Source organism: Mesorhizobium sp. B2-4-2, from assembly GCF_006442845.1.
GTDB lineage: Bacteria > Pseudomonadota > Alphaproteobacteria > Rhizobiales > Rhizobiaceae > Mesorhizobium.
In genome coordinates, this window is the sequence record NZ_VFVM01000003.1 from 287754 (window position 1) to 345424 (window position 57671).

50 protein-coding genes, 1 tRNA gene and 1 riboswitch (2 of these 52 cut by a window edge) are annotated in these 57671 nt (G+C 63.6%); of the genes, 21 read left to right on the forward strand and 30 right to left on the reverse strand.

Translation table 11 applies throughout. The features are described 5' to 3' along the window. Positions 1–952: the 5' portion of a pyridoxal phosphate-dependent aminotransferase gene (locus tag FJ942_RS08340; protein ID WP_140897474.1), read on the reverse strand. 215 nt of this gene lie to the left of the window's left edge; only the first 952 of its 1167 coding nucleotides appear in the window; it begins with the start codon at positions 950–952; the stop codon falls past the left edge of the window. A 110-nt stretch (positions 953–1062) separates the two neighbouring features. After that, positions 1063–1485 carry a large conductance mechanosensitive channel protein MscL gene (gene mscL / locus FJ942_RS08345; protein WP_140496583.1) on the reverse strand — a complete coding sequence of 141 codons (423 nt, stop codon included), beginning with the start codon at positions 1483–1485 and terminating at the stop codon, positions 1063–1065. Positions 1486–1707: 222 nt separating this feature from the next. On the opposite strand from mscL, the gene FJ942_RS08350 reads away from it, so the two are divergent. Further along, on the forward strand, positions 1708–5214 hold the full coding sequence (locus FJ942_RS08350; protein WP_140897475.1) for a PAS domain-containing hybrid sensor histidine kinase/response regulator: 3507 nt from the start codon (positions 1708–1710) through the stop codon (positions 5212–5214). Between the two features lie 173 nt (positions 5215–5387). Here FJ942_RS08350 and FJ942_RS08355 read toward each other — a convergent pair whose 3' ends face one another. Both FJ942_RS08355 and FJ942_RS08360 read right to left on the reverse strand, forming a co-directional pair. Then, positions 5388–6047 (reverse strand): response regulator transcription factor, encoded by a 660-nt coding sequence (locus FJ942_RS08355; protein ID WP_140513279.1) that lies wholly within the window; start codon positions 6045–6047, stop codon positions 5388–5390. 126 nt (positions 6048–6173) lie between these two features. Then, positions 6174–6608, reverse strand: a complete 435-nt coding sequence (locus FJ942_RS08360) for a hypothetical protein (protein ID WP_140513277.1) — start codon at positions 6606–6608, stop codon at positions 6174–6176. Between the two features lie 107 nt (positions 6609–6715). On the opposite strand from FJ942_RS08360, the gene FJ942_RS08365 reads away from it, so the two are divergent. After that, complete coding sequence (locus FJ942_RS08365) at positions 6716–7066, forward strand: DUF952 domain-containing protein (protein ID WP_140496591.1); 351 nt, start codon at positions 6716–6718, stop codon at positions 7064–7066. Then, on the forward strand, positions 7063–8142 hold the full coding sequence (locus FJ942_RS08370; protein WP_140564790.1) for a quinone-dependent dihydroorotate dehydrogenase: 1080 nt from the start codon (positions 7063–7065) through the stop codon (positions 8140–8142). Before FJ942_RS08365 ends, FJ942_RS08370 begins: the two co-directional genes overlap by 4 nt. Here the strand turns inward: FJ942_RS08370 and FJ942_RS08375 are convergent. Then, complete coding sequence (locus tag FJ942_RS08375; protein WP_224518988.1) at positions 8135–9397, reverse strand: MATE family efflux transporter; 1263 nt, start codon at positions 9395–9397, stop codon at positions 8135–8137. The genes FJ942_RS08370 and FJ942_RS08375 overlap by 8 nt on opposite strands. A gap of 228 nt (positions 9398–9625) precedes the next feature. Between FJ942_RS08375 and FJ942_RS08380 the strand changes: the two genes are divergently transcribed. Continuing rightward, on the forward strand, positions 9626–10528 hold the full coding sequence (locus FJ942_RS08380) for a histone deacetylase (RefSeq protein ID WP_140564791.1): 903 nt from the start codon (positions 9626–9628) through the stop codon (positions 10526–10528). Positions 10529–10531: 3 nt separating this feature from the next. Here FJ942_RS08380 and FJ942_RS08385 read toward each other — a convergent pair whose 3' ends face one another. Next, complete coding sequence (locus FJ942_RS08385) at positions 10532–10795, reverse strand: DUF6460 domain-containing protein (protein ID WP_140496599.1); 264 nt, start codon at positions 10793–10795, stop codon at positions 10532–10534. A gap of 441 nt (positions 10796–11236) precedes the next feature. Here FJ942_RS08385 and FJ942_RS08390 point away from each other — a divergent pair, with 441 nt between their 5' ends. From FJ942_RS08390 to FJ942_RS28460, 5 genes are all read left to right on the forward strand, one after another. Beyond that, a complete protein-coding gene (locus FJ942_RS08390) occupies positions 11237–12265 on the forward strand; it encodes a glycosyltransferase family 2 protein (protein ID WP_140513269.1) in 1029 nt (342 codons plus the stop codon). 69 nt (positions 12266–12334) lie between these two features. Continuing rightward, complete coding sequence (locus tag FJ942_RS08395) at positions 12335–13825, forward strand: hypothetical protein (protein WP_140897476.1); 1491 nt, start codon at positions 12335–12337, stop codon at positions 13823–13825. Between the two features lie 202 nt (positions 13826–14027). Next, positions 14028–15920: an acyltransferase family protein gene (locus FJ942_RS08400; protein WP_140897477.1), complete on the forward strand. Its 1893-nt coding sequence runs from the start codon at positions 14028–14030 to the stop codon at positions 15918–15920. 108 nt (positions 15921–16028) lie between these two features. After that, positions 16029–16102 (forward strand) — tRNA-Gly (locus FJ942_RS08405). A 202-nt stretch (positions 16103–16304) separates the two neighbouring features. Beyond that, a complete protein-coding gene (locus tag FJ942_RS28460) occupies positions 16305–16670 on the forward strand; it encodes a hypothetical protein (protein WP_181169865.1) in 366 nt (121 codons plus the stop codon). On the opposite strand, the gene FJ942_RS08415 is transcribed toward FJ942_RS28460, so the two are convergent. Further along, a complete protein-coding gene (locus tag FJ942_RS08415; RefSeq protein WP_140513261.1) occupies positions 16648–17637 on the reverse strand; it encodes a LysR family transcriptional regulator in 990 nt (329 codons plus the stop codon). The two genes, FJ942_RS28460 and FJ942_RS08415, sit on opposite strands and share 23 nt — an antisense overlap. 289 nt (positions 17638–17926) lie before the next feature. Here FJ942_RS08415 and chvE point away from each other — a divergent pair, with 289 nt between their 5' ends. From chvE to araD1, 4 genes are all read left to right on the forward strand, one after another. Beyond that, a complete protein-coding gene (gene chvE, locus FJ942_RS08420) occupies positions 17927–18997 on the forward strand; it encodes a multiple monosaccharide ABC transporter substrate-binding protein (protein WP_140496611.1) in 1071 nt (356 codons plus the stop codon). A gap of 98 nt (positions 18998–19095) precedes the next feature. After that, entirely contained in the window at positions 19096–20628 is a 1533-nt protein-coding gene (mmsA, locus tag FJ942_RS08425; protein ID WP_140496613.1) for a multiple monosaccharide ABC transporter ATP-binding protein, read from the forward strand. Next, entirely contained in the window at positions 20625–21917 is a 1293-nt protein-coding gene (mmsB, locus tag FJ942_RS08430) for a multiple monosaccharide ABC transporter permease (RefSeq protein ID WP_140496616.1), read from the forward strand. Before mmsA ends, mmsB begins: the two co-directional genes overlap by 4 nt. Positions 21918–22115: 198 nt before the next feature. Beyond that, positions 22116–23108, forward strand: a complete 993-nt coding sequence (araD1, locus tag FJ942_RS08435; RefSeq protein ID WP_140496620.1) for an AraD1 family protein — start codon at positions 22116–22118, stop codon at positions 23106–23108. 48 nt (positions 23109–23156) lie between these two features. Here the strand turns inward: araD1 and FJ942_RS08440 are convergent, their stop codons facing one another. Both FJ942_RS08440 and FJ942_RS08445 read right to left on the reverse strand, forming a co-directional pair. Next, on the reverse strand, positions 23157–23888 hold the full coding sequence (locus FJ942_RS08440; protein WP_348642135.1) for an ABC transporter substrate-binding protein: 732 nt from the start codon (positions 23886–23888) through the stop codon (positions 23157–23159). A gap of 140 nt (positions 23889–24028) precedes the next feature. Beyond that, on the reverse strand, positions 24029–25123 hold the full coding sequence (locus FJ942_RS08445) for a 2'-deoxycytidine 5'-triphosphate deaminase (RefSeq protein WP_140523969.1): 1095 nt from the start codon (positions 25121–25123) through the stop codon (positions 24029–24031). Between the two features lie 77 nt (positions 25124–25200). Next, positions 25201–25278: riboswitch (SAM riboswitch) on the forward strand. Between the two features lie 57 nt (positions 25279–25335). On the opposite strand from FJ942_RS08445, the gene FJ942_RS08450 reads away from it, so the two are divergent. Beyond that, entirely contained in the window at positions 25336–26523 is a 1188-nt protein-coding gene (locus FJ942_RS08450) for an O-succinylhomoserine sulfhydrylase (RefSeq protein WP_140513257.1), read from the forward strand. Between the two features lie 21 nt (positions 26524–26544). Here the strand turns inward: FJ942_RS08450 and FJ942_RS08455 are convergent, their stop codons facing one another. The 3 genes from FJ942_RS08455 to FJ942_RS08465 form a co-directional block, all read right to left on the reverse strand. Then, the gene (locus tag FJ942_RS08455) at positions 26545–26871 is read right to left on the reverse strand and encodes a BrnA antitoxin family protein (protein ID WP_140897479.1); all 327 of its coding nucleotides are present in this window, start codon (positions 26869–26871) and stop codon (positions 26545–26547) included. Continuing rightward, positions 26855–27070, reverse strand: coding sequence for a BrnT family toxin (locus FJ942_RS08460; RefSeq protein ID WP_140496630.1), 216 nt, complete (start codon positions 27068–27070; stop codon positions 26855–26857). Before FJ942_RS08460 ends, FJ942_RS08455 begins: the two co-directional genes overlap by 17 nt. Positions 27071–27230: 160 nt before the next feature. Next, complete coding sequence (locus FJ942_RS08465; RefSeq protein WP_140557635.1) at positions 27231–28382, reverse strand: ceramide glucosyltransferase; 1152 nt, start codon at positions 28380–28382, stop codon at positions 27231–27233. A 231-nt stretch (positions 28383–28613) separates the two neighbouring features. Here FJ942_RS08465 and apaG point away from each other — a divergent pair, with 231 nt between their 5' ends. After that, positions 28614–29006, forward strand: coding sequence for a Co2+/Mg2+ efflux protein ApaG (gene apaG / locus FJ942_RS08470; protein WP_140496634.1), 393 nt, complete (start codon positions 28614–28616; stop codon positions 29004–29006). Positions 29007–29142: 136 nt separating this feature from the next. On the opposite strand, the gene FJ942_RS08475 is transcribed toward apaG, so the two are convergent. The 3 genes from FJ942_RS08475 to FJ942_RS08485 all read right to left on the reverse strand — a co-directional run bounded on the left by FJ942_RS08475 (position 29143) and on the right by FJ942_RS08485 (position 32424). Next, on the reverse strand, positions 29143–30174 hold the full coding sequence (locus FJ942_RS08475) for an Hsp33 family molecular chaperone (protein ID WP_140897480.1): 1032 nt from the start codon (positions 30172–30174) through the stop codon (positions 29143–29145). A gap of 123 nt (positions 30175–30297) precedes the next feature. Then, positions 30298–31209 (reverse strand): ornithine carbamoyltransferase, encoded by a 912-nt coding sequence (argF, locus tag FJ942_RS08480; RefSeq protein WP_140496638.1) that lies wholly within the window; start codon positions 31207–31209, stop codon positions 30298–30300. A 15-nt stretch (positions 31210–31224) separates the two neighbouring features. Then, positions 31225–32424: an aspartate aminotransferase family protein gene (locus FJ942_RS08485; protein WP_140897481.1), complete on the reverse strand. Its 1200-nt coding sequence runs from the start codon at positions 32422–32424 to the stop codon at positions 31225–31227. 355 nt (positions 32425–32779) lie between these two features. Here FJ942_RS08485 and FJ942_RS08490 point away from each other — a divergent pair, with 355 nt between their 5' ends. Further along, positions 32780–33298: a GcrA family cell cycle regulator gene (locus tag FJ942_RS08490; RefSeq protein WP_140496642.1), complete on the forward strand. Its 519-nt coding sequence runs from the start codon at positions 32780–32782 to the stop codon at positions 33296–33298. A gap of 104 nt (positions 33299–33402) precedes the next feature. On the opposite strand, the gene FJ942_RS08495 is transcribed toward FJ942_RS08490, so the two are convergent. The 3 genes from FJ942_RS08495 to FJ942_RS08505 all read right to left on the reverse strand — a co-directional run bounded on the left by FJ942_RS08495 (position 33403) and on the right by FJ942_RS08505 (position 36610). Then, positions 33403–34410, reverse strand: a complete 1008-nt coding sequence (locus tag FJ942_RS08495; RefSeq protein WP_140496643.1) for a magnesium and cobalt transport protein CorA — start codon at positions 34408–34410, stop codon at positions 33403–33405. Between the two features lie 96 nt (positions 34411–34506). Beyond that, the gene (gene phoU / locus FJ942_RS08500) at positions 34507–35232 is read right to left on the reverse strand and encodes a phosphate signaling complex protein PhoU (protein WP_140897482.1); all 726 of its coding nucleotides are present in this window, start codon (positions 35230–35232) and stop codon (positions 34507–34509) included. Positions 35233–35344: 112 nt separating this feature from the next. After that, positions 35345–36610, reverse strand: coding sequence for an ATP-binding protein (locus FJ942_RS08505; protein ID WP_140649379.1), 1266 nt, complete (start codon positions 36608–36610; stop codon positions 35345–35347). Positions 36611–36804: 194 nt separating this feature from the next. Here FJ942_RS08505 and ppk2 point away from each other — a divergent pair, with 194 nt between their 5' ends. Further along, positions 36805–37713 carry a polyphosphate kinase 2 gene (gene ppk2, locus FJ942_RS08510; RefSeq protein WP_140513245.1) on the forward strand — a complete coding sequence of 303 codons (909 nt, stop codon included), beginning with the start codon at positions 36805–36807 and terminating at the stop codon, positions 37711–37713. 56 nt (positions 37714–37769) lie between these two features. Here the strand turns inward: ppk2 and FJ942_RS08515 are convergent, their stop codons facing one another. From FJ942_RS08515 to FJ942_RS08525, 3 genes are all read right to left on the reverse strand, one after another. Then, the gene (locus tag FJ942_RS08515) at positions 37770–38537 is read right to left on the reverse strand and encodes an enoyl-CoA hydratase-related protein (protein WP_224680799.1); all 768 of its coding nucleotides are present in this window, start codon (positions 38535–38537) and stop codon (positions 37770–37772) included. Then, positions 38534–39172: an acyl-homoserine-lactone synthase gene (locus FJ942_RS08520; RefSeq protein ID WP_140496654.1), complete on the reverse strand. Its 639-nt coding sequence runs from the start codon at positions 39170–39172 to the stop codon at positions 38534–38536. Before FJ942_RS08520 ends, FJ942_RS08515 begins: the two co-directional genes overlap by 4 nt. Positions 39173–39268: 96 nt before the next feature. Further along, on the reverse strand, positions 39269–40195 hold the full coding sequence (locus tag FJ942_RS08525) for a LuxR family transcriptional regulator (RefSeq protein ID WP_224618212.1): 927 nt from the start codon (positions 40193–40195) through the stop codon (positions 39269–39271). A 60-nt stretch (positions 40196–40255) separates the two neighbouring features. Here FJ942_RS08525 and FJ942_RS08530 point away from each other — a divergent pair, with 60 nt between their 5' ends. Next, complete coding sequence (locus FJ942_RS08530) at positions 40256–41107, forward strand: transporter substrate-binding domain-containing protein (RefSeq protein ID WP_140513243.1); 852 nt, start codon at positions 40256–40258, stop codon at positions 41105–41107. 69 nt (positions 41108–41176) lie between these two features. On the opposite strand, the gene FJ942_RS08535 is transcribed toward FJ942_RS08530, so the two are convergent. After that, entirely contained in the window at positions 41177–41584 is a 408-nt protein-coding gene (locus tag FJ942_RS08535; protein ID WP_140496659.1) for a tellurite resistance TerB family protein, read from the reverse strand. 159 nt (positions 41585–41743) lie between these two features. Here FJ942_RS08535 and FJ942_RS08540 point away from each other — a divergent pair, with 159 nt between their 5' ends. Further along, entirely contained in the window at positions 41744–43390 is a 1647-nt protein-coding gene (locus FJ942_RS08540) for a lysine--tRNA ligase (protein WP_140897483.1), read from the forward strand. Here FJ942_RS08540 and FJ942_RS08545 read toward each other — a convergent pair. The 8 genes from FJ942_RS08545 to FJ942_RS08580 form a co-directional block, all read right to left on the reverse strand. After that, positions 43356–44207 (reverse strand): thermonuclease family protein, encoded by an 852-nt coding sequence (locus FJ942_RS08545; RefSeq protein ID WP_348642019.1) that lies wholly within the window; start codon positions 44205–44207, stop codon positions 43356–43358. The two genes, FJ942_RS08540 and FJ942_RS08545, sit on opposite strands and share 35 nt — an antisense overlap. A gap of 11 nt (positions 44208–44218) precedes the next feature. Further along, a complete protein-coding gene (locus FJ942_RS08550) occupies positions 44219–44863 on the reverse strand; it encodes a helix-turn-helix transcriptional regulator (RefSeq protein ID WP_140674021.1) in 645 nt (214 codons plus the stop codon). A gap of 123 nt (positions 44864–44986) precedes the next feature. Next, positions 44987–45532 carry a thioesterase family protein gene (locus tag FJ942_RS08555; RefSeq protein WP_140624808.1) on the reverse strand — a complete coding sequence of 182 codons (546 nt, stop codon included), beginning with the start codon at positions 45530–45532 and terminating at the stop codon, positions 44987–44989. A gap of 64 nt (positions 45533–45596) precedes the next feature. Next, positions 45597–47816, reverse strand: a complete 2220-nt coding sequence (locus tag FJ942_RS08560) for a 3-hydroxyacyl-CoA dehydrogenase NAD-binding domain-containing protein (protein ID WP_140897484.1) — start codon at positions 47814–47816, stop codon at positions 45597–45599. Between the two features lie 14 nt (positions 47817–47830). Beyond that, positions 47831–49039, reverse strand: coding sequence for an acetyl-CoA C-acetyltransferase (locus FJ942_RS08565; protein WP_140557624.1), 1209 nt, complete (start codon positions 49037–49039; stop codon positions 47831–47833). A 31-nt stretch (positions 49040–49070) separates the two neighbouring features. Next, positions 49071–50240, reverse strand: coding sequence for an acyl-CoA dehydrogenase family protein (locus FJ942_RS08570; protein ID WP_140496673.1), 1170 nt, complete (start codon positions 50238–50240; stop codon positions 49071–49073). 109 nt (positions 50241–50349) lie between these two features. Next, positions 50350–52140: an acyl-CoA dehydrogenase gene (locus tag FJ942_RS08575; protein ID WP_140557622.1), complete on the reverse strand. Its 1791-nt coding sequence runs from the start codon at positions 52138–52140 to the stop codon at positions 50350–50352. Between the two features lie 262 nt (positions 52141–52402). Next, a complete protein-coding gene (locus FJ942_RS08580) occupies positions 52403–52864 on the reverse strand; it encodes a MerR family DNA-binding transcriptional regulator (RefSeq protein WP_140497287.1) in 462 nt (153 codons plus the stop codon). 446 nt (positions 52865–53310) lie between these two features. Between FJ942_RS08580 and FJ942_RS08585 the strand changes: the two genes are divergently transcribed. Together FJ942_RS08585 and FJ942_RS08590 are read left to right on the forward strand one after the other, a co-directional pair. Further along, positions 53311–57321, forward strand: a complete 4011-nt coding sequence (locus FJ942_RS08585; protein ID WP_140897485.1) for a peptidoglycan-binding protein — start codon at positions 53311–53313, stop codon at positions 57319–57321. Positions 57322–57513: 192 nt separating this feature from the next. Beyond that, on the forward strand, positions 57514–57671 hold the beginning of the coding sequence (locus FJ942_RS08590; protein ID WP_140496679.1) for a sulfite exporter TauE/SafE family protein. Its footprint extends 766 nt past the window's final position; the window shows 158 of its 924 coding nt (coding positions 1–158); the start codon lies at positions 57514–57516; its stop codon lies beyond the right edge, outside the window.

Consider the following 57671-nt stretch of genomic DNA (forward strand, 5'->3'; position numbering starts at 1 on the left):
GCACGGTGAACCGGGCGCGGTCGGTGGCGCCGAGAATGCCGCAGACCAGATCGCGCGCCTTCCTAGCCCTCTCCACCTGTTCGGCGACGAAGACATCGCCTTCATCGAGCGCCGCGACCGCGCCGCGCTGCATGAACTGGGCGACACCTGAATTCGAATACTGGATCAGGTTCTCGAACACCTGCTGCAAACTCGGATGGGTCTTGATCCATCCGACGCGCCAGCCGGTCATCGCCCAGTTCTTGGAGAAGCTGTTCACGAACAGGATGCGGTCCTCTGCGGTCGCGATGTCGAGGAAGGACGGCGCGCGGCCTTGGCCATAGTGGAACAGCGAATATATCTCGTCCGCGATGATCCAAAGGCCATTTGCCCGGGCGAGATCGAGAATGGCGCGCAAAGTCTCGTGGTCGGCGGTCCAGCCGGTCGGATTGGACGGCGTGTTGATGAACAACGCCCTGGTCTTGGGCGTGATGGCGGCCGCGATCTTCTCGACATCGCACGACCAGCCATTGCCGGATTGATCGAGCGTGACCGGCACCGGCACGGCACCGGCGATGGCGGCGGCGGCGGCGAAATTCGGCCAGGCGGGCGACAAATAGATCACCTCGTCGCCGGCACCGGCGAGCGCGTCGAGCGCAAGCTGGATCGCATGCATGCCCGAGCCGGTGACGATGAATTCGTCCTCGGCGAAGTGTTTGCCGAAATGCCTGTGGTAATAGCGGGCAAGCGCCTGCCTCAGATCGGGGATGCCCCTCTGCCAGGTGTAGAACGTCTCGCCACCGGCCAGCGCTTTCGACGCGGCATCGGTGATGAAGGACGGCGTCGGCAGATCGCCCTCGCCGGCCCAGAGCGGGATCAAGCCGTCGCGCAGCCTGCCATAGTTGACGACGGCGACGATACCGCTTTCGGGCGCAGCCAAGGCCTCGGGGCGCAGGTTCTGGATCAGGGTCATGGGCAGGTCCGTTCCAACAGGGATAGCATGCCGGCTGTTCTACTACGGGCGAAAGCAAAAAACCCCGGCCGTGAACGACCGGGGTTTTGGTCCAGAAGAACCTGATGTCTCTATCTCCTGGCAAGCAGATCGCGGATTTCGGTCAGAAGCTGCACATCGGCAGGCGGCGGCGCGGCGGCAGGCGCGGGCTTTTCGGCCTCCAGGCGCCTGCGCAGGTTGTTCACCGCCTTGACCATCAAGAAGATGATGAATGCGAGGATGAGAAAGTTCAGCACGACCGTGATGAAGCTGCCATAGGCGAAGACGGCGCCCTCTTTCTTTGCCTCCGCCAGCGTGCCCGAGTGGACGTTCGAGGACAGTCCGAAGAAGTAGTTGTTGAAGTCCAACCCGCCGAAAATCGCGCCCACGATCGGCATGATGATGTCGTTGACAAGGGAATCGACGATCCTGCCGAAAGCAGCGCCGATGATGACGCCGACGGCCAGGTCCATCACATTGCCCTTGGAAATGAATTCCTGGAATTCTTTCAGCATTTCGACCCTCCTTGCCATGATCGGCCGCGTTCTCCAGCGCCGGCCAAGCCCACAATAGCAAAAACCTCCGGTTGCAAAACCGGAAAAAGGGCCAAGGCACCGGTTTGTTTTTACCCGCATCATCAGACGTCCATGCGCCGAACGCCGCGATGGACTCAGCTTCCAAGCTGTGGTTGCGTGCGGTGAGCGGGCGTCGAGCCGGCCAGGGAGGAAGCGCGAGCCGTGCAGGGCTTGTTCATCGTTGTCATCGCGATCGCTTATGTGACGCTTCTGTTCGCCATCGCCAGCCTTGGCGACCGCCGCTCGGCCAGCTCCGGGCCCGGTCGCGCACGTCCGTTCATCTACGCGCTCAGCCTGGCCATCTATTGCACCTCCTGGACGTTTTTCGGTTCTGTCGGCCTGTCTTCCGAGCGCGGCCTGGAGTTCCTCGGCATCTATACCGGCCCGGTGCTGGTGTTCGTGTTCGGTTTTCCCTTGCTCAACCGTCTCGTGCGGCTGGCCAAGACCGAGAAGATCACCTCGATCGCCGACTTCCTCGGCGCGCGCTATGGCAAGAGCTTCACCGTGGCCGCCATCGCCACGCTGATCGCGACCATCGGCGCGGTGCCCTATATCGCGCTGCAGCTGAAGGCGATCTCCGGTTCCGTCAGCCTGATGGTCGAGCATTACACCGGCTCGCCGCCCTCGTTCGATCCTTTCGTCAGCGACATCTCGCTGGTGGTCGCCATGCTGCTGGCGCTGTTCGCGGTGCTGTTCGGCACGCGCCACGCCGACGCCACCGAGCACCAGGACGGGCTGGTGCTGGCGGTGGCGGTCGAAACCGTGGTCAAGCTTGCCGCCTTCCTGGCGATCGGCCTGATGGTCACTTTCCTGATCTTCGGCGGGCCCGGCGACATGTTCGGCAAGCTGGCCGAAAACGGCCAGGTGCGGCAGGCGATGAGCTATTCGACGTCACTCGCCACCTGGCTGGTGCTGACCTGCCTGAGTGGCTTCGCTATCATCCTTCTGCCCCGGCAATTCTACGTCACCATCGTCGAGAACCGCAGCGAGGCGGAACTGCGCACCGCGACATGGGTGTTTCCGCTCTATCTGGTGGCGATCAACCTGTTCGTGCTGCCGATCGCCTTCGCCGGACTGTCGCTGGTCGGCACGAAGACGAGCAGCGACCTATATGTGCTGTCGCTGCCCTTGTTCGGCGGTCACGATTTCCTGGCCATGGCTGCCTTCATCGGCGGCCTGTCGGCGGCCACCGCCATGGTCATCGTCGAGAGCGTGGCGCTGTCGATCATGATCTCCAACGACCTCATCATCCCGCTGTTCGTGCGGCGGCTGCTGAGGACGACGTCTTCCGAAAACGAGGACTGGTCGACGCTCATCCTCAACGTGCGGCGGGCATCGATCTTCATCATGCTTTTCATCGCCTTCCTCTACTACCGCGAGAGCACCGACAGCGCGCGGCTGTCGTCGATCGGCCTGATGTCGTTCGCGGCGATCGCGCAATTCGCGCCGGCGCTGATCGGCGGGCTGATCTGGCGCGGCGCCAATGGCAGGGGCGCGGCCCTCGGCATGGTCGCCGGCATCCTGATCTGGGGCTACACGCTGCTGTTGCCATCGCTCGTCGCGCCCGAAACCGGCATATTGGTGCATGGCCTGTTCGGCTTCGAAGCGCTGCGGCCGCAGGCGCTGTTCGGCACCGTTGCGGAGCCGTTGAACCACGGCGTGCTGTGGAGCCTGTCGATCAACGCACTGTTTTTCGTGCTGGGCTCGCTGTCGCGCGCCGCGGTGCCGCTGGAGCGCATCCAGGCGTCGATCTTCGTGCCGCGCGAAGCCGGGCCGATGCCCAGCCTGCGCCGTTTCCGCACCGCCGTCACCGTCAACGACCTGAAGGACACCATCGCGCGCTATCTCGGCGTGCAGCGCACCGAGCGGTCGTTCCAGTCCTTCGAAAAGACCACCAACGTCATCCTGCATGGCAATGAGCAAGCCAGCATGGACGTCATCCGCTTTTCCGAGCAGCTTTTGGCCAGCGCCGTCGGCTCTTCGTCGGCGCGGCTGATCCTGTCGCTGCTGTTTCGCCGCCACGACCGCGAATCCAGGGATGCCTTCCGGCTGCTCGACGACGCCACGGAAGCGTTGCAACACAATCGCGACCTGTTGCAGATCGCGCTCGACCAGATGGAACAGGGCATCACCGTCTTCGACCGGGATTTCCGGCTGATCTGCTGGAACCGCCAGTACCGCGAGCTGTTCGACCTGCCCGACGACATGGGCCAGGTCGGCGTCTCGCTCGACCAGATCCTGCGCCATCTGGCGGAGCGCGGCGATATCCCGACCGACCAGCGGGTGACGATGCTCAACCGGCTGACCAGCTTCGTCAGCCCCTGGCAGATGGAACTGAAGACCAGCGGCCGGATCCTGGAGCTGCGCTCCAACCCGATGCCGGACGGCGGCATCGTCGCCACCTATGCCGACATTTCCGGCCGCGTCGAGCAGGACCTGGCGCTGAAGCGGGCGAACGAGTCGCTGGAACAGCGGGTGAAGACCCGCACCATCGAACTGACCAGGGTCAACGAGGAGTTGACCCGGGTCAACGAGGAACTGGCGCAGGCGCAGATGCTTGCCGAGGAGGCCAATCTGGGCAAGACGCGCTTCCTCGCCGCGGCCGGCCACGACATCCTTCAACCGCTCAACGCCGCCAGGCTCTACTGCTCGTCGTTGATCGAAAAGGCCGGCAAGGGCCCGGCCGGCAAGGCCGCGGTCAACATCGACTCCTCGCTGGAATCGGTCGAGACCATTCTGGGCGCCGTGCTCGACATTTCCCGCCTCGATGCCGGTGCCATGAAACCGGACGACACGGCCTTCAACCTAGACGCATTGCTGCGCCAGATCGGCAATGATTTCCGGCCGCTTGCCGCGGAAAAGCAACTCAAGCTGACGATCATGCCCTCGTCGCTGACAGTGATGACGGATCGCAACCTGTTGCGTCGCCTGATCCAGAACCTCGTTTCCAACGCCATCAAATACACACGTCACGGCCGCATCCTGGTTGGCGTGCGGCGGCGCGGCGAACTGGCGGAAATCCAGGTGATCGACACTGGCATCGGCATTGCCGGCGACAAGCTGAACACGGTGTTTCGCGAATTCACCCGGCTGGACGAAGGCGCGCGCGAGGCCGAAGGCCTCGGCCTCGGCCTTTCGATCGTCGATCGCATCGCGCGGGTGCTGAGGCTTGAAATCCGTATTTTCTCCAATCCGGGCAAGGGCACGCGCTTTTCCGTCATCCTGCCGGTGGCGGCCGTGCAGGAACCGAAACGCGAGGTCGAAACCAGGGCGCCGGCCCGCGCGGCGGCTTCGCTGGCCGGACTGAGCGTGCTGTGTATCGACAACGACGCCCGCATCCTGGAAGGCATGCGGCTGCTGCTCGAAGGCTGGGGCTGCGCCGTCGAGACCGTGTCCGGCATAACGAACCGGGATATCGCGATCCGCCGCCCGGACATTGTCCTTGCCGACTATCATCTCGATGGCGAAACCGGCCTCGACGCCATCGTCGGGCTGCGAGCGATCCACGGCGACGACCTGCCCGCCGTGCTGGTCACCGCCGACCGTTCCAACGAGGTACGCACGGCGGCGGCCGGGCTCGACGTCCCGGTGATCAACAAGCCGCTCAAACCGGCCGTGCTGCGCTCGATGATGGCCAGGGTCAGGCCGCTGGCGCCGGCGGCGGAGTAACTGTCAGATCTGCTTCATTTCGGCCCCGCCGACGGCGCCCAGGCTTCGAGATAGGCGCAAAACATGTCGGCCATCGCTTCGGCATGGCTTCTATCTCTGCCGACGGGCGAGGCGTTTCCGAAAAACTGGTCGCCGGGCCGACATCCGCATAACCATCCGCCAGGTTCGGGCGCTCAGCTCACCGGCTGCAGCGGATCGCTGCCGATCTTGGACAGCAGGATCACCGCCTGGGTGCGGCTGTCGACGCCGAGCTTCTGCAATATCGCCGAGACATGCGCCTTGATCGTCGCCTCTGAGACGCCGAGCTCATAGGCGATCTGCTTGTTGAGAAGGCCTTCCGCCAGCATGCCGAGCACGCGGGTTTGCTGCGGCGTGAGCGCCTGCAAGCGCTTGATCAGGTCCGATATTTCGGGATCGCGCTCGACACCGAGATCGATGCCGGCCGGTGCCGCGATATCGCCCGCAAGGACCGATCGCACGGCGTCGCGGATTTCCTCCATGCTGGCCGATTTGGAGATGAAACCGGACGCGCCGAGGTCGAGCGCGCGCCGGATGGTCGCCGGGTCGTCATGGGCGGAGACCACCACCAGCGGCGCCGCCGGATGGATGCCGCGCAACGAGATCAGGCCGGAAAGGCCGCTCGCGCCCGGCATCGACAGGTCGAGCAGCACCAGATCGACCTCCTCGTTGGCCACGACCAGCGCCTTGGCGCTTTCGAAATCGCCGGCTTCGTGAATAGCGGTGACATTGCCGATGCCGGCAAGCGCTTCGCGCAACGCACCGCGAAACAGCGGGTGATCGTCGGCGATGACGAAAGAATAGCCTGATGGCAAATATCCCTCCCCGGATCCCTTGATGGTCTTCTGTTTTCTCGGGACCTGATGCAACGATTATGAGGCGCTTCGCGCTGTTTTCAAGCAGCAAAGCCGGCGCACCGGATTTCCCCAGACGGCCTGTCTTCAGGTCTTCTGCGAGTTGGGTTTGGCGCCGTCGCCGCTGTCCTTGTCCATATCTTTGACGATGCCCATGAAGCCCTTCAGGAAACGCTCCATGTAGCTCATCGTTTTGTTGAAATCCTCCTCGCTCGGCAATGTCGATTCGAGGCGGGCCGAGAGCGAATTCTCGAGCCTGGTGACGCGCTCGTCCATGGCTTTCATCGAGGTTTGCAGGCGATCGACCTCGTCCTGGAAGGCAGCGCGTTCATCGGCCGCCATCTTGCAGACGAGTTGGCCGGAGCGCTCCTCGCAGATCGACATCGCGCCCGTCTGTGTGTCCATGCGGACATAGCCGTTGGCGGATTTCTCCAGACGGTAGCGGTCGGCCTCCTCGGAAAAGGCGGACGCCGCGACCAGCGAAACGAGCGCGGCGGGGATCAAGATGTGCTGCAGACGCATGTTGTCCTCCATGGCCAAAGCCTGAGATATCGCATGTTTGCGCCGGAAATGGGGAAGATCCTTGGCACGGCCTTCCCCGCACGGCTGGTTCGGACTATAGCGCAACCATGTCTCAGATTATCTACAAGATAACCCCGGAAGGGCCTTGGCGCGAGGCCGAAGCGAACGGCCGCTTCACCGGAGCGCCGATCGATGTCGCCGACGGCTTCATCCATTTCTCCACGGCGGCACAGGTCAAAGAGACGGCGGCGAAACATTTTGCCGGCCAGGCGGGGCTTCTGCTGGTCGCCATCGACGGGACCAGCCTGGGCGATGCGCTAAAATACGAGGCCTCCCGCGGCGGCGCGCTGTTTCCGCACCTCTACGGCGTGCTCGACCTGAAAGCCGTGCTGTGGGTTCGGCCGCTGCCGCTCGGCGCCGACGGCACCCACCAGTTCCCGGCGCTGGAGGCCGAATGAGCGTGCTCGACCGGATTGGCCAGAAGCTGCTCTTCACGTTCGACCCGGAAACCGCGCATGGCCTGTCGATCGCGGCGCTGCGCTGCGGCCTGCCGGTCGGCGCACGGACGGCGCGCGACGCACGGCTGAAGGTCAGCCTCTGCGGCCTCGATTTTCCCAATCCGCTCGGCATGGCTGCCGGTTATGACAAGAATGCCGAGGTGCCCGATGCGCTTCTCGGCCTCGGCTTCGGCTTTGCCGAGGTCGGCACGGTGACGCCGCTGCCGCAGCCTGGCAATCCGAAGCCGCGCATCTTCCGGTTGCCGGCGGATGAAGCGGTGATCAACCGGCTCGGCTTCAACAATGAAGGCCATGCGGCCGCCGAGAAACGCCTGGTCGGCCGCGAGGAGCGCTCCGGCATCGTCGGCGTCAACATCGGCGCCAACAAGGACAGCGCCGACCGCGTCAACGACTATGAGCGCGGTGTCATCCGCTTCGCGCCTTACGCCAGCTATCTCACCGTCAATATTTCCTCGCCCAATACGCCCGGCCTGCGCACCATGCAGGCGCGCGAACAGCTTGGCGAGCTCCTGTCGCGCGTCATGGCCGCGCGCGCGGCGGCGGCAAGGCAGCCGCCGGTGTTTCTCAAGATTGCGCCGGACCTGGTCGAAGCCGAGCTGGAAGACATCGCCGCCGAGGTCACCCACAACGCCATAGACGGCATCATCGTCTCCAACACCACCATTTCTCGCCCGGCGCTACGCTCCAGCGGCGCGGCAAGCGAGACCGGCGGGCTTTCCGGCCGGCCGCTGTTCGAGCGCTCGACCATCGTGCTGGCCCGTATGCGCAGGCTGCTGGGGCCGGACATGGCCATCATCGGCGTGGGTGGGGTCAACTCCGCCGAGACGGCGCTCGAGAAGATCCGCGCAGGCGCGGATCTCGTCCAGCTTTACACCGGCATGATCTATGCCGGGCCGGCGCTGCCGGGGCGCATCGTCGCCGGCATGGCGCATTTCGCCGAGACGGAACGGCTCAAGTCCATCAGCGACTTGCGCGACCGCCATCTCGACCAATGGGTTTCAAGGCCGCTCAACTGAACGCCGTCCGCAGCCGCAGCCGCAGGATGGCCAGCAGGCTGAGGCCACGCACCAGCAGGAAGACATGCAATGCCGCCCACAGGCCATGATTGCCGAAAGCGGGCGCCAGCGTAATCAGCGCGGCCGCGAAGGCCAGGAAAGACAAAAGCATCATGTTGCGCATGTCGCGCGACCAGGTCGCGCCGATGAAGACGCCGTCCATCTGGAAAGCCAGCACGCCGCTTAGTGCGGTGAAGGCCGCCCAGGGCAGGTAGGTGTCGGCCACCGAGCGGACTTCCTGCGACGTGGTGACGACGGCAACCAGATTGGCACCGGCCAGCAGAAGCACCAGGGTTGCGGCACCCGCCAATCCGAAACCCCAGAACAGGGTCAACCGCACCGCGCGCCGGAACGGGTGCTCAGCCCGCGCACCGACGGCGCGGCCGGCGAGCTGTTCCGCGGCGGTGGCGAAACCGTCGAGGAAATAGCCTGCGACGAGGAAAAAATTCATCAGCACGGCGTTGGCGGCCAGCGTGACCGTGCCGAATTGCGCACCCTGGCGGGTGAACAGCGCAAAGGCGGCAAGCAGCGAGAACGAGCGGATCATGATATCGCGGTTGAGCGACAGCATGCGCAGGAACGCGCTCATGTCGAGCAGGCGTTGGCGTGGCACGGGCGGACTTGCCCTGAACCGCCTGATGACGATGGCGAGGCCAAGTAACATGGCCAGGAATTCGCCGGTGACGGTTGCCCATGCGACGCCGGCGACGCCCCAGCCAAGCTCCAGGCCAAGCAGGATGCAGAGCGCGATGTTGATGCCGTTCAGCACCAGCTGCAGCACCAACCCGAGCCCGCCCTCGCCTCGGCCGAGGACATAGCCGAGAATGGCGTAGTTGATCAGCGAGAAAGGTGCCGCGAGCAATCTGATGCCGATATAGACGCCCATCGCCTCGCTGACGCGCGGCCCGGCATCCATGAACCACCGCCCGCCGGCCGCGATCAGCGGCGAAAGCGCCGCCAGCACGATGCCGGCGACAACAGCGATCAGCACCGCGCGCCAGAACACCGCCTGTTCCTCCAGCGCGTCGTTGCGCCCGAAAGCCTGGGCGACCAGACCGGTGGTGCCGGAGCGCAGGAAATTGAAGGTGGTGAAGACGACGTCAAAGACCAGTGCGCCTGCCGCCAGGCCGCCAAGCAAGGCGGCGTCGCCGAGCTGTCCGACAACAGCCGTATCGACCATGCCGAGCAGCGGCGTCGTCAGGTAGGCGAGCGTCATCGGCACGGCGATGACGAGCACCGTGCGGTTGGTGACGACAAAGGATCCGGGAACGATTGGGGATCCGGCGTCGGCTGGGATTGCACCCTTCTCCAAAGAATTGCTGCCTTGCTGATTGCGGCTTGATCGAACAGCCGGTGTGCCCCATTTTCCGGCCACCGCGCAATCCACCCTTGCCATGGCGGCCAACCGAAATTCCGGTCTGGCGCGAGCCGCCGGATCCGGTCCATGTCCCTCCAGATCGTCCATCATCCCGACTACGACGCCGGCTTCGCCGTCAACCATCGCTTTCCGATGAGCAAATATCCGCTGCTGATGGAGGCCTTGCGCGCACGCGGACTGGCCATGCAGGGGGCGCTCAGCATGCCGGAAGCGGCACCCGCACCATGGCTGAAGCGTGCCCATGCGGCTGACTATGTCGACCAGGTCATCAGCTGTTCGGTGCCGGAAAAGATCGAACGCGAGATCGGCTTTCCGGTCGGCCCGCGCGTCTCGCTGCGCGCCCAACTCGCCACCGGCGGCACCGTGCTGGCGGCCCGGCTGGCCTTGCGCCACGGCATTGCCTGCAACACCGCCGGCGGCAGCCATCATGCGCGGCGCGCGCAAGGCGCGGGCTTCTGCACCTTCAACGACGTCGCCGTCGCTTCGCTGGTGCTGCTCGCCGAAGGCGCGGCGCGGAACATACTCGTGGTCGATCTGGATGTGCATCAGGGCGACGGCACGGCGGACATCCTGGCCGGCGATCCGCGCGTGTTCACCTTCTCCATGCATGGCGAGCACAACTATCCCGCGCGCAAGATCGCCTCCGACCTCGATGTCGCACTGCCCGACGGCACGGGCGATGCCGCCTATCTCGAAAGGCTGATCGCCATCTTGCCGGAGCTGTCCGCCCATGCGCGCTGGGACATCGTTTTCTACAATGCCGGCGTCGACGTCCATGTCGAGGACCGGCTCGGCAGGCTGGCGCTTTCAAACGACGGGCTTCGTGCCCGCGACGCCATGGTCATCGGTCACTTCCGCTCGCGCGGCATCGCGCTATGCGGCGTCATCGGCGGCGGCTATTCTACCGACGTAGCCGCGCTCGCGGCGCGCCACGCCATTCTGTTCGAGGCGGCGGCGGACTACGCCTGACCGCTATTTCCTGTAGTTGGCGATTCTGAGCAGGATGAACGCCGGAACCACGATCGCCGCACCCAGCAGAATATAACCCAGGAAGCGGTCGATGGCATGGAAGCCCAGATTCCAGAGATCCAGGAAGAATTTGCGGATGCCATAGAGCACGTCCATCGGCGACCAGCCGAAGGCGGTCATGACGAGGCCGACGAGGAACGACACCACCAGCAACTTCAGGAGTACCCTGAGCGGGGTGTCGCCGAGAAAGCGCGTCAATGCGGACAAGACCTGTCTCCGGCTCTGATCGCCCGATTCGGCGACAGGATCAGAAATACGCACTTGGCCGCCCCGCTTCAAGCCGGGCGGGCCAAGGCTCTGAACCTGGCTGACAAAGCCTATGACGGCCGGTCCGGCGGTGCCGCCGGCTTTTCATGATAGGAATTTTTTCCTTGACGGGGTGAAGGCAACTATGGTAGATATTTGGCTATGGTGCTGAGTTGCGCCAGGGATCCGCCGCACAGGCGGGTTTATCCGTTCAAGGCTCCGTCAACAGCGCGCCGTCGAAGGCTCCGAAGGAACACGTTAACGCGGATCGTGCCCTGGTACCAAGCCGGCGACCATAGGCGCATGGCAGGCGAGCAGCCGGCGGCGGCTGATCGCGGCCGGCTTATCTGTTTTCTAACCAATTGCCGCTATTGCCATTCCTGGAGCGGGAGCCAGGCTTTGATGGAAGCGGAAAAAATCGGCGCGCGCCGCGCGGTCATGCTTTCGGTTGTCGTGCCGTGCTATAACGAGCGGGACGGCGTGGCTGAGCTTCACCGACGCGTCACCGCCGCTTGCCTGGCGCAAAACCCTTCCTACGAGATCGTGCTCGTCATCGACGGGGCGACCGACGGCACCCGCGAGGCCGTTTTCGAACTGGCGCAAAAGGACGACCATGTCGTCGCCATCGACCTTGCCCGCAACTATGGCCACCAGATCGCGCTGAGCGCGGGGCTGGAGTTCTGCCGGGGCCAGCGCATCCTCATTCTCGATGCCGATCTCCAGGATCCGCCTGAACTGCTCGGCGCGATGATGGCGAAGATGGATGAAGGCTTCGATGTCGTTTACGGTCAAAGGGCCAAGCGTGATGGCGAAGGCTGGTTCAAGCTGGCTTCCGCGTCGATGTTCTACCGGCTGCTGCGCCGGATGGTCGACGTCGAGATCGCGCCGGACACCGGTGATTTCAGGCTGATGAGCCGCCGCGCCCTCGACCATCTGAACGCCATGCCGGAGCGCTACAGGTTCATTCGCGGCATGGTGAGCTGGATTGGGCTGAGACAGGCCGCCTTCTCCTATGAGCGGCAACGGCGTTTCGCCGGCGCCACCCACTATCCGCTCAAGAAGATGGTCCTCCTGGCTGTCGATGCGATGACCAGCTTTTCCATCGCGCCGTTGCGGTTTGCCTCGCTTCTGGGAATGCTTTCCGGCGTGCTGGGGATGGTCGTGCTCGGCTATACGCTGCTCGAGTGGTCGCTGGGAAACGTGCTGCCGGGTTGGACCAGCCTTGCCGCGATCATGCTGATCCTGGGCAGTGTTCAGCTTCTGGTGCTCGGCATATTCGGCGAATATCTCGGCCGGATGTACATGGAGACGAAGCGGCGGCCGCTCTATTTCGTCAACGAGATCGTTTCGCGAAGCGATGTGGCCGTCGAAAACCAGGACCTGCCTGTCCACCGCCTCCAGGAAATGGTGAAGAGAGCCGCGCGTGGCTAAGGCGACGATCGACCGGCCGCAACGGGACCTCTCGACCGGAACGAACGCGAAATGGCCGGGAGCCGCGACATGAACCAAGCCACGGCAATCGCGATGGCTACGCCGTCGCTCGAGGATGCACAGCGCAGCAGGCTGTTGTTCTGTCTTTTCTGCGCCTGCACCGTTGCCTACGTGCTGATGAGGCATGCCAACTCCCTCCTTCTGGATCCTGACAGCTGGTGGCAGGTGAAGGTCGGGCTGGATTTCCTGGCGAACCGGACATTTCCGACCGTCGACCCCTATTCCTATACCTTCGCCGGCCAGCCCTGGATCGCCAAGGAATGGCTGGGGCAGGTGCTTCTGGCGCTCGCCTATGGCGCCGGTGGCTGGAATGGCGTCGTCACGCTGATCATCGCCACGATCGGCCTGACAGTCTTCCTGATGGGATGGTTCCTCAGCGCATGGCTGAAGCCGGTGTTAGCGGTGGTGCTGGCTTTCGTCGCGGCTTTCCTTGTCGCCCCGATCTATACCGCGCGCCCCCACGTTTTCACTTTGCCGATCATCGTCATTTGGACGGCAATGCTGTTTCGCGCGGCGCAGGAGGAAAGAGCGCCATCCCCGTGGCTGCTCGCGCTCGTCGTGTTGTGGGCGAACCTGCATGCCACATTCACCTTGAGCTTCGTCATCGCCGGCTTTGCCGGTCTGTATCTCCTGTCGCGCACAGGCCTGTCGAAACCGGTTCTCCTGGCGAAATGGGTCGCGTTCGGCCTGCTCTGCCCAGTGGTCAGCCTGGTCCATCCCTATGGCGTCAAGGCCATCCTGGCGACGCTTACCGTCGCCTATGGCAATGAAGCGGTGCCGCTTATCCTGGAGTGGCGACCCTTCAACGCCCAGGAAGAGCTCGTCAAGGAAGCCGTGATGCTGCTGGCGCTTTTCGGGCTGTTGGTGTCACGGCTGCGGATTGGCTGGGCCAAGGCACTGTTCATCGTCTTCACCTTGCATACCTATCTCAGTCACCAGCGGTTCATGTATCTGTTCTTCCTTCTGGTTCCGCTGGTGATCATGGCTGAGGTCGCACAGCAATATCCCGCACTTTCAGCCGCGACCTGGCTGGCGCAAAAGCGTGACGGATTGGAAAATTTCTTCGCCAGGCATTACTACGCAATCTCAGGCGCGGTGGCCGTCCTGCTGATCGGCGCGGTCTCGGTCCTCGGCAGCGTCCAACAGATCGCGCCGAGCCCGAAGACGTCCGCCAGCGGAGCACTCGCCTTCGCAAGGGATCAGCACCTGTCCGGCAACGTGCTGAATTCCTACAATTTCGGCGGCACGCTGATCTTCCACGGGATTAAGACCTACATCGACGGCAGGACGGACCAGCTGTTCCTGGACGGGTTCACGAAAACCGACGACGCGACCGGACACAGTGACGGCAAACCACTGCTCGAGGCCCGGCTGAAGAAATACGCCATAGGCTGGGCGCTGCTGGCGGCCGGCGACACCCGCATTCCCTTCTTCGAGGAATTGGGCTGGAAGCGGGCCTACGCGGACGAATACGCCGTGATCTACCTGCCCGGCGCCTGATCCGCGACGCCGGCCCAAACCGGCTTCGGCCCTCCAGCATTCGCCTTGACACCGATGTTGCGGTGCAGCAAATTGCACCGGAGAGGACGAACAAAGTGGGATCGAGAATCAAGGCTTTCTCGCATCGCGGCAATGCCGCCGCATGGGCCGGTGAACCGGGTGCGCCACGACTGCCCCCGGCCACGGCTCGCGAACCGGTCGCATGAACTACCGACGCGACATCGACGGCCTGCGGGCCATAGCGGTGCTGCCTGTCGTCCTCTTTCATTTCGGCTTGTCCGCCATCCCAGGCGGCTTCACCGGCGTCGACATCTTCTTCGTCATATCGGGCTATCTGATCAGCGGCAGCCTGCTCGACGATCTCGAACGCGGCCAGTTTTCGATCGGCCGCTTCTATTGGCGCCGCGCTCGGCGCATCCTGCCGGCGCTGACCTTCGTCATCGTGCTCGCAGGCACTGCCGCCTGGTTCATCCTTTTGCCATCGGACCTGCACGAATTCAGCCTCAGCGTCATCGCGGCCTCGACCTTCTGGTCGAACATCTATTTCTGGAAGACGACGAACTATTTCTCGATCGACGCCGAGCTGCGGCCGCTGCTGCACACATGGTCGCTCTCGGTCGAAGAGCAATATTACATCTTCGCGCCGATACTGGTGTACCTGATCTATCGCTATGCCTCGAAACGCTGGCTGACGATATTGCTGCCGATCGCGATCGGCAGTTTCGTCTTGGCGGTCATGGCGACCTCGATGGCGCCCACGGCGGGTTTCTACCTGTTGCCGACGCGCATCTGGGAACTGGCGCTGGGGGCCATGCTGATGCTGAGAAAGCCGCCGGCACTTGCCAACCGGCCGGCAATGGAACTGATCGGCCTCGCCGGCTTTGCCATGGTCGCCTTCGGCTTCGTCACGATTTCAGAGAGCGACCCCTTTCCGGGCTACAATGCCTTGTTCCCCTGCATCGGCACCGCCCTGCTCATCTATGCCGGCCACGAAAGGGCGGGCGAACAGGGGCCGGCAACCATCGCCACGCGGGTGTTGCAGTTTCCGCCGCTGGTCTGGATCGGCCTCATTTCCTATTCGCTCTACCTCGTTCATTGGCCGATCAATTCCTTCGTCCATTACGTTTCGCTGAAAGCCATCGGCGTGCCGACGATCATCGCCATGACCGTGGCAAGCTTCGCCCTGGCGGCGTTCTCGTGGAAATATGTCGAGCAGCCGTTTCGGCGGAAACGGGCCTACACCGCACCGCTGCCTATCTTCGCCTTTTCCGCGACGGCAATCGTCCTGCTCTGCGTCGGCGGCGTGGCCGGGGCGCTCGGCAACGGTTTTCCGGAACGCTTCCCGGACTTTTCAACGGAACGGATCCAGGTTGGCGACTGGCGCAACGGCATCTGCTTCAACGAAGGCTCGAACCGGATCGAGGATTGGAACCTTGCCGCCTGCACCCGAACGAGCGGCTTTGCCACCAATGTGCTGTTGTGGGGCGATTCCTTCGCCGCCCACTATGTCTCGGGACTTGAAGCCAACGCCCAGAAAATCCAGGCTAACGTCATCCAATACACCTATGCCGGCTGCCCCCCGGACCTGACCTATTTTTCCTATGCCCGACCTGCCTGTACCAGCTTCAACGAGCGGGCCATGTCGATCATCCGCGAAGCCAACATTCAGGCCGTGATCCTGAGTGGCCGATGGACCGACTACGAGGTCAGGGGCTTCGGCGGTCTCCAGAAGACGATCGACCGGCTTCGCCAGATGGGCGTCAAGGTCTACGTCATCGGCCAGTCTCCCGAATTCATCGCCGACGTCCAGAAAATCGCCTTCTTCGCAAGACGAGGAGATGCCGCGAACATGTCCTGGCCGATGGCCATGGATCCGGACATCAACAAGCGGGTTCTGCCCTTTGTCAAAGGCGCTGACTTCATAGACCCGCTGACCTATCTGTGCGACGCCGCAGGCTGCTCGTATGCCGATGCCGGCAACAAGCAATTTCTCTATTTCGACTATGGTCACTTCTCTTCGGCGGGCGCAGCACTCGCCATCTCGAGATACTGGCCGAGCTTTGCAGCCGGCACCGAGATCGCGAAAGTGAGATAGCAGACGGAACCGGCATGCGGCGCGCCGGTCGCTGGGACGGTACCGTGTGAAAAGTGAGCCGCTTTGCGATTGCCCGATGGCCAGCCCTCATGGTAACGAGGCTGCTGCGCGGGTATGATGTAATGGTAGCCTGTCAGCTTCCCAAGCTGAACGCGCGGGTTCGATTCCCGCTACCCGCTCCAGTCTGCGCCAAGGGTTTGAGCCCTTACCAAGCCGCTCCAACTACCGGTTCTCGCGCAATTCCGGGAAAACCGCTCCAGCCGTTTTCCCGGTATCGTTTTAGAGCCAAACACTAACCCAGACGCGCCTGCGCCAGCAGCGGACATGGCGGCGGCCGCGGCGCCAATAGCTGCGGCAGACCCTGCGCCAGGCGCGGCGGCGCCCATGACGACGGTGCCGGCGATGCCACCGGCGATGCGAGATCTGCTCCACCTCGGCTTGATCGTCTCCTTCGAAGACGGCCGCATCAGCCCTGTCGAGGTCGTCCTTGTCGAGCTCGTCAAGGATTCCGTTGCCGTTCGGGACCCCGGCAACTGCTGTGCCGGGCCTGGCCAGGCCTGCAAAAGCAACGGCCCCCGCGACGCCAAGCATTCCAGTAAGAAACAACCGACGTTCCATCAAAATCTCCCGAGTTGTTTATCATCAGCGCATCGTTCCCCGGCTCAAAACGAGCTCCGGCGCGAACGCCGATTGGCCTTTGAACGCACTTACCTGGTTTTTGTTCCGGTCACCCCACTTCGCGCAGGATGAAATCATGCAGCATCTTCGCCGCCGGCGACAGCGCACGGTTCTTCACTGTGATCAGGCTGTAAGGCCGAACCTCGATGTCGAATTCGGTCTGCACGACGTCGATGGCGCCGGCCAGCCCTTCGGGATTCTGGATGAATTTCGCCACCTGGACCGAGACCGGCGCGATGGCGTCGGAGTGCGCGACCATGACCAGGGTCAGGAGCAGCGAGCTGGTGTTGAGGATGCGGTCCGGCAGCGCGATGTTGCGGTTCAGGAAATTGCTCTCCATGGCCTGGCGCAGCGGCGAGCCGCCGGACTGGAAAACCCAGTCATAGGCCGCGGTCTCCTCCAACCGCACCGCTTTGCCCTCGGTCAGCGGATGGCCCCGGCGCACGATCAGGCAGGCCTTCTCGACGCCGATGACACGGGACTCGAACAGCCGCGGGTTGAGATCGTCGGGGATGCGCGCGATGATGAAGTCATGGCGCGACGCGATCAACTCGCGCGCCAGCACGTTGGAGGTCTCGACCTGCATGGTGATCTCGATGCGCGGGTAGATGCGGCGGATTTCGCGGATCGCCGGGACCGCGAGCTCGATCGCGGGCGCCGTCACCGCACCGAGGAACACCGAGCCGCCCTTGCCCGCCTTGAGTTCGGAGATCTCGCGATCGACCTCGCGCATCTCCAAAAGGATGGAGCGCGCGCGCCTGGCCAACGCCTTGCCATAGGGGGTCAAGGTGACGCCGCGCGGCAGCCTTTCGCAGAGCGTGACGTCCAGCACGGCTTCCATCTCGGCGATCATGCGCGAGGCCGCCGGCTGTGAGATATTCATGACCTGGGCGGCGGAACTGACCCGGCCGTGATCGTCCAGTGCAACGATCATGCGCATATGGCGCAGGCTGAGGCCGCTGCGCAGCAGGGTCTCGCCGTCACCGGGGAGCACCTCGTAACCTTCTGAAATCCCGCCAGGGTTGCGCAACGTTGCCATTGATTTCCCTTCGCTCCCAATGCCCTTGAGTTTAGCGTCAACGTATACCAGTTTCGGTATAGCAATCATCAAAGATCGCATTTGACAGTTATGGCAAAGGGACACACCCTTCGCGCGTCCTGGGGCGTGCCAGTCGATGACGAGGAAAATCGTGTCGATTGAAATCAGTCCCAGGGCCGATTGGGAGGATACCGGAGATCGATAGACGACAGCGGCGCTTGCGCTTCTGCTCGCCTGCGCGGCCCGCGAAGCCCCGAGGTGTCGCGTCCATCAACCAGGGAGAGTAATTGTGAAGATCATCAAGACGCTGGCCGCCGTCGCGGCCCTTGGCATCGCTGCCATGACCTATTCGGCGCACGCCGCCGACAAGGGTCTCGTCGGCGTGCTGATGCCCACCAAGACCTCGCAGCGCTGGATCAACGACGGCGACGCCGTCAAGTCCCAGCTCGAGGCTTTGGGCTATACGGTCGACCTGCAATATGCGCAGGACGACATCCCCAACCAGCTCAGCCAGCTGGAAAACGAAATCACCAAGGGTCCGAAGGCGCTGATCATCGCCTCGATCGACGGCACCACCCTGTCGGATGCGCTGCAGAAGGCCGCTGATGCCGGCGTCGTCGTCGTCGCCTATGACCGCCTGATCAAGAAGACGCCCAATGTCGACTACTACACCACGTTCGACAATTTCGGCGTCGGCGTGATCCAGGCGAATTCGCTGGTCAAGGGCCTCAAGGAGCGCTTCCCGAATACCAAGCCGTGGAACGTCGAACTGTTCGGCGGCTCACCCGACGACAACAACGCCTTCTTCTTCTACAACGGCGCGATTTCCGTCCTGCAGCCGCTGATCGATGACGGTTCGATCAAGATCAAGTCCGGCCAGACCGGCATGGACAAGGTCGGCACGCTGCGCTGGCTCGCCGCCACCGCCCAGGCGCGCATGGACAATCTGCTGTCAGCCAACTATTCGGACGGCAGCCGCGTCGATGGCGTTCTGTCGCCCTATGATGGCCTGTCGCGCGGCATCACCGCCTCGCTGCGCGCTGTCGGTTACGGCACGGAGGCCCAGCCGTGGCCGATCGTGACCGGCCAGGACGCCGAGACCGCCTCGGTCAAGCTGATCATCTCGGGCGAGCAGTACTCGACCGTGTTCAAGGACACCCGCGAACTGGCCAAGGCCACCGTCGAGCTCGTCGACAAGGTGCTCTCGGGCGGCAAGCCGGAAGGCCTCGACACCAAGACCTACAACAACGACGTCAAGGTCGTTCCCTCGATCCTGCTGACGCCGCATGAGGTCGACAAGTCGAACTACCAGGCCCTGGTCGTCGACTCCGGCTACATCAAGGCCGACGAACTGAAGTAAATTCGGTTGTATAGCCAGGGGTCCTGCGCAACGCAGGGCCCCTTTTCGTTCACCAGCGACCCCGGTATTGTTGCGGGTCTCGCAGGAGCACTTTACCCATGGCCTCGACGATTTTGGAGATGCAGGACATCACCAAGACGTTTCCCGGCGTCAAGGCGCTGTCGAACGTCAACCTTCGGGTCGAGGAAGGCGAGATCCACGCCGTGGTCGGCGAGAACGGCGCCGGCAAATCGACGCTCATGAAGGTGCTGTCGGGCGTCTATCCCTCCGGCACCTATGACGGCCAGATCATCTTTCAGGGCCAGGAATGCCAGTTCAAAGGCATTCATGACAGCGAACGCAAGGGCATCGTCATCATCCACCAGGAGCTTGCGCTGGTGCCGATGCTGTCGATCGCCGAAAACATCTTCCTCGGCAACGAACACGCCCGATACGGCGTCATCGACTGGAATGCCAACGAGGCGCGCACCAGCGCCCTGCTGAAGAAGGTGGGCCTCAAGGAGGACCCCAAGACGCTGATCACCAATATCGGTGTCGGCAAGCAGCAGCTGGTCGAAATCGCCAAGGCGCTGAGCAAGGAGGTCAAGCTCCTGATCCTCGACGAGCCGACGGCGTCGCTCAGCGAAAAGGACAGCCAGGCGCTGCTCGACCTTCTGCTCGAATTCAAGCGACAAGGCATGACCTCGATCCTGATCTCGCACAAGCTCAACGAGGTGAACCGGGTCGCCGACAAGGTGACCGTCATCCGCGACGGACGAACCATCGAGACGCTGTCCAGGAAGGACATCTCGGAAGACCGCATCATCACCTCGATGGTCGGCCGTTCGCTCGACGACCGCTATCCGCCGCGCGAGCCCGATATCGGCGAGGTCGTGTTCGAGGTGAAGAACTGGTCGGTCTATCACCCGCTCCATGCCGAGCGGCAGGTGATCAAGGGCATCGACATCAATGTGCGCAAGGGCGAGGTGGTCGGCATTGCCGGGCTGATGGGCGCCGGGCGAACCGAATTCGCCATGAGCCTGTTCGGCCGCTCCTATGGGCGCCGCATCACCGGCGAGGTGCTGCTCAAGGGCAAGCCGATCGACGTCTCCTCTGTGAGCAGGGCGGTCGAACACGGCATTGCCTATGTGACCGAGGATCGCAAGACCTACGGCCTCAATCTCATCGACCATATCAAGCACAACATTACGCTGGCCAATCTCGGCGGCGTGTCGCGCCACAGCGTGATCGACGATTTGCGCGAGCTTGCCGTCGCCAACGACTATCGCAAGCAGACCAACATCCGCGCCTCCAGCGTCTATCAGATGACCGGCAATCTTTCCGGCGGCAACCAGCAGAAGGTGGTGCTGTCGAAATGGCTGTTCGCCGACCCGGAAGTGCTGATCCTGGACGAGCCGACGCGCGGCATCGATGTCGGCGCCAAATATGAAATCTATACGATCATCGCGCGCCTTGCGGCCGAAGGTAAGGCGATCGTGGTCATCTCGTCGGAAATGCCAGAACTGCTCGGCATCACCGACCGCATCTATGTCATGAACGAAGGCCGCATCGTCGGCGAAATGCCCGCGGCGGACGCAAGCCAAGAAAGAATAATGCGCGCCATCGTTCGGGGAGAAGGAAAAGCAGCATGAGCACGGAAAGCGCCCCCGCCCCGCAAAGCAACGTCGCCGAAGATGTAGGGCAGCGTCCACGCATCGCCGTATCGGCGCTGGCGACGAACCTGCGCGAATACGGCCTGATCCTGGCGCTGATCGCCATCATGGTGTTCTTCCAGTTCACCACCTCGGGAACGCTGTTCAAGCCGGTGAACCTGAGCAATCTGGTGCAGCAGAACTCCTTCATCATCGTGATGGCGCTCGGCATGCTGCTGGTCATCGTATCGGGTCATATCGACCTCAGCGTGGGGTCCGTGGCCGGCTTCATCGGCGCGCTGGCGGCGATGATGATGGTGATCTGGCCTCTCGGCATATTCAGCAACCCGCTGGTGGTCTCCATCGTCTGCCTGATCGTGGGCGGCCTCATCGGCGCGGCGCAAGGCTACTGGATCGCCTATCACCGAATACCGAGCTTCATCGTGACGCTGGCCGGCATGCTGATCTTCCGCGGCATATGCCAGGCGCTGCTCGGCGGCGGATCTTCGGTCGGACCGCTGCCGCCCGAGTTCAAGGCGCTCAGCTCCGGCTTCATTCCAGATGTCATCGGACCGCTGACGCTGATCCCGCCAACGGTGAATGCAGCCGGCAAGACGATTATGGGCAGCGGTCTGACGCTGCACATGACGACGATCGTGCTGGGCCTGATCGCCGTGCTGGCCTATGCCTATTTCGGGCTACGGACGCGACGCAAACGCGAACGCCACGGCTATGAGGCCGAGCCCTTTACCCTGTTCGTCATCAAGACGCTGGTCGGCAGCGCGCTGGCGCTGTTCCTGGTCTACCAGTTCGCCAGCTATCGGGGCCTGCCGGTGGTGCTGCTCGTCATGGGCCTGCTGATCTCGCTGTTCGTCTTCGTCACCAAGCGCATGACGATCGGCCGCCGCATCTATGCGATGGGCGGCAATGCCAAGGCCGCGCAGCTGTCGGGCATCAAGACCGAGCGCCTGACGCTTTACGTGTTCGTCAATATGGGCGTGCTGTCGGCGCTTGGCGGCCTGATCATCGCGGCACGCCTTGGCCAGGCCGTGCCGGCGGCAGGCCTCGGCAGCGAGCTCGACGTCATCGCCGCGGTGTTCATCGGCGGCGCCTCGGCGATGGGCGGCGTCGGTCAGGTCATCGGCGCGGTGGTCGGCGGCTTCATCATGGGCGTGATGAACAACGGCATGTCGATCATGGGCGTCAATGTCGACTGGCAGCAAGTGGTCAAGGGCCTGGTGCTGCTCGGCGCCGTGATCTTCGACGTCTACAACAAGAACAAGGCCTGAACAGGCTTCAGGCGAGGCAAGCAGGAGGCATACGGTCGCGGCGCTGCCGGCAATTCGCCGGCTTGAAAAAGTCCTTCAGGACCGAGCTCGCGAGCGCAATCCGGACGACGAGTTCAACCCGTGGCACGGCCAGTCCGAGCCGCGCAGGTCAGGGTTTGCCAGAAGGCAGCCATGCCAAGATATGAGAGAGGACTGATCATGCTGATCTCGCAGATTCTCGACGACGCCGAGACAATCCGTGTCGTTGCACGCACGGGCGGCAAGACCCGGATCATCAACGGCGCGCGCAGCGTCTATTCGCTGGCGATGGAAGCCGCTCGTACCGGCGTGGGCCTTGCCGCGCTGATCGAACGCAAGGGACTTGGCGAGACCGTCGATCTCGACGCCGCCTACAAGAAGGGGCGGCTGCTGTCGCCGATCAATCATCCCGATCCGGCGCATCTGCATCTGACCGGCACGGGGCTCACGCATCTCGGCTCGGCGGCAACGCGCGATTCCATGCACAAGAAGCTCAGCACCGACGGCGAAGAGCAGCTCACCGATTCCATGAAGATGTTCCGCATGGGGCTGGAAGGCGGCAAACCCGCGAAAGGCCAGATCGGGGTGCAGCCGGAATGGTTCTACAAGGGCAATGGCACGATGGCCGTGGCACCGGGTGCCGCGCTCCTGTCACCTGCCTTCGCCAAGGATGCCGGCGAGGAGCCCGAGGTTGCCGGCATCTATGTCATCGGCGACGACGGCGCGCCGTTCCGGGTCGGCTTCACTCTGTCCAACGAATTTTCCGACCATGTGACCGAACGCGTGAACTACCTCTTCCTCGCCCATTCCAAGCTGCGCAACGCCTCCTTCGGACCGGAGATCCTGGTCGGCGACCTGCCCGCCGACATCAGGGGCTCCTCACGCATCTGGCGCGACAGCAAGTTGATGTGGGAAAAGCCGTTCCTGTCGGGCGAAGCGAACATGTCGCACACCATCGCCAATCTCGAACACCACCATTTCAAATATTCGGCTTTCCGCCAGCCGGGCGACGTGCATGTGCACATGTTCGGCACCGCGACCCTGTCCTTCGCCGACGGCATCAAGACCGAGGCCGGCGACGTGTTCGAGATCGAGGCCGGCGATTTCGGCCTGCCGCTGCGCAATCCGCTCGAAATCGAACAGCCGGTGAAGGTGGCGGTGAAGGCGCTGTGAGATGAGCGTGATCTCCTCCCTGGTGGGAGGAGATCGGCAGCTTCCATCTCAATAAATATCGAAGTCGAAATACTTGTCCTGGATCTTCTTGTAGGTGCCGTCGGCGACGATGGCGTCAATGGCTGCGTTGAGCTTGTCGCGCAGCGCCGTATTCTCGAGACGCACGGCAATGCCGGCTTCGGTCTCGGTGCCCTTGACGTCACCGACCATCTTGCAGCAACCGTCGCTCGCCTTCTTCATCCAGTCCATCAGCACGAACTTGTCGGAAAGGACGGCGTCGAGGCGGCCGTTCTGGAGATCGGTGATTGCCTCTTCCTGGGTCGGATAGAGCTTCGCTTCGGCGCCGGCCTTGCCATAGACGTCCTGGGCGTAATTGGCCTGCGTGGTCGCCGCCTGGGCGCCGACCGTCTTGCCGGTGAGTGCCGCCGGTTCGGTCGAGGCGATGTCGCTGTCCTTCAGGGCGACGAGCGACAGCGGCGTCGTATAATATTTGTGGGTGAACGCAACCTGCTTCTTGCGCTCCTCGGTGATGCTCATCGAAGCGATGATGGCGTCGAACTTCTTGGCCTGCAGCGCCGGGATAATGCCGTCCCAGTCCTGGGTGACGATCTCGCATTCGACCTTCATCTGCGCGCACAAGGCGTTGGCGATGTCGATGTCGAAGCCCTCGACCTTGCCGTCGGGCGTGATGGTGTTGAACGGCGGATAGGCGCCCTCGGTGCCGATCTTGATTTTCTCCGCCGCATGCGCCGACAGGACGCCGGCACCAAGCGTCAGCATGGCGGCGGCGGCCGCCGATACGATCCATTTCGAAATCTGCATTTTCATTCCCCTTGAGCGCCGCCACGTCGGCGGCCGGCGAGGCAGCCAAGCATGGCGAGCCGGCGCAGGCAAGTATCTTGCCTGACGGTGATGAGCGTTCAGGGCGCGGCGCGAAAGTGCTTGGACAGCTTCAGGCCCTGCGCCTGGTAGTTCGAGCCGAGCTCGGTGCCGTAAAGCGCCTGCGGCCGCTTCAGCATATGCTCGTAGACCAGCCGGCCGACGATCTGGCCATGATCGAGGATGAACGGCACCTCATGGCTGCGCACTTCGAGCACGGCGCGGCTGCCGGTGCCGCCGGCCGCCGAGTGGCCGAAGCCCGGATCGAAGAAGCCGGCATAGTGGACACGGAACTCGCCCACCAGTGGATCGAAGGGCGTCATTTCGGCCGCGTAGAGCGGCGGCACATGCACCGCTTCCTGGCTGACGAGGATGTAGAACTCGTCCGGATCGAGCACCAACTCGCCGGCGCCGCTCTTGTGGATCGGCTCCCAGAAGTCGACGATCTCCTGCGCCGCGCGTTTGTCGACATCGACGAGGCCGGTATGGTGTTTGCCGCGATAGCCGACCAGCCCGTCACTGTCGCCGTTGAGATCGATCGACAATGCGATGCCGCCGCCGGAGATGTTCGGCGGTTCGGTGGCGACCAGCATTTCGGCCCGGTGCAATTGATGCAACTCTGCTTCCGAGAGCAGCGCATTGCCGGTGCGGAAGCGTATCTGCGAAAGGCGCGAGCCGGCGCGCACGACGATCGGGAAGGTGCGTGGGCTGACTTCGAGATAGAGCGGACCATGATAGCCGACGGCGATCTTGTCGAACTCGTGGCCGCGATCGGTCATCACGCGGGTGAAGATATCGAGCCGCCCGGTCGAGCTCTTGGGATTGGCGGACGCCGAAATTTCCGCCGGCAACGCCAGGCTTTCGAGCAGGGGCACGATGTAGACGCAGCCAGTTTCCAAAACGGCGCCGTCGGCCAGGCTGATCTCGTGCAGCTTCAGCCGGTCGAGTTTTTCACTGACCTTGTGGTTGGGACCCGGCAGGAAGGACGCGCGCACCCGCCACGCCTTGTCGCCGAGCCTCAGATCAAGGCTGGCCGGCTGGATCTGGTCGGCGTCGAGCGCACGCGACGACTTCAGCGCGCCGGACTGGAACAGCGCCGCAATGTCCTGATCGGGAAGAATTCCTGTCTGCCGCAAAGTCTGGCTCCGCTCTGCTGGTACAAATCTCTTAATGAAGCCGGCAATTGACGCAAGCGTGGCGCGGGTCTAAAGGGTCGTTATCCCGTGGTGATTTGGCCGGTCGGCTTGCAGCCACGTTAAACAAGTCGCTAAAGGACCGTCGGGCCGCAAGGCCGCATGGACCGGTTGCGACTTTTTCGCGGCCGGTTTTTTTGTGTTTGGATAGGACGATGACGAGCAAGACGCGCAACTGGAAGCCTCAGACCGCACTCGTGCATGGCGGAACCCTGCGTTCCGGCTTCGGCGAGACTTCCGAGGCGATATACCTGACCCAAGGCTATGTCTATGAGACGGCCCAAGCCGCCGAAGCCCGCTTCAAGGGCGAGGAACCGGGCTTCATCTATTCGCGCTACGCCAATCCGACCGTCGACATGTTCGAGAAGCGCATGTGCGCGCTCGAAGGCGCCGAGGACGCGCGCGCCACCGCGTCCGGCATGGCGGCGGTGACGGCAGCCCTCCTGTGCAGCGTCAAGGCCGGCGATCATATCGTTGCGGCGCGCGCCCTGTTCGGCTCCTGCCGCTGGGTGGTCGAGACGCTGGCGCCGCGCTACGGCATCGAGGCGACGCTGGTCGACGGCACCGACATCGCCAATTGGGAAAAGGCGGTTCGGCCCAACACCAAGCTGTTTTTCCTGGAAAGCCCGACCAACCCGACGCTTGAGGTGGTGGACATCGCCGCCGTCGCTTCGCTTGCCAATTCGATCGGCGCGCGGCTGGTCGTGGACAATGTCTTCGCCACGCCGCTGCAGCAGAAGCCGTTGCAGCTCGGCGCGCATATCGTGGTCTATTCGGCGACCAAGCACATCGATGGCCAGGGCCGATGTCTCGGCGGCGTCATTCTGTCGGACAAGAAGTGGATCGACGAGAACCTGCACGATTATTTCCGCCATACCGGCCCCAGCCTGTCACCGTTCAATGCCTGGACGCTGCTGAAGGGCCTGGAAACGCTGCCGCTGCGCGTGCGCCAGCAGACGGAGAGCGCCGGCAAGATCGCCGATTTCCTGGCCGAGCAGCCGGAGATCGCCCGCGTGATCTATCCCGGGCGCGCCGACCATCCGCAGGCTGACGTCGTGAAGAAGCAGATGTCGGGCGGTTCCACCCTGATCTGCTTTGACGTCAAGGGCGGCAAGCAGGGTGCCTTCGCCTTGCAGAACGCGCTCGACATCGTCCTGATCTCGAACAATCTCGGTGACGCCAAAAGCCTGATCACCCATCCGGCGACGACGACGCACAAGAACCTCAGCGACGAAGCGCGCGCCGAGCTCGGCATCGGACCCGGCACGCTCAGGCTGTCGGTCGGGTTGGAAGATACCGACGATTTGCTGGACGACATCGCGCAGGCGTTGAAGGCCCGATGAGGACTGGTGGCAGACCGAGGATTACAGGCCTGCCGCTTTGCGCAACGCTTCGTTCATGCGCGTCTGCCAGCCATCACCACCGGCCCTGAAACCGTCGACAACATCGGCGTCGAGGCGCAACTGTACCGCACGTTTGGGTCGCGCAAGCGGCGGTCGGCCAACTTTGCGGCGCGAAGCGGCATCGGTCGGCTGCGCATCCGGATCGGCCTCGGCGGCGGCAGTGATCGCAGCATCTTCCTCGTCGGTCCTCGCGCCAAGCGCCTTTCTGGCGAGCCCCAAAGCATCAGCGCGCGACTGCTTTGGGGGAGTAGCCTCGCGGCGCACGATCGTCTTAGAGGTTTTCGACATAGTCCGTAATCTCCTGTCTCGTTGCCTTGCGTAGCGAAATTACGCGGATCGCATGGCTTCGCTCGACATAGACCATCACATAAACGCCAGCCTCGATCAGACCGATGGCAACAAGACGATCCTCGCCAAAATCCTCGCTGTCATCGAGCCGGATAACGGCATTGGCGAAATCGAAGGACGGAGCGATCGCGAAATCCACGCCATGCTTGGCCCTGTTTGTCTTTGCCTTGTTTCATCCCACTCGAACAGCATCGCCGTCGGGGCGCTCCATAGGTTATTGTATACACAAAAATAGAGCCAAGTTCAACAATTTTTGTATATACGATAACCTTCCTCGACATCAAGCTGAACCGCCGACATCAAGCGCGGGAGGGCGTCTCTTCGAGCTCGGCCGCCTTGGTGCCGATGGTCATGGCGTTGCCGCGCCAGTCGACGGCCCCGCCCAGCCAACCGCGCATCCAGATCGCCGGCAACATCAGGTCGCGTGCGATCATCGCGGTGACGATGCGCGGCGACAGATACCAGCCCTTTGCCGAGGCGAGCATGCATTCCGGCAGGTAGGCGAGCGCCAGCACGCAAAGCGCTGTCATGGGCAGGCTGACGCCGGCGCTGGCCGCGGCGATCAGCGCCAGCACGAGCGGAGCCGCCACGCCGGTCAGGATCTCGGGCGCGAAGAAGAGCGGAAAGGTGACGCGGCGCAGGCGCGCCCAGCGGGCCTGGCGCGACCAGATCTCGCCCGGCATGCGCTGCCCGAGCGGCTGCTCGAAGGGCGAAGCGACGAGATTGACGCGCAGGCCGAGCCTGTTGACCAGTTTGGTCGACGCGGCATCCTCCGCGATCTCGGCGGCGAGCGCACGGATGCCACCATTGGCGTCGAGCATCTGCTTGTTCCACAACATGCTCTTGCCCTGGGCAAAGCCGAGGCCAAGCGCCTCGCCGGCATATTGCCAGCGCGCCTGCAGCGTGTTGAGGAAAGCGCATTCGACTTCTGCCCAGAAGCCGTCGGGCCGCGAACCGATCGGCGTCGAGCAAACCAGGCCGGTGTCCCGCCGCCATGCCGCCATCAGGTGCTGGACGTAGTCTTTCGGCATCAGCACGTTGGAATCGGCGAGAATGACCCAGTCGTGGCGCGCTGCCTCCCAGCCCTTGACGCAGTTGTTCAGTTTCGGGTTGGCGCTGACGCGGTCGTCGCCGGTGAGCAGGCGGGCCGGCACGGCTGGAAAGCGGGCGATCGCGGCGCGGATCGGCTTGACCGCGGGGTCGTCGGCATGGGCGACACAAAAGATCAGTTCGTAGCGCGGCCAGTCGAGCGAGAAAGCGCGCTCAAGCGTCTCATGGGTAAACGGCTCGACGCCGCGCGCCGGGATGACGATCGAGACAGGCAGCGGCTTGCCGGCCGGCGGCGCGATGGCGGCGCGCCGTTTCAGGCGCGAGCAGGCGAGCAGGATGCTGGCGAGATTTGAGGCGATGAGAGCGATCGAAAGCGAGCCGGTTATGAGAGCGAGTTCCATCGATATCCGGTCACTCCAGAAAACCCGGCCCGCTTGGCGGCCGTTTTCGACAGTTCGACAGAGCGCCCGAGTCGCCCGGCATTGCTGGTGCACACCATCATTGTCATGTGTCACTCAAATGACATTGTTTGTCGGCACCTGCCCTTCAGGGACAGCAACTCGGACGCGCACGGTTGATCGAACCGCAAAGAGCGCCGAATGTTCCACACCGGATTTGTTTTGGAGCCGCTCATGTACCGCGCCGTCACGCGCAACATCGAAGTGCAGGTCAGGCCGTTCTATCTCGAGGACCGCTCGGATCCTTCGGAAAACCGCTATGTCTGGGGCTACCAGATAACGATCGACAACCAGTCCGACGAATTCGTGCAGCTGTTGTCGCGCTATTGGCACATAACCGACGGCGCCGGCCGGGTCGAGGAAGTGCGAGGTGCCGGCGTGGTCGGCGATCAGCCCGAACTCAATCCCGGCGACAGCTATCAATACACGTCGGGCTGTCCGCTCTCGACCCCGTCGGGGATCATGGTCGGTCACTACACCATGCGCAACGAGCGGGGCGAGACATTCGACATCGCCATCCCCGCCTTCTCACTCGACCTGCCGGGGACAAGGCGGACGGTGAATTAGACGAGGCAAAATCGGCGACAGCGTCGTTCTCCCCGTCACTATACGGCGAGAAATGTCCGGCAGGAATGAGGGGCAGCGCCGCCCCTCATCCGCTCTTGGGCCCCTTCTCCCCGTAGAACGGGGAGAAACAAGAACCCTACTGAGTCGTAAATTCCGCCGGGTCGAAGTCATATTGCGTCGAACAGAACTCGCAAGCGACGTGGATGCCGCCGTCCTCGGTGCTGTCCTTGATCTCCTGCGCGGAGAAGCCCTCGAGGATGCCGCGGATCTTGTCGCGGGAGCATGAGCACTGATCGGCGACGGGAACGCCGCCGAAGACGCGGACGCCATGCTCGTGGAACAGACGATAGAGCAGCCGCTCTGCGCCGATGGTCGGATCGATCAGTTCGGTCGGCTCGATGGTGCCGAGCAGCGCCAGCAATTCCTGCCAGGAATTGTCTATGGGATCGTGGATCTCCTCGCGCGGATCGACATCCCCGCCGGGCAGGTCAGGAACGCGCATGCGCTCGGAGGCCTGCGGCAGGAACTGCGCCAGGATGCCGCCCGCCCGCCACTGCTCGTGCGCGCCGCCGGGGCCGGGCGTCAAAAGCTTGGCGACCGAAAGCCGGAGATCGGTCGGGATCTGCTCCGACTGGCGGAAATAGGTGCGCGCGGCCTCTTCCAGGGTCTCGCCGTCGAGCTGGACGATGCCCTGGTAACGTTGCGTGTGGGCACCTTGGTCGATGGTCAGCGCCAGCACACCGTTGCCGAGCAGCGTCTGCTGCGAGGTCTCGCCGGCCGCAATCAGCGCCTCCAGCCGGTCGACATCGAAGCGCGCATAGGCACGCAGCGCCGAGGGGGTGGAAAAATCCGCGACCAGCATGTCGACAGGCCCGTCGGTGCGGGTCTGCAGGATGAACTTGCCCTCGAACTTGAGCGAGGTGCCGAGCAGCACCGTCAGCACACAGGCTTCCGCCAGCAACCGGGCGACCGGCTCGGGATAATCATGGCGGCCAAGGATCGCATCGAGCATCGGTCCAAGCTGCACGGTGCGGCCGCGCACATCGAGCGGGCCGACCTCGAAGGGCACGACGTGATCATCGCCGGCGTAACCGAATTCGCCGAGTTTGGGGTGATGTTCAGCCACTTGATGGGTTTCCAGCATGACAAAGCTCCAGGGCGCGGCCATGCCGCCCTTTGGGGAGCATGCGTCTAAACGCGCTTGATTTGCGTGATGCCGCGCAGATAGGCATCGCGCCTCCGGAGATCAAGTTCCCCGGCACGTCAAGCGCCAAGACACTTCAAGTCCACTTCAGGCCCCAAGACACCAGGCAAGCACGGCCTTCTGGGCGTGGAGCCGGTTCTCGGCCTCGTCGAAGACCACCGAATGTGGACCGTCGATGACCTCGTCGGTCACTTCCTCGCCGCGATGCGCCGGCAGACAATGCATGAACAGCGCGTCGGGCTTTGCCTTGGCCATCAGCTTGGCGTTGACCTGGTAGGGCGAAAACACATTGTGGCCGCGGGCACGGTGCTCCTGGCCCATCGACACCCAGCAGTCGGTGACGATGCAGTCGGCCTGGTCGACGGCTTCCTCTGGCGAGCGGGTAAAGGAGAGCTTGCCGCCATGCGCCTTTGACCAGTCGACATGCTTCTGCGCCGGCTCGCTGCCTTCGGGCACCGCGACGTTGAGGTTGAAGCGGAACCGCGCCGAGGCTTCCAGCAGCGAATGCAGCACGTTGTTGCCGTCGCCGGTCCAGGCGATGGTCTTGCCGGCGACCGGACCGCGATGCTCCTCGAAGGTCATGATGTCGGCCATCAGCTGGCAAGGATGGGTATCGTCGGTGAGCCCGTTGATCACCGGGATGGTCGCATTCTCGGTCAGCTCCAGCAGCCGCTCATGCGAGGTGGTGCGGATCATGATGGCATCGACATAGCGCGACAGAACCTTGGCGGTGTCGGCGATGGTCTCGGAGCGGCCGAGCTGCATCTCGGTGCCGGTCAGCATGATGGTCTCGCCGCCAAGCTGACGCATGCCGACATCGAAGGAGACGCGCGTGCGCGTCGACGGCTTGTCGAAGATCATCGCCAGCACCTTGCCTTCGAGCGGTTTCGAGCGCTCGCCCGCCTTGAGGCGCGCCTTGCGCTCCACTGCGTCGGTCAGCATGGAGCGCAGGTCGCCTTCGGAAACGGCGGAGAGGTCGGTGAAATGACGAAGTGACATCAGGAGCTTTCGAATTTACTTCGCGGCTTCAGCGGCGATTGCCTCGGTCAGGGCCTTGGCGCCGGCGCGAATGCGCTCCAGCGCTTCATGGATCTCGCTGTCCGTGACGGTGAGCGGCGGCAGCAGGCGAATGACGTTGTCGCCGGCCGGAACCGCGAGCAGATGCTGGTCGCGCAGCGCCATGTTCACCTTGCCGTTGGGCATGGCGCATTTGAGGCCCAGCATCAGCCCCGTGCCCCTGATATCCTCAATGACCTCGGGGAATTCGTCGGCCACCCCTGCCAGCCCTTGCTTCAACAACAGCGCCTTGCGCTGCACATTCGCCAGGAAGCCCTCCTCCAGCACCACGTCGAGCACGGCATTGCCGACCGCCATGGCCAGCGGGTTGCCGCCGAACGTAGTGCCGTGGACGCCCGCGGTCATGCCGACAGCCGCCTCGTCGGTGGCAAGGCAGGCGCCCATCGGGAAGCCACCGCCAATGCCTTTGGCGATGGCCATGATGTCTGGAGCGACCCCCGACCATTCATGCGCGAACAGCTTGCCGGTGCGGCCGATGCCGCACTGGACCTCATCGTAGATCAACAGCAGGCCGTGCTGGTCGCAGAGCTGCCGCAGCCGCTTCAGCGATTGTGTCGGCACCGGGCGGATACCGCCCTCGCCCTGCACCGGTTCGATCAGGATCGCCGCGGTCTCCGGCGTGATCGCTTTTTCGGCGGCGTCGATATCGTCGAAGCCGACCTGGTCGAAACCCTCGACCTTGGGGCCGAAGCCTTCGAGATATTTGTACTGGCCGCCGGCCGCGATGGTCGCCAGCGTGCGGCCATGGAAGGCGCCCTCGAAAGTGATGACGCGGAAACGCTCGGGATGGCCCTTGACGAAATGGTAGCGCCGCGCCGTCTTGATCGCGCATTCCAGCGCCTCGGCGCCCGAATTGGTGAAGAACACCTTGTCGGCGAAGGTGGCGTCGGCCAGCCGCTCGCCGAGCCGGCTCTGCCCCGGGATCTCGTAGAGATTGGAGACGTGCCAGAGCTTGGCAGCCTGTTCAGTGAGCGCCGCGACCAGATGCGGATGGCCGTGGCCCAGCGAATTGACGGCTATGCCGCCGGCAAAGTCGAGATATCGCTCGCCCTTGTCGGTAACCAGCCAAGTGCCTTCCCCATGGTCGAAAGCCAGGGGTGCGCGAGCAAAGGTCTCGAAAAGCGCCGAACCGCTCATTATATGCGTCTCCGGAACCGGAAAATCAAAAAAGCCGCCAAAGCGGCGGCCTTTGCGGCTTATCGGGTTTTTCAGCCATGAAGTCAACGAAAACGTCGCGTAGTGGCGCGCGGCAAGCCTCCCGACGGGACGCCGGCTCATAAGTGAGCTGGCAAGTTGGGGAAAACCGAAAAAACCGATTCGTGTTGCACTTCGGACTCTTGTCACCGAGTCAGCGCATAAGGTAGTTGTAGTCGGGAAATAACTAGATTTCGTGCGGCGGACCTAATCACCAGATATATGTGGTGTCTGCCCCAGCAGTGGTGCTGGGCCGGGAATGGATTCCGATTGCCGTACGCTTAGCAGGAGCGCGGTCATGAATTGGACTGACGAGCGGGTCGAACTCTTGAGAAAACTGTGGTCGGAGGGTCTGAGCGCAAGCCAGATTGCTGCCCAGCTTGGAGGGGTCAGCCGCAATGCCGTCATCGGCAAGGTGCACCGGCTGAAATTGTCGGGCCGCGGGCGCGCCACGGCAGCGCCGGCACGCCAGAAGAAGACGGCGCAAGGGTCGGGCGCGCAGAAATCGGTGTCGCGCCCCGCGAGTGCGACCCGCCACGTCACGACATCGATCGGAGCAACGGCGCTGCAAGCGCAGTTCGATGCCGAGCCGGTGGCCCGCCACTATATCCGGCCGGTCGAGAATGTGGTGGTGCCGATCTCGCGGCATCTCCAGCTCACCGAACTCACCGAGCGCACCTGCAAATGGCCGAACGGCGATCCGCTGTCGGAGGACTTCAATTTCTGCGGCAACGAAGCCGCCGAAACCGGACCCTATTGTAAATACCATGCCCGCGTGGCGTTCCAGCCGGCAGCGGAGCGGCGGCGGAATAGATAAGGGACTAAGGCAGCAGGGCAGTAGGGCAGTATGTTTTGAATTTGCGCTCCCGAGCGTTTAGCCTACTGCCTACTGCCTACTGCCTACTGCCTACTGCCCTACTCTCACAGCCATCCATTCTTGCGAAACCGCCAGTAGAGGAAGCTGCAGATCAGCGCGATCGCCAGCAGCACCATCGGGTAGCCGTATTCCATCTTCAGTTCCGGCATGTCGCTGAAATTCATGCCGTATATGCCCGCGAAGGCTGTCGGCACGGCCAGGATTGCCGCCCATGAGGCGAGCTTTTTGGAGATCGCCGTTTCCTGGCTCTGGCCCACCAGCAGGCTCGCCTCGAAAGCAAAGGCCAGCACTTCGCGCAAGCTGTCGATCTTTTCCTGGACGGTGCGGATATGGTCGGTCACGTCGCGAAACAGCGGGTGCATGGCTGAATGGATCTGCGGCAGGTCGGCGCTGGTCAGCCGGCGGCAGACCTCCACCAGCGGCAGTGCGGCATTGCGCAGCCGCAACAGATCGCGACGCAGCATATAAAGGCGTTCGATATCGGGGCCGGTCATCGGCTTCAGCAGGACCCGGTCCTCGATCGCCTCGACCTCATCCTCGATCTGCTCGAGCACCGGCATGTAGTTGTCGACGATGAAATCGAGAATGGCATAGAGGACGAAATCCTCGCCCTTGGCCAGTGAATGCGGGCAGCTTTCCCAGTGCTGGCGCACCACAGCATAGGATGTCGAAGGGCCGTGCCTGACGCTGACGATGTAGCCGCTGCCCACGAACAGATGCGTCTCGCCGAAGGTGACGCGGCCCTCGATCAGCTGCGCGGTGCGGGCGACGATGAACAGCGCATCACCATATTGCTCGATCTTCGGCCGCTGGTGCGGATGCTCGGCATCCTCGATTGCGAGCTCATGCAGATGAAATTGCGCCTGCACGCGCAGCAGAAGCTCGCGGTCGGGTTCAAGCAGCCCGATCCACACCACGTGCCCCGCTTTCCTTGCCCATGTGCCGGCTTCCTCGATCGGGATGTCGGCGATGCGGCGCCCGGCTGTGTAGACGCTGGAGGCGATGACGGCCGATGTCGGCGGCGCGGGCTTGAAATCCCGGACATATTCCATCGCAGCCTCCCGAAGCACTGCCTTTGCTGGGAACCAGCAGGCTTGCCTCAGGGATAGTCTAGCGCAATACGACCAAGCGTTCGAGAGAAAGTGCGTTCACTTGATCGGCTGCGTTGCGGAAAGGCCGATCTTGTCCGTCTTGTCGCCCTTCGGCCGGTCGGCAGGCATCTGGTCGCCGGTGACGATATAGTAGATCGTCTCGGCAATGTTGGTGGCATGGTCACCGATGCGTTCGATGTTCTTGGCGCAGAACAGCAGATGCGTGCAGGGCGTGATGTTGCGCGGATCTTCCATCATGTAGGTCAGCAATTCGCGAAACAGCGACGTGTACATGGCGTCGATCTGGTCGTCGCGGTCACGTACGAAGCCGATCCTTTCGACCGAGCGCGAGGCGAAGACGTCGAGCACTTCCTTGAGTTGGGTCAACGCCAGGTCGGCCAGGGCTTCGAGGCCGCGGAACAGGCTGGTCGGCTGGCGCCCGTCGGCAACCGCCACCACACGCTTGGCGACATTCTTGCCGAGATCGCCGACCCGCTCGAGATCGGCCGAGATGCGGATCGCGCCGACGATCTCGCGCAAGTCCGTCGCCATCGGCTGGCGCCGGGCGATGATGATGATTGCCCTGTCGTCGATTTCGCGCTGGCCTTCGTCGAGGACGGCGTCGTCGCGGATCACCTTCTGGGCAAGGCCGGGATCGGCATTGACCAGGGCGGAGATCGCCTGTTCGACCATGCGTTCGGCATGTCCGCCCATGGCGGCGATGCGCTTCGACAGATCTTTCAGCTCCTCGTCATAGGCGCTGACTATGTGCACGGACTGCATGACCGGATGCCTTCCCACGGATGATCTGATTTTGAGTCGTTTCCTCGAATCCCCGCTGATACGCTAACCGGATGACAGAAAAAAGAAATGGCAGCTTGGAAACTAGGGCGGCTCAGGCCGCCGGCAAATGGACCGAGAAGGCGGCGCCCTTGCCGACTTCGGACTTGATCGAAAGCCTGGCGTTGTGGCGCGTCAGGATATGCTTGACGATCGACAGGCCAAGGCCTGTGCCCTTCTGGGTTCGACTGCTCTCGACGTCGACGCGATAGAAGCGCTCCGTGATGCGCGGAATGTGCTCCTCGGGAATGCCGGGGCCAAAATCCCTGATCGTCACGTCGATGCCCGCTTCGCCCTCGGCGTCGCCGCGCTCGATCGACACCACCACGCGGCCGCCCGACTGCCCATATTTGCAGGCGTTTTCCAGAAGGTTCTCGAAGACCTGGAACAGTTCGTCGCGGTCGCCCGGCACGTCGAGAGGGCCGTCGGCGAAATCCCGCTCGATGACGACGCCGTTTTCCCGCGCCAGCGGGGCCAGCGAATCGATGACGCTGTCGACGGTCTGGCGCAGGTCGACCTCGGTCCCCGGCCGCAGATAGGGCTTCATCTCCAGCCGCGACAGCGACAAAAGGTCATCGATCAGGCGTGCCATGCGGCCGGTCTGGTTCTGCATGATCTGCAGGAACTGCTCGCGCGCCGCCGGGTCATTGCGGGCCGGTCCGCGCAGCGTTTCGATGAAACCCGATATCGAGGCGAGCGGCGTGCGCAATTCGTGGCTGGCATTGGCGATGAAATCCGCGCGCATGCGGTCGATGCGGCGCGCTTCGCTCTGGTCCTTGAACACCATCACGTAGAGATCGGTGCCGTGACCGACCGAGGAGGCACTGACCCGGTAAGTCCGCTCGACCGGCAGCCTCTCGGTGTAATCGATGACATCCGACGCGACCTCGCCCGACAGCACGCCGTCCAGAAGAGCCTGCATTTCCGGCGCCCGGAATTTCAGCGACAACGATACGCCAGGCGCGATGCCGCCAAAGGCGGCGAAGGCGGCGGCGTTGGCATGAACGATCGCCGCGGCATGGTCGAAGATGATCAAGGGGTCGGCGACGGCCGCCGCCAGATATTCGCCGGACAGGCGTTGCAGGCCGATGGCCTCGATCGCCGCGCCGCTTTCGCCGGGCTGGCGCGTGGCTCCAGCCGGCATCATCGCCGCCACCAGCAGCAAAGCCAGCGCCGGCAGCAGCACATAGGCGGAAATGCCCGCAAAGGCATAAACCGCCATGACCGCGACAAGACCGGCGACCAGCAACCATCGGCTGTTCCACAGCCGCGCGGCAAGCGCTTGCGCCATGCCCTTCTCGTCTGCGCCCTGGTCAGCCATTCGCGCCTGCGCCCCGCTCCCGGTCCGGCAATTTCGCTGGACCGGCCTGGCGCATGACGCCGAAAAATCAGAATCGATTTTCGGAAAGGATCATGCGCAAAATCCAAAAGTGCAGCGCCCTTTGCGTCTGAAGCGGCGCGCGGCACTGCAATGGCTCAATAGCACGAGTCCGTAAGCTGGAAAGGTTCGCCTCGATGAAAAAAGCCAAGGAAAACACCGCCGCGCCGACCCCGGGGCCGCTGAAGCTCAGGATCAACGGCAAGGAGCGGGAGTTCGACATCGAGAATCCGGCACTGCCGGACTGGGTCGAGGAGCGCAAGCTGATCGCGGGTGGCTATCCCTACGACAAGAAGATGAAGAGCGACGAGTATGACGAGACGCTCGAGGCCTTGCAGATCGAGCTGGTCAAGGCGCAGGCGTGGCTGCAGTCGACAGGCAGGCGGATGATGGCGCTGTTCGAGGGCCGCGACGCGGCCGGCAAGGGCGGCACGATTTTCGTCCTGCGCCAGTACCTCAATCCGCGCACGGCACGCAACGTAGCGCTGACCAAGCCGACGCCGACCGAGCTGGGGCAATGGTACTACCAGCGTTATGCAGACCACTTCCCGACCGCGGGCGAATTCGTCACGTTCGACCGTTCCTGGTACAACCGCGCCGGCGTCGAACCGGTGATGGGCTTCTGCACGCCAGAACAGCACGAGAAGTTTCTCGACGAGACACCGCACTTCGAAAGGATGATCGTCAATGACGGCATCCACTTCTTCAAATTCTGGCTGAACATCGGCCGGGAAACGCAGCTCGAGCGATTTCACGATCGCCGCCACAGTCCGCTGAAGAGCTGGAAGTTTTCGCCGATCGACATTGCCGGCATTACCAAGTGGGACGATTACACCAGGGCGCGCGATACCATGTTCGAGCGCACCCACAAGGAATTCGCTCCCTGGATCATCGTGCGTGCCAACGACAAGCGCCGCGCGCGGCTGGCGGTGATGCGGCGCATCCTCCTGTCGCTGCCTTATGACGGCCGCGACCTCGACATCATCGGCAAGGAAGACAAGAAAATCATCGGCGAAGGGCCGTCATTCCTGGCAAAACAGGACTGACGGTGCCTGCGCCACGCGGCACTGGACCGCGTGGCGCAACGCCTTCGGCGCGACGCTCAGGCCGCCAACCGGGCAATCCGCTGCAGCCGCCGCAGCGTGGTGTCGTCCTGCAGCGCCTGCTGGAACAGCGAGATCTCCTGATCGATGCGTTCGCAAAGTTCCGCAGGGTTCCCCTTGAGCAGGCCCCGCGTCTGCAGCAACGCGGCGACCGGCTTCCTGGCGAGCTGCCTTGCCCGGCCGAGGGTTGCCTCCTCGACGCTGCCTTCGGAGACGATCTCGGCGACCAGGCCGAGCGCCCTGGCGTCGTCGGCGCACAGCGTGTCGCCGAGGCAGAAAAAGCGGAAGGCGCCGGCGTAGCCGAGCTTCTGCGGCGCCAGGATGCTGGTCGCGGCATCCGGCACCAGGCCGAAATCGACGAACGGCACCCGGAACGTGCTTTCGGCGGACGCGATCACCATGTCGCAATGGAACAGGATGGTGCAGCCGACGCCGACCGCATCGCCGTCGACACAGGCCAGTATGGGTTTGGGGAACGTCGCCAGCGTGCGGAACATGTCGGTGACGGCGGCGATCAGCTTCTGGTGCTTGGTAGCGTCGAGAAATTCGGAAAAATCGCCGCCGAGGCAGAAGCAGCCCGCCAGACCGCGCAGCACGACGACACGCACATCGTCATTGTCGGCGGCTTCGTGGAACGTCCTTGCCAGGCTTTCATAGGCCCTTCTGTCGAGCACCGGCCGGCCGTCGGTCGACGATACGGTGACGATCAGCGTGTGGTTGCGCAGTTCGGGTTGCGGGTGCGCGTTCATGGCCGTTTCCGATCTCATGACGCCCGCCTTTGCCCGAACATATCGGGATATCCCCTGGCCAGAACGGGAGCGTGGTGATTGCGGCGCGAACGCACCACATCCAGCGTGTGCTCATTGAAGGTGAGCAGCGTCGCGACGACCTGCTGGTTGCCATAGGTGCGCTGATAGCCCAGCGGCGTGGCCAGGAAATGCAGCTGCAGCGCGCGCAGCACCCACATCGGCTCGAACTCGATGATCACCTTGTCGACGCCGCGCTTCAGCCCCCACTCGACGAAGCCGGCAATGAGCTCGGTACCGACGGTCGAAACGCCTCGGCGGCCGTCGCGAAAGCCGGGTGCCACTGCATAGCGGGTCAGTTCCCAGATGTTCGGACCCGACGGCGGCGTTCCCACGGAAAGATCGGCCAGCACCTCGGTCAAGAGATGTGGCCGCGTGGTCGGCAACATCCTCTGATAGCCCGCGACCTCGTTGCCTCTGATGACGATCTGATGCACCGCTTCGTCATGATCGAACTGGTCGATCTCGAAGCCATCGGGGCGCCGCAGGTCCTCCCACCCCATTTCCTCGACGAAAATCCTGTAGCGCAGCCGATGCACGGCCTCCCACAGATCGGGATGTTCCATCAGTTCTTTTGTTGTAAGGGAAAAAATCATTTTGCCGTCTCCTGTTCAAGAGGAAGATACGGCCGTGCCCTCGCAAGAAAATTACGCGATCACGTAGGCAGGAATTTCTAGGCCGACCCGGCCGACCTAACTAATATAGCCGCGCCTTATCGCTTCAGCGACTGCCTGTACGCGGTTGACGGCGCCGAGTTTGCTTTTGGCGTTAAGGAGGTGTTTCTCCGACGTGTGTTCCGAGATGCCGAGGATTTGCGAAATCTCCCATTCGGACTTGCCGACGGCGGCCCATTGCAGGCATTCGCGTTCGCGCGGTGTCAGCTCTACGCTATCGATGGTCTTGCTGGCCTTCGTGTGAAGCTGCATGGCGCGGCCCACCGCATAGGTCGACACCAGCGACACCAGGCCGAACTCGGCGGCGGACAGTTCCACGGCCTCGCCACCCAGTGACACCATGACGATCTGGCCGTCGAGCGTGATCAGCGGGAAGGCCAGCCCGTCGCGCAGCTTGAACACGACGGCGTCGCCCATCACTTCGCCGCTGCTTCTGTCGATGCTAACGCCCTGGGCCGCTTCCCGCCACTGGAACGGCGCCTGCAACTGTTTCATGTGGCTGACGATCGGGTCGTGATCGACATAGTTGCGCGCCACGTAGCGCTCCAACCATTCGACAGGCCAGTCGCAAAGCAGCACATGCTGCTTTTGCTGGCCGGTCGGCGTGCCCGGTTGCGGTACGGTGCCCGCCATCAGAGCGGTCAGGCCAAAATCCGACGTTATGCCCAACAGCCTCTCGCAAACCGCAGCCGCCGTTCCGGCTTGCTGCAGGTGATCTATGTATTCCAGCGTGCGATCGAACTGACCCATCGCAACATCAAACCCCATGTTGCCGCGTTGAAATCGATGATCCGTGCCTTGTTGGCACTTCGCCACCGACCAGGGATTGCAAAGCGTTGCCTTGTGGTTGTGGTTCTCGACCCTGGTCCCCACCCGGGCAGCCACCGCTGTTTGCAAACCTGCTAAAGCATATCCTGAAATCGACGCGTTGAAATCAAAAAGCATTGTGCCTGTACTATTTTCGTACCAGAACCGATGCGAACACAGGTGCGGTGGAAGTTTATCATGGCGTTCCAGCGGAGGTCTCTCGTCCTTGCGTCGATGCTGATCGCGTCGCTGGCGTTGGGTGAGCGCGCGCGCGCGGCCGAGCCGCAGGTGCCGGTGCTGTGGGATGCCAAGGAGCGGCTACCGAAACCGGATCTCTCCGCACTGCCGCGGCTGCGGTTCCTGACCACCACCGATTTCCCGCCCTTCAACTTCCTGGACGCCGCGGGAAAGCTGTCCGGTTTCCACATCGACCTGGCGCGCGCCATCTGCGCCGAGCTCGGCATCGTCGACAAATGTCAGATCCAGGCATTGCCCTGGGCCGAGCTCGAAGGAGCGCTTGAGAAAGGCGAAGGCGAAGCGATCATCGCCGGCATCGCCGCGACGCCGCAGTCACGCCAGACATACGCCTTCTCGCGGTCCTACCTGCAATTTCCGGCGCGCTTCATCATGCCGAAGGGCGAGGCGCTGACCGAGCCGCTGTTCGCCAAGCTGCGCGGCAAGCGTGTCGGCGTGATATCAGGCTCGGCGCATGAGCGCATGCTGCGCGATTATTTCAACACCGTTCAGGTCGTCACCTTCGACAGGCCGGAAGACCTCTACGCCAACCTCAAGGCCGGCAAGATCGATGCCGCTTTCGGCGATGGCATGCGTTTCGCCTTTTGGCTGGGCGGTTCGGATGCGGCCGGCTGCTGCCGCTTTGCCGGCGGACCTTATCTGGCGCCGGAATATCTGGGTTCGGGCATGGCCATCGCCGCCCGATCCGATGACCCGGCGCTGGCCGCCGCTCTCGACTACGCGCTGCAGGAGATTTCGCTGAAAGGCACGTTCGCCGAGTTCTACCTGCGCTATTTTCCGGTCAGTTTCTTCTGATCCGGTCCCGGTCAGCTTTTTCTGATCCGGTCCCGGTCAGTTTCTTCCGGTCGGGTTGAGTGTCGCCGCTCAGGTCAGCGTGCGCAGGCGCGCCTTGGCCGCACGGGCGATCGCCGCGACGGTCAGCGTGTCGAGATCGAGCTTGAGGCGAATGAGTTGGAGCACCCGCACCTCCTCCATCCGCATTTCGAGATCGACGGCCGCGACCTCGAAGGCGGCCGCATAGGCGGTGTCGCGCAGGCGCTCCGGCAGGGCCTCGGCCACGCTTGCCAGGACACCCTCCAGCCCGCCCTTTTCATGCAGCTTCTTCTGGCAGGCTTGGGCGACGCCAACCAGGCGGTCGTGGTCGAAATCCTCGAATACCGGCCATGAGCGGACGACCTCGCCGATCCGCGCCAGCTCGACATCCGTCATGTCGCGGTCGGAGGCGGAGGTGATGACCATCAGGTAGATCAGCGCTTCATGCGGGGTCGGCATTCAACAACTCCTCGATACGGGCTGCGAAGGTAGGAACGCGTTCCCTGCGCTGCAAGGAAAAAGCGCCGCGCTCGTTGACGCTCCGGTCAGGCGCGCATAGAGACCGGTTGAAAATCCTCACTTGCGGCTTTGCCGGCGTCTAATTTGGAAAACAGTGACATGGCGGGATCAAACATCATCGATCTCAATCCCGAAGTGCTGACGGCGGCGGCCGAAAGCAAGGCGTGGCCGTTCGAGGAAGCCCGCAAGATCATCGAGCGCTACAAGGGCCGCGAACTCCCGCACACGGTGCTGTTCGAAACCGGATATGGCCCGTCCGGCCTGCCGCATATCGGCACGTTCGGCGAGGTGGCGCGCACGTCGATGGTGCGGCATGCCTTCCGCGTCATCACGCAGGACAAGGTCGCCACCAAGCTGCTGTGCTTTTCCGACGACATGGACGGGATGCGCAAGATACCCGACAGCGTGCCGGATCGCGCGGCGCTGGAGCCGCACCTGCACAAGCCGCTGTCTTCGGTACCCAACCCTTTCGGCGGGGATTATGCGAGTTTCGCCGACCACAACAACGCGATGCTCTGCCGCTTCCTCGACACGTTCGGCTTCGACTACGAGTTCGCCAGCGCGACGCAGTACTACAAGACCGGCCGCTTCGACGCGATGCTGTTGCGCGCGGCCGAACGCTACGACCAGATCATGGCGGTGATGCTGCCGACGCTGGGCGAGGAGCGGCAGGCGACCTACAGTCCGTTCCTGCCGATCTCGCCGAAGAGCGGCCGCGTGCTCTACGTTCCCATGAAGCATGTCGATGCCAGGGCGGGCACCATCACCTTCGACGATGACGGTACCGAGACCACGCTGCCAGTTACCGGCGGCAAGGTTAAGCTTCAGTGGAAGCCCGATTTCGGCATGCGCTGGGCGGCCCTCGGGGTCGATTTCGAGATGTTCGGCAAGGACCATCAGACCAATGCAGTGGTCTACGACCGCATCTGCAACATCCTTGGCGGGCACGCGCCGGAGCATTTCGTCTACGAGCTGTTCCTGGACGAGAACGGCCAGAAGATCTCCAAATCCAAGGGCAATGGGCTGACCATCGACGAATGGCTGACTTACGCGCCGACGGAGAGCCTGGGACTCTATATGTACCAGCGGCCGCGACAGGCCAAGAAGCTCTATTTCGACGTCATCCCGCGGGCCGTGGACGAATATTACACCTTCCTTGCAGCCTATCGGAGGCAGGACTGGAAGGAACGGCTGGGCAACCCGGTCTGGCACATGCACGACGGCAATCCGCCCGCCATCGACATGCCCGTGCCGTTCTCGCTGCTGCTCAACCTGGTCAGCGCCTCCAATGCGCAGAATAAGGACGTGCTGTGGGGCTTCATCTCGCGCCATGTCCGGGGCGTGACGCCGGCGACCCACCCTGAGCTCGACAGGCTGACGGGTTATGCGATCCGCTATTTCGACGATTTCGTGAAGCCGACGAAGACCTTCCGCGCGCCCGACGACGTCGAGCGGGAGGCGCTGGAAGCGTTGGATCAGGCGCTTGGCGCCCTGCCGGCGGGCTCGGACGGCGAGGCGATCCAGAACGCCACGCTCAACGTCGCCCGCAAGGTGGAACGCTATCAGGATCATTCCAAGAAGAGCCCCGAAGGTGGTCCGGGCGTTTCGGGCGCCTTCTTCCAGATGATCTACCAGGTGCTGATCGGGCAGGAGCGCGGACCGCGCTTCGGCTCGTTCGCGGCACTCTACGGCATCGCCGAGACGCGCGGGCTCATTCAGAAGGCGTTGGCTGGTCAGCTGGCTTGAGAATGCCGCCGACCTCTTCCAGGATCGAGCCCGGCGCTTGCGGCGCCGGGGCGGGCGCGGTCGGCATCGAAGGCACGCCTGAAAGGCTTGGCGCCGATCCAAAAATGCCTTTCCTTTCGCTGCGCGCCTTTTCCCCGACTTCGACGTAAGGGCCGCCTTTGGCGGCGCGCGCCCAGCCGTTCTCGACCAGCCATCGGCCGACATCCTGCTTGCCGATCCGGCAGTCGGCGGCGATCAGGTCGCGGCCGCCTTCCGGCGGCACGGCGCAGACCACCGCCCGGCCGCGCAGGAAGGCGCGGAACGCCGTGCGCGCGCGGACGCCGCAGGGCCAGGATTTACCGTCCGAGGTGCAGGTCTCGTCCTGCCCGACAATGTCGACGCCGGAAACCGCGACAGAATAGCCCTTCGCCTCGATCAGTCCGGCGGCGGGCGCGACCGGCTGGAACAGCTTCGTCCCTTTCCAGTCGTCCGGCATTTTCGGCTTGGGCGGCATGGCCAGCGCCAGCTTGCTCAACGGCGCGCGCGGCTCCACCCGCTCCAGCTCCTTGCTGGGAAGCTCCGGCGGCGCCACGACTTGGGGATCGATCGCACGCGAGTGCGGGCTAGCGGCGGGGGGCGGCGGAGCGGCAATGGCCGATGTGGCCGGCTCCTCCGGCACGCCGTCGGTGCCTGGCTGAGAGACCGTATCGGCGCTCGGATCGATCTGTTCCACCGCGACGGCAGCTTCGCCGCTCTTCAGCGCGCGGCCGCCGGCGACTACCAGCGCGGCCATTCCAGGGACCATCAGAACCGCAAGGACAAGATGAGGAAGCCGCACCAGCCCGCACCCTATTGGCTTGCCCAGACGATCCGCGCCACCCATTCAACCTCGCGCATGGGAATGTCGCGGTCCGGATGATCGGGATTGAGCGAAACCAGTGCGATCGACCTGGCGGTCTGGCGATCGAGCACCTTGGCCATCACCTCGCCGCCCGTCGTCTTGACGACGACGCGATCGCCCTTGCGGATGAGGGCTGCCGGCTCGACGATGAGCACGTCGCCATTGCGGTAGAGCGGCAGCATTGAATCGCCTTGCACCTGAAGCGCATAGGAACTCTCGGTCGATTGCGCCGGCAGTTCCACCAGATCCCAGCCTTGACCGGCCGGGAAGCCGGCATCGTCGAAAAACCCGCCGGCGCCGGCCTGGGCAAAGCCGAGCAGCGGAACGGCACGCCCGCGGGCGGGCATCGCGCCGTGGCCGGCCCGACCTTCAATCAGCTCGGTGAATTCGTCGAGCGAAGCGCCCGTCGCCTCGATGATCTTGGCCAGCGATTCGGTCGAGGGCCAGCGTGGCCTGCCGTCCGACGACAGTCGCTTCGACTTGTTGAAGGCAGTCGAATCAAGGCCGGCCCGCTTCGCCAAGCCGGAAGCCGAGAGCGAATACCGCTCGGCCAGAGCGTCGATGGCGGCCCAAACACGGTCATGCGAGAGCAATTCCGCTCTCCTTGCAAAAAGGAAAAAATGCCTTTCCTTTCTAGTCTTCGAATGAAGGTTTGTCCACCGGCTGTGGCATCGCATCACATCTTCCTGCTGGCCGCGCCAATTCCGGTTCCCGGGTCAACCGATCCGCTTGGCCTGCTCGCGGAGGTTCCGGTGCGAGGCCATGAACGCCCGCTCGGCTTCGCTGGGCGGACGCGGCTGGGCGGAGCGGCCAAGCGCGGCGACGACCTCGTCAATATCGAGAAAGCGCCGGGCGGCGCGGTCGTAGACGCCGGCTGTCGTCATGATCAATGCGGCGGTCTCGCCATTGTCGAGGACGAAACGGTGCTTGCCGATGACCTGGCTGCCTTCCCAGGTCTCGATCGAAGACACCACTTCGAAACGCCGCCACAGTTTGATCTCACGCACATAGGCCGATTGCAGCCCGCCGATCATCGGCGCCCAGCCATTCGTTCTCGCCAGAGTGATGAGGCCGGCGCGGATGAAGATATCGATGCGGCCAAGGTCCGCCAGCATCATATAGCGGGCATTGTTGAGATGGCGGTTGAAATCGATGTCCGTCGGCAGGCAGCGAAAGGCCAACCGGCTTTCATCACCCATCTGGTAGGAGCCACGGCTGCCCGCCGTGGCCATCATACGCGCAAGGCGCCCCCAGACATACATTACGGCGCGGCGCGTCTTTTCGGACGCGCAAGGGACGCCGCGGCACCTTTGATTCCGACCACGCTCAGGCCGCCTGCTTCACGTCGCCCTTCGCGTAGGGGTCGAAGCGCTGGTAGAAAGTCTCGCCCTTTTCGGCCATGTCGAGCAGCAGCCTGGGCACCTTGAACTCGGCGCCGTATTTCTTCTGCAAGCCCTTTGCGATCTTGACGAACTGCCCGGCGCCGATGCCGTCGATGTAGGACAGCGCGCCGCCCGTATAGGGCGCGAAGCCGAAGGCCAGGATCGAGCCGACATCGGCCTCGCGCGGATCGGTGACGATGCCCTCCTCCATCACCCGAGCCGCTTCCAACGCGATGGTGACCAGCAGGCGCTGCTGCAATTCCGCATAGTCGACCTTCTCCGGCTTGAGCTGCGGATAGAACTCCCTAAGGCCCGGCCACAGCTTCTTCTTGGCCGGCTTGGCCGGATAGTCATAGAAGCCCTTGCCGTTCTTGCGGCCGAAGCGGCCGTGGTCGTCGACCATGGTGTTGATCAGCGCCATCTGCTTCGGGTCGACCGCCTTGCCGCCGAGATCCCTGATGGTCTGCTTCATGATCTTCTGGGCGAGGTCGATGGCCGTCTCGTCGGTCAGCGCCAGCGGGCCGACCGGCATGCCGGCGGCCTTGGCGGCGTTCTCGATCATCGGCGCCGGAACGCCCTCGATCAACATCTTGTAGGCTTCCGACATATAGCGCAGGACGCAGCGGTTGACGTAGAAACCGCGCGTATCGTTGACGACGATCGGCGTTTTCTTGATGGCGCGCACGAAGTCGATCGCGGTGGCCAGCGCCTTGTCACCGGTCTTCTTGCCAAGGATGATTTCGACCAGCATCATCCTGTCGACGGGCGAGAAGAAATGGATGCCGATGAAATTCTTCGGCCGCGCCGAATTCTTGGCCAGGGCGGTGATCGGAATGGTCGAGGTGTTCGACGCCAAGACCGCCGACGACTTCAGCACCGCTTCCGCCTGTTCGGTGGCGCTTTTCTTCACCGCGGAATCCTCGAACACCGCCTCGACCACGAGATCGCAGCCGGCAAGGTCGGCATAGTCCGATGTCGGCGTGATCAGCGACAGGAGCCTGTCCTTGTCCTCAGGCTTGGCACGGCCCTTCTTCACCTGATCCGAGATCAGGCCATCCGAATGGGCCTTGCCCTTCTCGGCGGACTCCATGTCGCGGTCGAGCAGCACCACCGGAATGCCGGCTTTGGCCGTGACATAGGCGATACCGGCGCCCATGAAGCCGGCGCCGAGAATACCGATCTTCTTGAACCTGGTTTCCGGCACGCCGGCCGGGCGGCGCGCGCCCTTGTTGAGTTCTTGCAACGACACGAACAGCGAGCGGATCATCGCCGCCGCTTCCTTGGTCTGCATGATCTCCGTGAAATAGCGCTGTTCGATCCTGAGCGCGGTGTCGAACGGCACCAACAGGCCCTCATAGACGCATTTCAGGATCGCCGCGGCGGCCGGATAATTGCCATAGGTCTCGCGGCGCAGGATGGCGATGGCCGGGGGCCACAGATTGGCGCCCGCCGCCGAATAGACCGGACCGCCGGGCAACTTGAATCCCTTCTCGTCCCACGGCGCTACCGGCTTGAGGCCGTTCCTGATCATGGCCTTCGCAGTCTCGACCAGCTTGGCCGGCTCGGCGATCTCGTGGATCAGGCCCATCGACTTCGCCTTCTGCGGCGACAGGTTCTGGCCGGAGGTCAGCATTTGCAGCGCCTGCTGCTGGTCGGTGAGACGCGGCACCCGCTGGGTGCCGCCGGCGCCCGGGAAAATGCCGATCTTCACCTCGGGGAGCGCCATCTTCACCTTGTCGGAATCGGCGGCGACGCGGCCATGGCAGGCCAGCGACATTTCGAATGCACCGCCCATGCAGGTGCCGTTGATTGCCGAAACCCACGGCTTGCCCGATGTTTCCAGCTTCCGGAACAGACCGGTCATGGTGCCGGCGTTTTCGAACAGCGCCCTGGTGGCCTTTTCGAGATCCTTGCCCTTTTCAGCCGCGAAGGTCGTCAGCATCTTCTGGAGCATGGTGATGTCGGCGCCGCCTGAGAACGTATCCTTGCCGGAGGTGATGACCGCGCCCGTGATGGCGGCGTCGCCCGCCACCTTGTCGACAATGGCGTTCAGCTCGCGCATCACCTCCTCGGTGAAGACGTTCATCGAGCGGTCCGGCATGTTCCATGTGACCAGTGCAATGCCGTCGGCGTCGGTGTCGAGGGTGAAATTGGTGTAGCTCATCGTTTCTCTCCCCGTCAGACGCGTTCGATGATGGTTGCGGTGCCCATGCCGGCGCCGATGCACAGCGTCACCAGCGCGGTGTTCAAATCGCGGCGCTCGAGCTCGTCCAGCACGGTGCCGAAGATCATCGCGCCGGTGGCGCCCAGCGGATGGCCCATGGCGATGGCGCCGCCATTGACGTTAATCCTGTCGTGCTCGATATCGAAGGCCTGCATGTAGCGCAGCACCACGGAGGCGAAGGCCTCGTTGAGCTCGAACAGATCGATGTCCGACAGCTTCATCTTGGCGCGCTTCAACAGCTTCTCGGTGACGTCAACGGGGCCGGTCAACATCAGCACCGGCTCGGAGCCGATGTTGGCGAAGGCGCGGATGCGGGCGCGCGGTTTCAGGCCCATGGCCTTGCCGGCCCTCTTCGAACCGAGCAGCACGGCCGCCGCGCCATCGACGATGCCCGACGAATTGCCGGCATGGTGGACGTGATTGACCTCCTCCACTTCCGGATGCTTCTGCACCGCGACGGCGTCGAAGCCGCCCATTTCGCCGGGCATGACGAAGGAGGGATTGAGCGAGGCCAGCGACTGCATGTCGGTCGATGGGCGCATATGCTCGTCATGGTCGAGGATGGTGAGGCCATTCTGGTCCTTGATCGGGATCACCGAATTCCTGAAGCGGCCATCGGCCCAGGATTTTGCCGCGCGCTTCTGGCTCTCGACGGCATAGGCGTCGACATCATCCCGGCTGAAGCCGTATTTGGTGGCTATCAGGTCGGCCGAAATACCTTGCGGCACGAACCAGCCGGGCAGGCCGACCGAAGGGTCCATGAACCAGGCGCCACCCGAGGCGCCCATGCCGACGCGCGACATCGATTCGACACCGCCGGCAATGACGATCTCATCGGCGCCCTGGGCTATCTTGGCGGCGCCGAAATTGATGGCGTCGAGGCCGGAGGCGCAGAAGCGCGAGATCTGCATGCCGGGCGCCGAGGTCGCGTAGCCGGCCTCGAAGGCCGCGGCGCGCGGAATGACCGACCCCGCCTCGCCGACCGGGTCGACACAACCGAAGATGATGTCGTCGACAGTTGCAGTGTCGAGCCCGTTGCGGTCGCGCAGCGCCTCCAGCGTCCTGGCGGCGAGCCGCACTGCCGGCACTTCGTGCAGCGAGCCATCCTTCTTGCCCCTGCCGCGCGGCGTGCGAACGGCGTCATAGACGTAAGCTTCGGCCATTTTCCTGCTCCTTGGGTTTGCCGACCGATGCTCAGAGCGAGCGGCCGATCAGCAATTTCATGATCTCGTTGGTGCCGCCATAGATGCGCTGGACGCGGGCGTCGCGGAACATGCGGGCGATCGGATATTCATTCATGTAGCCATAGCCGCCATGCAGTTGAAGGCATTCGTCGACGACTTTGCCCTGCAGGTCGGAAAGCCAGTACTTGGCCATCGACGCCGTCACCGGATCGAGACCGCCATCGATGTGGCGCGCCACGCAATCATTGTAGAAGACGCGGCCGATCGTGGCCTCGGTCTTCAGTTCGGCCAGCTTGAACTGGGTGTTCTGGAAATCGATGACCGCCTTGCCGAACGCCTTGCGCTCCTTGACGTATTCGATGGTCAGCGCCAGCGCGCGCTCGACCATGGCAATCGCGCCTGTGCCGATCTGCAAACGCTCCTGCGGCAATTGCTGCATGAGCTGGATGAAGCCTTGTCCCTCCTCGTGGCCGAGCAGGTTGGAGGTCGGCACACGCGCATCGTTGAAGAACAGCTCCGATGTGTCATTGGCCTTCAAGCCGATCTTGTCGAGGTTGCGGCCGCGCTCGAAGCCGTCGACCTCGTCGGTCTCGACGACGATCAGCGAAGTCCCCTTGGCGCCCTTGTCCGGATCGGTCTTGGTGACGACGATGATGAAATTGGCGAGCTGGCCATTGGTGATGAAAGTCTTGGAGCCATTGATCTTGTATTGGTTGCCGTCCCTCTCGGCCCGCGTCTTGACGCCTTGCAGGTCGGAGCCGGCGCCGGGCTCCGTCATGGCGATGGCGCCGATCAGTTCGCCGGTGGCGAGCTTCGGCAGCCATTTCTTCTTTTGCTCCTCCGAGCCGTAGTGGAGGATGTAGGGGGCGACGATCGAATTGTGCAGACCGATGCCGAAGCCGTCGACGCCGACATGGCCGATGGCCTCGATGATGGCGCTCTCATGGGCGAAGGTGCCGCCCGATCCGCCATATTCCTCCGGCATTGAGGCGCAGAGCAGGCCGGCGGCACCGGCCTTCAGCCAGCTCTCGCGGTCGACCATTTCGTTCTTCTCGAACTCGTCGTAACGCGGCGCGATCTCTTCGGACATGAAGCGGTGCGCCATGTCGTAGAGCATGCCGACCTCGTCCGCCGCCCAGGCGGGCTTCGGCAGGCCAAGGATTTCGGCTGGGTTGGTCATGCGATGATCTTCCTCCCAAGGTCTGCCATCGAAATTGAGATCCGCGCACTGTCGCGGCGACCCCTGCCGGCCCTTTGGGCCGCCCTCCCTCAAGGGAGAGGGACCATTTCTAGAACGCTTCCGCCGGCAGTGCCATCAACGTATCGGCGCCACTGGAGATGCGGGCGAGACGCGTCGCGGTTTCCGGCATGATCCGCTCCATGAAGAAGCGCGCCGTCACCAGCTTGTTGTCGTAGAAGGACGACGCGCCGTTGGCGCCCGCCTTGCCTTGGGCGGCCCTGGCCATCCGCGCCCACATATAGCCGAGCGCCACGAGGCCGAAGAGATGCATGTAGTCGGTGGAGGCGGCGCCGGCATTGTCGGGCTTGGCCATGCCGTTCTGCAGCAGCCACATGGTCGCCGTCTGAAGATCGTTGAGGCTCTTCTTCAATGCCTTGGTGAAGGGGGCCATCTTCTCGTCGGCGCGGTTCTCTTCACAGAACTCGCCGACTTCCTTGAAGAACGCCTGCACCGCGCGGCCGCCGTTCAGACCCAGCTTGCGGCCGACGAGGTCGAGCGCCTGGATGCCGTTGGCGCCTTCATAGATCATGGCGATGCGGGCATCGCGCACGAACTGGCTCATGCCGTGCTCTTCGATGTAGCCATGGCCGCCGAACACCTGCTGCGCCATCACGGCGTGATCGAAGCCCTTGTCGGTGAGCACGCCCTTCACCACCGGCGTCATCAGCCCTGTGTAGTCGTCGGCCGCCTGGCGGTCCTTGTCGTCGGCGGAGCGATGGGCGATGTCCGACTTGATCGCCGTCCACAGCGCCAGCGCGCGGCCGGCCTCGTTGAAGGCTCTCATGGTCATCAGGCTGCGGCGGATGTCGGGATGGACGATGATAGGATCGGCCTTCTTGTCCGGCGCCTTCGGCCCCGACAGCGAGCGGCCCTGCAAGCGGTCCTTGGCGTAGGCGACGGCGTTCTGGTAGGCAATCTCGGACAGCGAAAGCCCCTGCAGGCCGACGCCGAGCCGCGCCTCGTTCATCATCGTGAACATCGCCTTGAGACCGCCATTGGCCTCGCCCAGCAGCGTGCCTTGCGCCTCGTCATAATTCATGACGCAGGTCGAATTGCCGTGGATGCCCATCTTTTCCTCGATCGAACCGCAGGAGACGGTGTTCCTCTCATCGGGATTGCCAGAAGCATCGAGCTTGAGCTTCGGCACGATGAACAGCGAGATGCCCTTCACCCCTTCGGGCGCCCCCTCGATGCGGGCCAGCACCAAATGGACGATGTTGTCCGCCATGTCGTGCTCGCCGGCCGAGATGAATATCTTCTGGCCCGAGATCTTGTAAGTGCCGTCGCCATTCGGCACGGCCTTGGTGCGCAGCAGGCCCAGATCGGTACCGCAATGCGGCTCGGTCAGGTTCATGGTGCCGGTCCAGGCGCCCTCGACCATCTTCGGCAGCCATTTGGCTTTCTGCTCGTCGGTGCCATGGGTGATGATCGCCGCGATCGCGCCCTGCGTCAGGCCCGGATACATCATCAGCGACATATTGGCCGACACCATATACTCGGCCACGGCGGTATGCACGGCATAGGGCAGGCCCTGGCCGCCGAACTCGACGGGCGCCGCCAGCCCCATCCAGCCGCCTTCGCGATACTGATCGAAGGCTTCCTTGAAGCCCTTCGGCGTCGTCACCGAGCCATCGTCATGGCGCACACAGCCTTCCATGTCGCCGACACGGTTGAGCGGATGCATTACATTTTCCGCGAGCTTGGCGCCCTCGGCGAGGATCGCCTCCAGCACGTCGGGCGTTGCATCGGAAAAGCCGGGGAGATTGGAATAGCGCTGGTAGCCCAGCACCTCGTTGAGCACGAACAGTGTATCCTGCACCGGCGCCCTGTAGATCGGCATGCTCTTCTCCACCCTGCGGACCTGATCCGAAACCCCCGAATTCATGTCAGGCGGCATGCGGACCCGTGTTCAGCGGGAGATAACAAAAATTGACGTTTGCGTAAACGTCAATTCAGCCGATGCGACAAAATTTCTCCTGCACCGCAGCAAACCGCACGCGATGCAGTACATGTGTTGGAACCCTCAATGACAAAAGCCGCGTGGCGCTCGCCACACGGCTTTTTTCGATCATGGATGTTGCGCCGCAAGGCGGCGGCCCAAATCAGCCGGCGACGCTCGCCTGCGGCGCCGAGCGCTCGACCAGCATCTGCCGGACGGCAGCCATGGAGGTGCTCAACTCGCTGATGGCGTCATCGATGAGCGTGCGCTGCTTCTGGAGGCGGGCAAGCTGCTTCTCCGACTTGTCCAATGCCAGCCGCAACTGCTTGGTGTTGGAGCCGGTGGGATCATAGAGATCCATCATCTGCTTGACGTCGCGCAACGAGAACCCGACCTTGCGGCCGAGCAGGATCAGTTTCAGCCGAACCCTGTCGCGGCGCGTGTAGAGGCGGGTTGAACCGTCGCGCTGCGGGTTGAGCAGGCCCTTGTCTTCGTAGAAACGCAGCGTGCGCAGCGTCACGCCGTATTTCTTGGCCATTTCGCCGATGCGGACGAGGTCCTCGCCGGAGTCAACGGATATAGTGTTGGTATTGGCCGCGGTCTCGCCGGCCGAGATAAGCTTCATGGTCACTGGCTTTCCCCGTCTGTGGCGTCGCGGTCCCGGACCAAGCGATGCCTGACTGAAAGCGGGGGCGTGCTTCCAGCCGTGGTTTCGACAAACAAATCGCAAACAGCACGCTTGATGCGCCTTTTACGTTTACGTCAATTCTATACCGATAGCCCTCTCATGACGCAAGGGCGTTGTGCGGGCGGCGCTTTATGCCGCAGCGGCCGGTTCACCGCGAACTTCGTCGCAACTTCTTAAGCTTGGTTAACGCGTTGTTTACCACGTTGGGCGAATTGTGCGCATGTCGGCTACCCGTGTTTATCCTGTATCGAATTTTTCACGGTTTTTCGGAGCGCGGGTGAACCCCGGGAAGCTTGTCTTCCACCGTGGTGCGGCCGCCTTCGTTCCGGCGAGGATTTGGGGAGCTGGTCGCAAACCGGCCAATCTGAAAGACGGACGCACCGATGAACAGCAAGCGGTCCTACCTCGATACACTCAACGCCGGCAGGCAGCGCAGGCCTCAGACCACGCTCGAGCAGTTGAACCGCTCGCTGGAGACGCTGGAACAGCGCCTGGAGAGGACGCGCGAGGACACGATGGCACGTCCCGATCCCCGCCACTATGGCGCCGAACCGCGCTATCCCGCAGCACAGCCTTCGGCTCAGCCGCGCTGGTACCAGGATCCGCAGCCCGCGCCGCATCCGCAGGCTCCGATGCCGGCGCCGGCCGTCGGCCAGAACTACCAGAACCTTGCCCGCGATATCGACCGCATCCGCGGCCAGGAAGACAGCGTTGCCATGGTCGGCAAGATCGCCGGCGAGCTGCGCGGCATGCGCGAGGAATTGCGCCACCAGATGACTGCCGGGCTGCAGAGCGAATTCGAGGCGCTGCGCAAGGACATCGACCGCGCACTGCTGGCAAACGCCAAGTCAGGCGCTTCGGGCAAGGGCAGCGCCGAACTCGGCCTCGAATTCGAGCGGCTTTCCGGCGCCATCAAGACGCTGTCGGAAAAAAGCGACGACAGAAGCGTCAACATGCTGCGGCTCGAACTCGAACAGGTCAAAGCCGCGCTCGACACGCTGGCGCGCGAGGAGAGCGTGCAGAAGGTCGACCGCCGCTGGGACGATTTCGACCGTCGCTGGACAGCCTTCGAGGACCGCGTCGACGCCGACCAGCGCAACCGCTCACCGGACCCCGCCATTTCGGGCCTGACCGATCGGCTGGAGCAGATCAGCAACGCCGTCAACAACCTGCCGGAATCGCTATCCCTGCGCTCGCTGGAGGAAAAGGTCCGCACGCTGGCCAGCGCCGTGGATCATTTCGCCAGCCAGCAGGACAATCGCGGCGGCAGCACGCTGGCCATGATCGATGAGCGGCTGGACGAGATCTCCCGCGCCATCGTCGCCTCAACCGTCGCGGCACAGGCCAATTCGCTCGACCATGAAGCCTTCGAGCGCATCGAGAAACGGATCGATTCGCTCGCCCGGCAGATCGAGGAAGTGGCGCAGGACCACCCCGGCAACGCCGTCGTCGACCGGCTGAACACGCTGTCGAGCCGGGTCGACGAACTCGCCGGCCGCGCCGCCCTGCCCGAGCAGGCAATGGAACGGCTGGCCAAGCAGATCGCGCTCATCGCCGACAAGATCGACCAGGCGCCGGCCATGCCAGACGCCGACTATATCTTCCACGGGCTGGAGCAACGCTTCGACGTGCTGTCGTCGATGATGGAACGGCGCCAGGGCGACGCCATCGAACAGGGCAACATGCTGTTCCGCGATCTTGAGCGCCGACTGGACGAGGTTGCCGACCGGCTCGACCGGCGCATGCCGCAAGTCGACGGCGCCGGCATCATGGAAGCCATCGATGCCCGCTTCACGGCGCTCGCCAAGCGCATGGAAACACGCATTCCCGACCCCGCCGGCGAAGCCGCGATCCGTGGCCTGGAAAGCCGGCTCGAAGACATTTCGAGCCGCCTGGACTCGTCCGCCGCGCAAGTCGCCGTCATCGATCCGGCGCTGATCCGCAGCCTGGAGGCGCAAGTCGCCAGCCTGTCCGCCCACCTGTCCAGGCCCAGCGCACCGCTGCCGGAGTTCGAGGACATCAGCCCACGCCTCAATGAAATCGAGAAGGCGCTGGCGGGAACGCGCGACTCCATCCTTGGCGCGGCGCGCGAGGCGGCCGAGAACGCGGTGCGCTCGCTGGCCGGCTCGGGCGCCGACACGTCGGCGGTTTCCGGCCTTGCCCAGGACCTGAAGACGCTCGAGACGCTGACACGCCGTTCCGACGAGCGTAACTCGAGAACGTTCGAGGCCATCCACGACACGCTGCTCAAGATCGTCGACAGGCTGGGTTCGCTGGAACCAGGCGAACCGTCCGAGGCGATGAGCGAGTTCCTGGACGCACGCCCGGATGAAGCGATCGGCAAGCGCCGTGGGCGAGCCGGCAAGATGGCCGTGGACGCTCCGTCGATGGATATCGACGAGCCCATGCCGCTGACAGGGGACATGGCCGATCTCGACGGCCGCGCCGCCGCGATCATGCGCAGCCAGCCCGCTTCGCCACGCGGGCCGGGTGCGCGCTCGCCCGCGGAGGCGGCGGCCGCCGCCGCCATGGCCGCGCTTGGTTCCGATCCGATCACCGGGAAGGGCGAGCCGGCAAGCCGCCGCAAATCGATGTTGGGCGGCCTGGCGCGCGCCTTCAAGGGCAAGAAGGAAGCAGACGTTCCGCCGCTGGCGGGCTCGATGCCGGGTCCGGAAATCCCGAGCGTCGACCTCGACGAGCCGCTCGACCCGAAAATGGCCAATCGGCCACTGGAGCCCGGCTCCGGCGCGCCCGACCTCAACGCCATCATGAAGCGCGTGCGCGACGAGCGCGGGCAACCGGCAAAGCTCAGCGACAGCGATGCCGCAAAATCGGACTTCATCGCGGCTGCCCGCCGCGCGGCGCAGGCCGCCGCCGCCGAGGCCGACGCCTTGAAGCGCCAGTCGACGATGAAGGGACCGGTGAAGGCGCTCAGGATCGGCGACCTGCTCAAGGCGCGGCGCAAGCCGATTCTGATGGCGGCCGCTGCGATCATGCTGGCGCTTGCCGGCCTGCAGCTTGGCAAGGCGTTCCTCGCCGATCCCGCCCAGGTGGCAAGCAATGATGCGCCGGCCGTTGCCTCGCAACCGCTGGAAACCGCATTCGTCGACGCTGCGAGCCCGCCCAGGCCGAAAACCCAGTTGGCGGCAGCGAACAGCGAACCGGCCCGTGAGGTCAGGCAGGCCGAGCCCTCCGCTCCGGCGGTCAAGGACGACATGGTGGCGCAGACCGCGCTCGCCATGCCGTCGGACGGCGATGGGCCGACGAACGCTGGCCCGACGGCGGAGCGGGCTCCGACGGCGATGGCTCCCGTCATGCCTGCCGGCGCGGGTGCGGCAGGCTCCGACGCGATGGCTTCGGCAGAACCCATTTCCGCCGGTCCCGTCGCAGCGGCTCCTTCTTCTCCGGCACCTTCCGCTGCTGCCGGCGGAACGCAAACGACGGACAGCGGTGTCCAACCGACAGTGGCTGCACCGGCCATGGCCAATGACAGCACCGGCGCCGTCGTGCCCGCCGGCGCTCCCGCGGCCCCGGCCAAATTCGACATTCCCGCCGATGCAGGCCCGGTCGCCCTGCGCGACGCCGCAGCCACCGGCGATGCCAAGGCGCTGTTCGAGATCGGCTCGCGCTATTCCGAGGCGCGCGGCGTCAAGGAAGACATGGCGGCCGCGGCCAAATGGTATGAAAAGTCCGCGGAACTCGGCTTCGCTCCGGCCGAGTATCGCATCGGCAATTTCTACGAGAAGGGCATCGGCGTCCCGCGCGACATCAAGAAGTCGAAGACCTGGTACCAGCTCGCCGCCGAGCAGGGCAACGCCAGCGCAATGCACAATCTGGCAGTGCTGTTCGCCATGGCCGCGGACGGCGTGACCGACAATGAATCGGCCGCGCACTGGTTCCAGGAGGCCGCCGATCTCGGCGTGAAGGACAGCCAGTTCAATCTCGGCATCCTCGCCGCCAAGGGCGTCGGCATGAAGCAGAACCTGGAGGAGTCCTACAAATGGTTCGCGCTCGTCGCCAAGACCGGCGACAAGGACGCTGCCGCCAAGCGCGACGAGATCGCCAACGCGCTGCGTCCCGAGCAACTCGAGCGCGCCCGCGCCGCCACCGAACTGTGGAAGGCCAAGCCGCTCGATCAGGCCGCCAATTCGGCCGACATTCCCGAATCCTGGCAAGATGGCACACCGCAGACCACGGCCAGCATCGATATGAAGAAGGCGGTCAAGAACATCCAGCTCATCCTCAACAAGAACGGCTACGACGCCGGCGGCGCCGACGGCGTGATGGGCGCGAAGACCAAGAACGCGATCGTCGCGTTCCAGACCGACAACAAGCTGCCTGCGACCGGTGCGGTCGACGAAAAGCTGGTCAAGGCGTTGCTGGCGCGCAAATAGCGGCAGGAGCGTCGTATCCGCGACGCCCCTGCCACACATTTGCCTGTTAACTGCTTGAGATGTTTTTTGTTTCGGCGCGGCGGCGGGGTTTGACCCCGCCGCCGCTTCGGCGCAAGGAAAAATTGGCTTTTCGGTGCGATACTATCCGCAACGGCGGTATTCGCCGACTGGCAAACTGATCGAGACCGACGGGTGGGCATCTATCTCCCGATTGCGGAAATTTCCGTCAACGTTTTCGTGCTGCTGGCCATGGGCGCTGCGGTGGGCTTTCTGTCGGGCATGTTCGGCGTCGGCGGCGGTTTTCTCATCACGCCGCTCCTGATCTTCTACAACATCCCACCGGCAATCGC

Bases quoted from the DNA above. Each gene is read 5' to 3' on its own strand.
- FJ942_RS08360 (WP_140513277.1), bottom strand. From the start codon at position 6,608: ATGCGTCTGCAGCACATCTTGATCCCCGCCGCGCTCGTTTCGCTGGTC.
- FJ942_RS08380 (WP_140564791.1), top strand. From the start codon at position 9,626: ATGTCCCTCCAGATCGTCCATCATCCCGACTACGACGCCGGCTTCGCC.
- mscL (WP_140496583.1), bottom strand. From the start codon at position 1,485: ATGCTGAAAGAATTCCAGGAATTCATTTCCAAGGGCAATGTGATGGAC.
- FJ942_RS08570 (WP_140496673.1), bottom strand. From the start codon at position 50,240: ATGACCAACCCAGCCGAAATCCTTGGCCTGCCGAAGCCCGCCTGGGCG.
- argF (WP_140496638.1), bottom strand. From the start codon at position 31,209: ATGTCACTTCGTCATTTCACCGACCTCTCCGCCGTTTCCGAAGGCGAC.
- FJ942_RS08535 (WP_140496659.1), bottom strand. From the start codon at position 41,584: ATGCCGACCCCGCATGAAGCGCTGATCTACCTGATGGTCATCACCTCC.
- araD1 (WP_140496620.1), top strand. From the start codon at position 22,116: ATGCTGATCTCGCAGATTCTCGACGACGCCGAGACAATCCGTGTCGTT.
- phoU (WP_140897482.1), bottom strand. From the start codon at position 35,232: ATGCAGTCCGTGCACATAGTCAGCGCCTATGACGAGGAGCTGAAAGAT.
- FJ942_RS08415 (WP_140513261.1), bottom strand. From the start codon at position 17,637: ATGGCAACGTTGCGCAACCCTGGCGGGATTTCAGAAGGTTACGAGGTG.
- FJ942_RS08540 (WP_140897483.1), top strand. From the start codon at position 41,744: ATGGCGGGATCAAACATCATCGATCTCAATCCCGAAGTGCTGACGGCG.
- FJ942_RS08400 (WP_140897477.1), top strand. From the start codon at position 14,028: ATGAACTACCGACGCGACATCGACGGCCTGCGGGCCATAGCGGTGCTG.
- mmsB (WP_140496616.1), top strand. From the start codon at position 20,625: ATGAGCACGGAAAGCGCCCCCGCCCCGCAAAGCAACGTCGCCGAAGAT.
- FJ942_RS08525 (WP_224618212.1), bottom strand. From the start codon at position 40,195: ATGCTTTTTGATTTCAACGCGTCGATTTCAGGATATGCTTTAGCAGGT.
- FJ942_RS08390 (WP_140513269.1), top strand. From the start codon at position 11,237: ATGGAAGCGGAAAAAATCGGCGCGCGCCGCGCGGTCATGCTTTCGGTT.
- FJ942_RS08585 (WP_140897485.1), top strand. From the start codon at position 53,311: ATGAACAGCAAGCGGTCCTACCTCGATACACTCAACGCCGGCAGGCAG.
- FJ942_RS08515 (WP_224680799.1), bottom strand. From the start codon at position 38,537: ATGAGATCGGAAACGGCCATGAACGCGCACCCGCAACCCGAACTGCGC.
- FJ942_RS08490 (WP_140496642.1), top strand. From the start codon at position 32,780: ATGAATTGGACTGACGAGCGGGTCGAACTCTTGAGAAAACTGTGGTCG.
- FJ942_RS08455 (WP_140897479.1), bottom strand. From the start codon at position 26,871: ATGTCGAAAACCTCTAAGACGATCGTGCGCCGCGAGGCTACTCCCCCA.
- FJ942_RS08395 (WP_140897476.1), top strand. From the start codon at position 12,335: ATGAACCAAGCCACGGCAATCGCGATGGCTACGCCGTCGCTCGAGGAT.
- FJ942_RS08495 (WP_140496643.1), bottom strand. From the start codon at position 34,410: ATGGAATATGTCCGGGATTTCAAGCCCGCGCCGCCGACATCGGCCGTC.
- FJ942_RS08485 (WP_140897481.1), bottom strand. From the start codon at position 32,424: ATGAGCGGTTCGGCGCTTTTCGAGACCTTTGCTCGCGCACCCCTGGCT.
- FJ942_RS08365 (WP_140496591.1), top strand. From the start codon at position 6,716: ATGTCTCAGATTATCTACAAGATAACCCCGGAAGGGCCTTGGCGCGAG.
- FJ942_RS08565 (WP_140557624.1), bottom strand. From the start codon at position 49,039: ATGGCCGAAGCTTACGTCTATGACGCCGTTCGCACGCCGCGCGGCAGG.
- FJ942_RS08575 (WP_140557622.1), bottom strand. From the start codon at position 52,140: ATGCCGATCTACAGGGCGCCGGTGCAGGATACACTGTTCGTGCTCAAC.
- apaG (WP_140496634.1), top strand. From the start codon at position 28,614: ATGTACCGCGCCGTCACGCGCAACATCGAAGTGCAGGTCAGGCCGTTC.
- FJ942_RS08440 (WP_348642135.1), bottom strand. From the start codon at position 23,888: ATGCTGACGCTTGGTGCCGGCGTCCTGTCGGCGCATGCGGCGGAGAAA.
- mmsA (WP_140496613.1), top strand. From the start codon at position 19,096: ATGGCCTCGACGATTTTGGAGATGCAGGACATCACCAAGACGTTTCCC.
- FJ942_RS28460 (WP_181169865.1), top strand. From the start codon at position 16,305: ATGACGACGGTGCCGGCGATGCCACCGGCGATGCGAGATCTGCTCCAC.
- FJ942_RS08375 (WP_224518988.1), bottom strand. From the start codon at position 9,397: ATGACGCTCGCCTACCTGACGACGCCGCTGCTCGGCATGGTCGATACG.
- FJ942_RS08520 (WP_140496654.1), bottom strand. From the start codon at position 39,172: ATGATTTTTTCCCTTACAACAAAAGAACTGATGGAACATCCCGATCTG.
- FJ942_RS08475 (WP_140897480.1), bottom strand. From the start codon at position 30,174: ATGGCCGCGCCCTGGAGCTTTGTCATGCTGGAAACCCATCAAGTGGCT.
- FJ942_RS08530 (WP_140513243.1), top strand. From the start codon at position 40,256: ATGGCGTTCCAGCGGAGGTCTCTCGTCCTTGCGTCGATGCTGATCGCG.
- FJ942_RS08450 (WP_140513257.1), top strand. From the start codon at position 25,336: ATGACGAGCAAGACGCGCAACTGGAAGCCTCAGACCGCACTCGTGCAT.
- FJ942_RS08555 (WP_140624808.1), bottom strand. From the start codon at position 45,532: ATGTATGTCTGGGGGCGCCTTGCGCGTATGATGGCCACGGCGGGCAGC.
- FJ942_RS08370 (WP_140564790.1), top strand. From the start codon at position 7,063: ATGAGCGTGCTCGACCGGATTGGCCAGAAGCTGCTCTTCACGTTCGAC.
- FJ942_RS08465 (WP_140557635.1), bottom strand. From the start codon at position 28,382: ATGGAACTCGCTCTCATAACCGGCTCGCTTTCGATCGCTCTCATCGCC.
- FJ942_RS08580 (WP_140497287.1), bottom strand. From the start codon at position 52,864: ATGAAGCTTATCTCGGCCGGCGAGACCGCGGCCAATACCAACACTATA.
- ppk2 (WP_140513245.1), top strand. From the start codon at position 36,805: ATGAAAAAAGCCAAGGAAAACACCGCCGCGCCGACCCCGGGGCCGCTG.
- FJ942_RS08560 (WP_140897484.1), bottom strand. From the start codon at position 47,816: ATGAGCTACACCAATTTCACCCTCGACACCGACGCCGACGGCATTGCA.
- FJ942_RS08505 (WP_140649379.1), bottom strand. From the start codon at position 36,610: ATGGCTGACCAGGGCGCAGACGAGAAGGGCATGGCGCAAGCGCTTGCC.